Origin of the sequence: Nocardia alni (assembly GCF_019038435.1) — a bacterium.
GTDB classification, from domain to species: Bacteria; Actinomycetota; Actinomycetes; order Mycobacteriales; family Mycobacteriaceae; genus Nocardia; species Nocardia alni.
The window spans coordinates 1-57,671 of sequence record NZ_JAGPOX010000007.1; the positions used below are offsets into that span (position 1 = coordinate 1).

The 57,671-nt window shown below is 67.4% G+C and carries 46 protein-coding genes and 1 tRNA gene (1 of these 47 running past the window's edge); 26 read left to right on the forward strand and 21 right to left on the reverse strand.

All coding sequences use genetic code 11. The features are described from left to right. Nucleotides 1-272 precede the first annotated feature (272 nt). Nucleotides 273-1,157, forward strand: coding sequence for a helix-turn-helix domain-containing protein (locus tag JZ791_RS04645; protein ID WP_216892891.1), 885 nt, complete (start codon nt 273-275; stop codon nt 1,155-1,157). 183 nt (nt 1,158-1,340) lie between these two features. Here JZ791_RS04645 and JZ791_RS45950 read toward each other — a convergent pair whose 3' ends face one another. Then, nucleotides 1,341-1,475 (reverse strand): hypothetical protein, encoded by a 135-nt coding sequence (locus JZ791_RS45950; RefSeq protein WP_256461810.1) that lies wholly within the window; start codon nt 1,473-1,475, stop codon nt 1,341-1,343. A gap of 121 nt (nt 1,476-1,596) precedes the next feature. On the opposite strand from JZ791_RS45950, the gene JZ791_RS04650 reads away from it, so the two are divergent. The 4 genes from JZ791_RS04650 to JZ791_RS04665 all read left to right on the forward strand — a co-directional run bounded on the left by JZ791_RS04650 (nt 1,597) and on the right by JZ791_RS04665 (nt 7,815). Beyond that, the gene (locus JZ791_RS04650; RefSeq protein WP_216892892.1) at nt 1,597-2,595 is read left to right on the forward strand and encodes a LacI family DNA-binding transcriptional regulator; all 999 of its coding nucleotides are present in this window, start codon (nt 1,597-1,599) and stop codon (nt 2,593-2,595) included. 84 nt (nt 2,596-2,679) lie between these two features. Beyond that, nucleotides 2,680-3,846 (forward strand): L-rhamnose isomerase, encoded by a 1,167-nt coding sequence (rhaI, locus tag JZ791_RS04655; RefSeq protein WP_216892893.1) that lies wholly within the window; start codon nt 2,680-2,682, stop codon nt 3,844-3,846. A gap of 59 nt (nt 3,847-3,905) precedes the next feature. Continuing rightward, nucleotides 3,906-5,927: a bifunctional aldolase/short-chain dehydrogenase gene (locus JZ791_RS04660; RefSeq protein ID WP_216892972.1), complete on the forward strand. Its 2,022-nt coding sequence runs from the start codon at nt 3,906-3,908 to the stop codon at nt 5,925-5,927. Between the two features lie 508 nt (nt 5,928-6,435). Continuing rightward, nucleotides 6,436-7,815, forward strand: coding sequence for a rhamnulokinase (locus JZ791_RS04665; protein ID WP_308162773.1), 1,380 nt, complete (start codon nt 6,436-6,438; stop codon nt 7,813-7,815). Nucleotides 7,816-8,043: 228 nt separating this feature from the next. Here the strand turns inward: JZ791_RS04665 and JZ791_RS04670 are convergent, their stop codons facing one another. The 3 genes from JZ791_RS04670 to JZ791_RS04680 form a co-directional block, all read right to left on the reverse strand. Continuing rightward, on the reverse strand, nt 8,044-19,752 hold the full coding sequence (locus JZ791_RS04670) for a non-ribosomal peptide synthetase (protein ID WP_254205224.1): 11,709 nt from the start codon (nt 19,750-19,752) through the stop codon (nt 8,044-8,046). 1,005 nt (nt 19,753-20,757) lie between these two features. After that, the gene (locus JZ791_RS04675; protein ID WP_216892896.1) at nt 20,758-21,339 is read right to left on the reverse strand and encodes a carboxymuconolactone decarboxylase family protein; all 582 of its coding nucleotides are present in this window, start codon (nt 21,337-21,339) and stop codon (nt 20,758-20,760) included. Continuing rightward, the gene (locus tag JZ791_RS04680; protein ID WP_216892897.1) at nt 21,339-21,665 is read right to left on the reverse strand and encodes a carboxymuconolactone decarboxylase family protein; all 327 of its coding nucleotides are present in this window, start codon (nt 21,663-21,665) and stop codon (nt 21,339-21,341) included. Before JZ791_RS04680 ends, JZ791_RS04675 begins: the two co-directional genes overlap by 1 nt. 147 nt (nt 21,666-21,812) lie before the next feature. On the opposite strand from JZ791_RS04680, the gene JZ791_RS04685 reads away from it, so the two are divergent. The 3 genes from JZ791_RS04685 (at nt 21,813) to JZ791_RS04695 (ending at nt 24,957) form a co-directional block, all read left to right on the forward strand. Next, nucleotides 21,813-22,967, forward strand: coding sequence for an acyl-CoA dehydrogenase family protein (locus tag JZ791_RS04685; protein WP_216892898.1), 1,155 nt, complete (start codon nt 21,813-21,815; stop codon nt 22,965-22,967). Between the two features lie 16 nt (nt 22,968-22,983). Then, entirely contained in the window at nt 22,984-23,988 is a 1,005-nt protein-coding gene (locus JZ791_RS04690; protein ID WP_216892899.1) for an NADP-dependent oxidoreductase, read from the forward strand. 63 nt (nt 23,989-24,051) lie between these two features. Continuing rightward, on the forward strand, nt 24,052-24,957 hold the full coding sequence (locus tag JZ791_RS04695) for a TIGR03621 family F420-dependent LLM class oxidoreductase (RefSeq protein ID WP_216892900.1): 906 nt from the start codon (nt 24,052-24,054) through the stop codon (nt 24,955-24,957). 46 nt (nt 24,958-25,003) lie between these two features. Here JZ791_RS04695 and JZ791_RS04700 read toward each other — a convergent pair whose 3' ends face one another. Both JZ791_RS04700 and JZ791_RS04705 read right to left on the reverse strand, forming a co-directional pair. Beyond that, a complete protein-coding gene (locus tag JZ791_RS04700) occupies nt 25,004-26,539 on the reverse strand; it encodes a multicopper oxidase family protein (RefSeq protein ID WP_216892901.1) in 1,536 nt (511 codons plus the stop codon). Then, nucleotides 26,536-26,913, reverse strand: a complete 378-nt coding sequence (locus tag JZ791_RS04705) for a hypothetical protein (protein ID WP_216892902.1) — start codon at nt 26,911-26,913, stop codon at nt 26,536-26,538. Before JZ791_RS04705 ends, JZ791_RS04700 begins: the two co-directional genes overlap by 4 nt. Before the next feature lie 107 nt (nt 26,914-27,020). Between JZ791_RS04705 and JZ791_RS04710 the strand changes: the two genes are divergently transcribed. Continuing rightward, nucleotides 27,021-27,641, forward strand: a complete 621-nt coding sequence (locus tag JZ791_RS04710; RefSeq protein WP_216892903.1) for a TetR/AcrR family transcriptional regulator — start codon at nt 27,021-27,023, stop codon at nt 27,639-27,641. A 40-nt stretch (nt 27,642-27,681) separates the two neighbouring features. Here JZ791_RS04710 and JZ791_RS04715 read toward each other — a convergent pair whose 3' ends face one another. Next, a complete protein-coding gene (locus JZ791_RS04715; RefSeq protein ID WP_216892904.1) occupies nt 27,682-29,367 on the reverse strand; it encodes a hypothetical protein in 1,686 nt (561 codons plus the stop codon). 228 nt (nt 29,368-29,595) lie between these two features. Continuing rightward, the gene (locus JZ791_RS04720; RefSeq protein WP_216892905.1) at nt 29,596-30,204 is read right to left on the reverse strand and encodes a TetR/AcrR family transcriptional regulator; all 609 of its coding nucleotides are present in this window, start codon (nt 30,202-30,204) and stop codon (nt 29,596-29,598) included. A gap of 89 nt (nt 30,205-30,293) precedes the next feature. On the opposite strand from JZ791_RS04720, the gene JZ791_RS04725 reads away from it, so the two are divergent. The 3 genes from JZ791_RS04725 (at nt 30,294) to JZ791_RS04735 (ending at nt 33,225) form a co-directional block, all read left to right on the forward strand. Beyond that, nucleotides 30,294-30,752: a nuclear transport factor 2 family protein gene (locus JZ791_RS04725; protein WP_216892906.1), complete on the forward strand. Its 459-nt coding sequence runs from the start codon at nt 30,294-30,296 to the stop codon at nt 30,750-30,752. Between the two features lie 382 nt (nt 30,753-31,134). Continuing rightward, complete coding sequence (locus JZ791_RS04730; protein ID WP_308162775.1) at nt 31,135-31,974, forward strand: NAD(P)H-binding protein; 840 nt, start codon at nt 31,135-31,137, stop codon at nt 31,972-31,974. Between the two features lie 9 nt (nt 31,975-31,983). Beyond that, nucleotides 31,984-33,225 carry an alpha/beta hydrolase family protein gene (locus JZ791_RS04735; protein ID WP_216892908.1) on the forward strand — a complete coding sequence of 414 codons (1,242 nt, stop codon included), beginning with the start codon at nt 31,984-31,986 and terminating at the stop codon, nt 33,223-33,225. Between the two features lie 37 nt (nt 33,226-33,262). On the opposite strand, the gene JZ791_RS04740 is transcribed toward JZ791_RS04735, so the two are convergent. Further along, on the reverse strand, nt 33,263-34,093 hold the full coding sequence (locus tag JZ791_RS04740; protein WP_216892909.1) for a helix-turn-helix domain-containing protein: 831 nt from the start codon (nt 34,091-34,093) through the stop codon (nt 33,263-33,265). A 50-nt stretch (nt 34,094-34,143) separates the two neighbouring features. On the opposite strand from JZ791_RS04740, the gene JZ791_RS04745 reads away from it, so the two are divergent. The 3 genes from JZ791_RS04745 (at nt 34,144) to JZ791_RS04755 (ending at nt 35,414) form a co-directional block, all read left to right on the forward strand. Then, complete coding sequence (locus JZ791_RS04745; protein WP_216892910.1) at nt 34,144-34,593, forward strand: DUF2000 domain-containing protein; 450 nt, start codon at nt 34,144-34,146, stop codon at nt 34,591-34,593. 316 nt (nt 34,594-34,909) lie between these two features. Beyond that, nucleotides 34,910-35,224, forward strand: a complete 315-nt coding sequence (mihF, locus tag JZ791_RS04750) for an integration host factor, actinobacterial type (RefSeq protein ID WP_216892911.1) — start codon at nt 34,910-34,912, stop codon at nt 35,222-35,224. Between the two features lie 104 nt (nt 35,225-35,328). After that, nucleotides 35,329-35,414: transfer RNA gene (locus JZ791_RS04755), tRNA-Leu, on the forward strand. A 131-nt stretch (nt 35,415-35,545) separates the two neighbouring features. Here the strand turns inward: JZ791_RS04755 and JZ791_RS04760 are convergent. After that, on the reverse strand, nt 35,546-35,926 hold the full coding sequence (locus JZ791_RS04760) for a hypothetical protein (protein WP_216892912.1): 381 nt from the start codon (nt 35,924-35,926) through the stop codon (nt 35,546-35,548). Between the two features lie 903 nt (nt 35,927-36,829). Next, nucleotides 36,830-37,987 carry a hypothetical protein gene (locus JZ791_RS04765; protein WP_216892913.1) on the reverse strand — a complete coding sequence of 386 codons (1,158 nt, stop codon included), beginning with the start codon at nt 37,985-37,987 and terminating at the stop codon, nt 36,830-36,832. A 391-nt stretch (nt 37,988-38,378) separates the two neighbouring features. Between JZ791_RS04765 and JZ791_RS04770 the strand changes: the two genes are divergently transcribed. Continuing rightward, nucleotides 38,379-38,819 carry a hypothetical protein gene (locus JZ791_RS04770; protein WP_216892914.1) on the forward strand — a complete coding sequence of 147 codons (441 nt, stop codon included), beginning with the start codon at nt 38,379-38,381 and terminating at the stop codon, nt 38,817-38,819. Nucleotides 38,820-38,943: 124 nt separating this feature from the next. Here JZ791_RS04770 and JZ791_RS04775 read toward each other — a convergent pair whose 3' ends face one another. Then, entirely contained in the window at nt 38,944-39,873 is a 930-nt protein-coding gene (locus JZ791_RS04775; protein ID WP_216892915.1) for an NADP-dependent oxidoreductase, read from the reverse strand. A gap of 29 nt (nt 39,874-39,902) precedes the next feature. Here JZ791_RS04775 and JZ791_RS04780 point away from each other — a divergent pair, with 29 nt between their 5' ends. From JZ791_RS04780 to JZ791_RS04800, 5 genes are all read left to right on the forward strand, one after another. Beyond that, entirely contained in the window at nt 39,903-40,709 is an 807-nt protein-coding gene (locus tag JZ791_RS04780; protein ID WP_308162776.1) for a helix-turn-helix domain-containing protein, read from the forward strand. A gap of 79 nt (nt 40,710-40,788) precedes the next feature. After that, entirely contained in the window at nt 40,789-42,504 is a 1,716-nt protein-coding gene (locus JZ791_RS04785) for a class I adenylate-forming enzyme family protein (RefSeq protein WP_216892916.1), read from the forward strand. Nucleotides 42,505-42,609: 105 nt separating this feature from the next. Next, nucleotides 42,610-43,395, forward strand: coding sequence for an amidohydrolase family protein (locus JZ791_RS04790; protein WP_216892917.1), 786 nt, complete (start codon nt 42,610-42,612; stop codon nt 43,393-43,395). Continuing rightward, nucleotides 43,395-44,198, forward strand: coding sequence for an SDR family oxidoreductase (locus JZ791_RS04795; RefSeq protein ID WP_216892918.1), 804 nt, complete (start codon nt 43,395-43,397; stop codon nt 44,196-44,198). Before JZ791_RS04790 ends, JZ791_RS04795 begins: the two co-directional genes overlap by 1 nt. A gap of 77 nt (nt 44,199-44,275) precedes the next feature. Continuing rightward, nucleotides 44,276-45,295: an NADP-dependent oxidoreductase gene (locus JZ791_RS04800; RefSeq protein ID WP_216892919.1), complete on the forward strand. Its 1,020-nt coding sequence runs from the start codon at nt 44,276-44,278 to the stop codon at nt 45,293-45,295. Between the two features lie 19 nt (nt 45,296-45,314). Here the strand turns inward: JZ791_RS04800 and JZ791_RS04805 are convergent, their stop codons facing one another. Further along, nucleotides 45,315-46,559 carry a DUF3500 domain-containing protein gene (locus JZ791_RS04805; RefSeq protein ID WP_216892920.1) on the reverse strand — a complete coding sequence of 415 codons (1,245 nt, stop codon included), beginning with the start codon at nt 46,557-46,559 and terminating at the stop codon, nt 45,315-45,317. A 31-nt stretch (nt 46,560-46,590) separates the two neighbouring features. Further along, on the reverse strand, nt 46,591-47,238 hold the full coding sequence (locus JZ791_RS04810) for an NAD(P)-dependent oxidoreductase (protein WP_216892921.1): 648 nt from the start codon (nt 47,236-47,238) through the stop codon (nt 46,591-46,593). Nucleotides 47,239-47,327: 89 nt separating this feature from the next. Here JZ791_RS04810 and JZ791_RS04815 point away from each other — a divergent pair, with 89 nt between their 5' ends. Beyond that, nucleotides 47,328-47,759 carry a winged helix-turn-helix transcriptional regulator gene (locus JZ791_RS04815; protein ID WP_216892922.1) on the forward strand — a complete coding sequence of 144 codons (432 nt, stop codon included), beginning with the start codon at nt 47,328-47,330 and terminating at the stop codon, nt 47,757-47,759. A gap of 367 nt (nt 47,760-48,126) precedes the next feature. Here the strand turns inward: JZ791_RS04815 and JZ791_RS04820 are convergent, their stop codons facing one another. Continuing rightward, nucleotides 48,127-48,903 (reverse strand): cutinase family protein, encoded by a 777-nt coding sequence (locus tag JZ791_RS04820; protein WP_254205225.1) that lies wholly within the window; start codon nt 48,901-48,903, stop codon nt 48,127-48,129. Between the two features lie 201 nt (nt 48,904-49,104). Here JZ791_RS04820 and JZ791_RS04825 point away from each other — a divergent pair, with 201 nt between their 5' ends. From JZ791_RS04825 to JZ791_RS04840, 4 genes are all read left to right on the forward strand, one after another. After that, entirely contained in the window at nt 49,105-49,776 is a 672-nt protein-coding gene (locus tag JZ791_RS04825; protein ID WP_254205240.1) for a TetR/AcrR family transcriptional regulator, read from the forward strand. A gap of 174 nt (nt 49,777-49,950) precedes the next feature. Next, complete coding sequence (locus tag JZ791_RS04830; RefSeq protein ID WP_254205241.1) at nt 49,951-50,868, forward strand: LysR family transcriptional regulator; 918 nt, start codon at nt 49,951-49,953, stop codon at nt 50,866-50,868. Nucleotides 50,869-50,932: 64 nt separating this feature from the next. After that, entirely contained in the window at nt 50,933-51,373 is a 441-nt protein-coding gene (locus JZ791_RS04835) for a nuclear transport factor 2 family protein (RefSeq protein WP_216892925.1), read from the forward strand. 90 nt (nt 51,374-51,463) lie between these two features. Next, complete coding sequence (locus JZ791_RS04840; protein WP_216892926.1) at nt 51,464-51,670, forward strand: hypothetical protein; 207 nt, start codon at nt 51,464-51,466, stop codon at nt 51,668-51,670. Between the two features lie 19 nt (nt 51,671-51,689). Here the strand turns inward: JZ791_RS04840 and JZ791_RS04845 are convergent, their stop codons facing one another. From JZ791_RS04845 to JZ791_RS04870, 6 genes are all read right to left on the reverse strand, one after another. Next, entirely contained in the window at nt 51,690-52,391 is a 702-nt protein-coding gene (locus JZ791_RS04845; protein ID WP_216892927.1) for a TetR/AcrR family transcriptional regulator, read from the reverse strand. A gap of 71 nt (nt 52,392-52,462) precedes the next feature. After that, nucleotides 52,463-53,443: an alpha/beta hydrolase gene (locus JZ791_RS04850; RefSeq protein ID WP_216892928.1), complete on the reverse strand. Its 981-nt coding sequence runs from the start codon at nt 53,441-53,443 to the stop codon at nt 52,463-52,465. Nucleotides 53,444-53,497: 54 nt separating this feature from the next. Next, nucleotides 53,498-54,706, reverse strand: coding sequence for an acyl-CoA dehydrogenase family protein (locus JZ791_RS04855; protein WP_216892929.1), 1,209 nt, complete (start codon nt 54,704-54,706; stop codon nt 53,498-53,500). 89 nt (nt 54,707-54,795) lie between these two features. After that, nucleotides 54,796-56,208 carry an MFS transporter gene (locus JZ791_RS04860; RefSeq protein WP_216892930.1) on the reverse strand — a complete coding sequence of 471 codons (1,413 nt, stop codon included), beginning with the start codon at nt 56,206-56,208 and terminating at the stop codon, nt 54,796-54,798. Between the two features lie 4 nt (nt 56,209-56,212). After that, the gene (locus JZ791_RS04865; RefSeq protein ID WP_216892931.1) at nt 56,213-56,995 is read right to left on the reverse strand and encodes an SDR family oxidoreductase; all 783 of its coding nucleotides are present in this window, start codon (nt 56,993-56,995) and stop codon (nt 56,213-56,215) included. A 105-nt stretch (nt 56,996-57,100) separates the two neighbouring features. Next, nucleotides 57,101-57,671, reverse strand: the final stretch of a protein-coding gene (locus tag JZ791_RS04870; RefSeq protein WP_216892932.1) for an FAD-dependent oxidoreductase. It continues 803 nt past the right edge of the window; the window shows 571 of its 1,374 coding nt (coding positions 804-1,374); its start codon lies beyond the right edge, outside the window; the stop codon is at nt 57,101-57,103.

Sequence of the window (57,671 nt, forward strand, 5' to 3'; positions counted from 1 at the left end):
GGTTTCGGGTGGGAGGTTTGTGGTTGGCTCGGGGCCGGGTTGCCGGGGCTGGGTGGTGAGGCAGGCAGTGGATGTGTCTTCGACGGCCTCTCGGAAGATGGGTTCGGCCTGCTTGTCGTCGAGCGTCCCTTCAGCGGAGGCATCGGGGGGTCGTGTCCCGGTCCGGGGCGCCGGAACCAGTTAACGTGCCGCCCTTGGCGTGGGGGAGTGCCTGCTCTTCCGGGTAACGGCAGTACCTCCCGGCACGCCGCCGCCCGGCCTACGGTGGTGATGTGAGCGGCAGCGAGAGGCACGAGCAGGCCAACGAGGTGCGGGAGTTCCTCAGCACCCGTCGCGCCCGCCTCACGCCTCAGCGGGCGGGGCTGCCGGTCTTCGGTGGTAATCGACGTGTGGCCGGGTTGCGCCGGGAGGAAGTGGCACTGCTGGCGGGGATGAGCGTCGATTACTACATCCGCCTCGAGCGCGGGAACTTGAGCGGCGCCTCGGACTCGGTGCTGGACTCCTTGTCGCACGCACTTCAGCTCGACGATGCCGGGCGGGCCTACCTCTACGACCTGGCCCGCGCGGCCACTGCGTCCGAGCGTCGGCCACCCGCTGCGACGGGGCGGATCCGACCGGTGATTCTGCGGATGCTCGACGCGATGACCGACCTGCCGGGCTACATCCGCAACGGGCGGTTCGACATCCTCGCCGCCAACTCTCTCGGTCGCGCTCTGTATGCCCCGGTGTTCGATTCCCCGTTGTTCGCGCAGCGTGGTCCGGTCAACACCGCGCGGTTCCTGTTCCTCGACCCTGGTTCCGCCGATTTCTGGCCCGAGTGGGAGAAGGCCGCCAACGACTCGGTCGCCTTCCTGCGCACCGAGACCGGCCGCTCGCCGCGAGACAAGGGCCTGACCGACCTGATCGGCGAGCTCTCCACAAAGAGCGACGAGTTCGCCCAGCGTTGGGCCAGGCACGACGTGAAGTTCCACCGCTCCGGCGTGAAGCGGCTCCACCACCCGCTCGTCGGGGACCTTGCCCTGCCTTACGAAGCCCTCGATCTGCCCGCTGACCCCGGGCTCCGCATCACCGTCTACTCGCCCGAGCCCGACTCGCCCGAACGCCGGACACTCGATCTTCTGGCCAGCTGGACCGGCTCGACCGCACTCGAACGCTGACAACCGTCACCCCGCGGCAACCGAAAGCATGCCGCTCCTGTCGGCCCAGCCCACGACCAACCGCTCCGCCGAGATGCTCATCGGCGACGTCTACTTCGACGTCGTAGCCCGCGGTCGGTGAGGTTCGGGCCCGGAACGACGGTGGCAGTATCCGTCACGCACAACCGCTGGTCAGCAGGTACATCACGGTAGTTCGCGCCGTCCGCGGGTCCACCTGAGCGACACCGCCGTCCCCAGACGCGCAGCGAACTCCAGCAGCAGTTCGACCAGATCCCGCAACGCGTCCGGTACCAGCCGCAGCGACAACGCATCCACCACGACCGACCTACATCCATGTAAGGCACGGTGAAGTGCGGGCGGCGGCGGGGACGTCGCGTGTGGGGCGGTTAGGCTCGGTGGGCCGGGTTTGCGTGTCCTAGAGAGAGTGTGGCGGAGTGCGATGGCGGTGAGTATCAAGGAGGTGGCTCGGCGGGCGGGGGTGTCGCTCGGCACGGTCAGCAATGTGTTGAACCGGCCGGACCAGGTCTCCTCCGCCACGCGTGATCGGGTGCAGCGGGCTATCGCTGAAACCGGTTATGTGCGTAACGATTCGGCGCGGCAGTTGCGGGCGGGGCGTAGCCGCACGCTGGCCATGGTCGTGCTGGATCTCGCCAATCCCTTCTTCACCGATGTCGCACGCGGCGCGGAGGAGGAGGCCGCGCGGCACGACGCGATGCTGGTGCTGTGCAACAGCGGGGACGATCCGCGGCGCGAACAGCGTCATCTGGAGCAGATCGCCGAGCAGCGGGTGCGCGGCGTGCTGATCACTCCGGTGGACGGCGACGGGGAGGACGCGCTGCGGACCCTGGCGGCTCAGGGGGTGCCCGCCGTGCTGGTGGACCGCAGTAGTGGCCGGCCGGATCGTTGTTCGGTGTCGGTGGACGACGTGCTCGGCGGGCGGCTGGCCGCCGAACATCTGCTCGCCGCGGGGCATACCCGGATCGGCTTTCTGGGCGGTCCGGACTCGATCACCCAGGTCGCCGACCGTCGCCGCGGGGCGGCCGAGGCGATCACCGCGGCGGGTGCCATCCTGGACGACATCCCAACCGCCGCATTGACTTTCGAGGAGGGTAGGGATGCGGCCGCCGAGTTGCTGGACCGTTCCGACTATCCGACGGCGGTGTTCTGCGCGAACGATCTGCTCGCGCTGGGGGTCCTGCAAACGGTGACGTTGCGTGGACTGTCGGTGCCCGGTGATCTGGCCGTGATCGGTTACGACGACATCGAATTCGCCGGCGCCGCGGCCGTCCCGCTGTCCTCGATCCGTCAGCCCCGCGAGGAACTCGGCCGCGCCGCCGCGCGTCTGTTGCTGGAGGAGGCTGTCGGCGACGGCGCACACCGGCATCAGCACGTGGTGTTCATGCCGGAGCTGGTCGCTCGCCGGTCCACCGGCGCGTAAGAGTCTGTCGGAACCTTGACTCGTCACGGCGGCGGCGGTTAAGTTCGATCGAGAAATGAAACGTTTCAACAGGAGCTGACACCCATGCCGGACCTATCCGATCCACGTGCCGTACTGCGCGAACAACAGATCGAGCTGCCGTCGTGGGCGTTCGGCAATTCGGGCACGCGGTTCAAGGTGTTCGCCCAGCAGGGTGTGCCGCGGGATCCGTTCGAGAAGATCGCCGACGCCGCGCAGGTGCACCGGTTCACCGGCGTGGCGCCGAAGGTGTCGCTGCATATCCCGTGGGATCTGGTGGACGATTTCGGCAAGCTCGCGCAGTACGCCGCCGAGCAGGGCGTGTCGATCGGGGTGATCAATTCGAATACCTTCCAGGACGACGACTATCGGCTGGGCAGCGTCTGCCACCCCGATCCCGCGGTGCGGCGCAAGGCGATCGATCATCTGAAGGCATGCCTGCGCGTGATGGACGCGACCGGGTCGACGCATCTCAAGCTGTGGTTCGCCGACGGATTGAACTATCCCGGTCAGGACCATCTGACCGACCGGCAGCGCCGCTTGGGCGAGGCCCTGTCCGAGCTGTATTCCGAACTCGGCGAGGATCAGCGAATCCTGCTGGAGTACAAGCTGTTCGAGCCCGCCTTCTACGCCACCGACGTGCCGGACTGGGGTACCGCCTACGCGCACACCCTGAAGCTCGGGCCGAAGGCGTCGGTGGTGGTGGACACCGGACATCATGCGCCGCATACGAATATCGAATTCATCGTGGCGTTCCTGGTCGCCGAGGGCAAACTCGGCGCGTTCGACTTCAATTCCCGTTTCTACGCCGACGACGACCTGATGGTGGGCGCGGCCGATCCGTTCCAGCTGTTCCGGATCATGCACGAGATCGTCGAGGCCGACGCGGTCACGCCCGCGTCCGGAATTCTCTTCATGCTCGATCAGTGCCACAATATCGAGCCGAAGATCCAGGCGCAGATCCGTTCGGTGCTCAACGTGCAGGAGGCCACCGCCAAGGCCCTGCTGGTCGACCGGCAGGCGTTGAGCGAGGCGCAGCGCGGGGGAGATGTGCTGGGCGCCAACGCGATCCTGATGGACGCCTACAACACCGACGTGCGCCCGATGCTGGCGGATCTGCGCGCTGATATGGGGCTGGATCCGGATCCGGTCGGCGCGTTCCGGCGCTCGGGGTATTTCGATAAGGTCGCCGCCGAACGCATCGGCGGGGCCGCCGCGGGCTGGGGTGCGTGACCGTGACCACCGAGACGTCGCGTGGGAGCGCCGAGACCGGGCGTTCCGCCGAGGGCGCCGTGCGCGCGCTGCTCGAACGCAGCAACCGGCTGGGCGCGGATCCGCGCAACACCAACTACGCGGGCGGCAATACCTCCGCCAAGGGATTCGATACCGACCCGGTGACCGGTCGGCCGGTGGAACTGGTGTGGGTCAAGGGATCCGGCGGCGATCTGGGCACGCTGACCGAGTCGGGGCTGGCCGTACTGCGACGAGATCGGTTGCAGGCCATGGTCGATACGTATCCGGGCGTGGAGCGCGAGGACGAGATGGTCGCCGCGTTCGACTACTGTCTGCACGGTCGTGGTGGCGCCGCGCCGAGTATCGACACCGCGATGCACGGTCTCCTGGATGCCGCCCACGTCGACCACCTGCACCCGGACGCGGGGATCGCGCTGGCCACCGCCGCCGACGGTGAGGCGCTGACCAGGGAGTGCTTCGGTGATCGCGTGGCGTGGGTACCGTGGCGGCGGCCCGGTTTTCAACTGGGCCTGGACATCGCCGCGATCCGCCGGGCGAATCCGCAGTCGATCGGATGCGTTCTGGGCGGGCACGGCATTACCGCCTGGGGCGACACGTCCGCTGAATGTGAGGCCAATTCTCTCGAGATCATCCGCACCGCAACCGAATTCATCGGGGCGCATGGGCGCGCGCAGCCGTTCGGCCCTGTCGTCTCGAACTACGCACCGCTGGATGCTGTTTCGCGGCGAGCGCGGGCGGCGGAACTGGCTCCGGTGATTCGTGGCCTGGCCTCGTCCGACCGCCCGCAGGTCGGGCACTTCGATGACAGCGAACCGGTGCTGGAGTTTCTGGCCCGCGCCGAGCATCCGCGTCTGGCCGCGCTCGGTACTTCGTGCCCGGATCACTTCCTGCGCACCAAGGTTCGCCCGCTAGTTCTCGACACCGCCGCCGACGCGCCCCTGGACGAGGTGATCGCGCGACTGCGGGAATTGCACGCAGCCTACCGAGCGGACTACGCCGCCTACTACCGGCGGCACGCGACCCCGGACTCACCGGCGATGCGCGGCGCGGACCCGGCGATCGTCCTGGTCCCCGGAATCGGGATGTTCAGTTTCGGACGCGACAAGCAGACCGCCCGGGTGGCGGGGGAGTTCTACCGCAACGCGATCAACGTCATGCGTGGTGCGGAGGCTGTGTCGCGGTATGCCCCGATCGAGGAGTCGGAGAAGTTCCGAATCGAATACTGGGCGCTCGAGGAGGCGAAGCTGGCCCGGATGCCCAACCCCAAGCCATTGGCCACCCGGATCGCGGTGGTGACCGGTGCGGGTTCGGGCATCGGTCGTGCGATCGCGGTGCGTCTGGCGGCCGAGGGTGCGTGCGTAGTGGTGGCCGATCGCGACGGCGCCGCTGCGGAACGGGTGGCGGGCGAGATCGGTTCGATGGATGTCGCCGTGCCGGTGACGGTCGACGTGACCGATCCGGACGCCGTCCGGCAGGCCGTCGCGGCGGCCGTACTGGCGTTCGGCGGGGTGGACCTGGTGGTGAACAACGCCGGGTTGTCGATCTCCAAGCCGCTGCTGGAGACGACCGAATCCGACTGGGACATCCAGCATTCGGTCATGGCGCGCGGTTCGTTCCTGGTCGCTCGGGAGGCCGCCCGGGCGATGATCGCCCAGGGGCTGGGAGGGGACATCGTCTACGTCGTCAGTAAGAACTCGGTCTTCGCCGGTCCGAACAACATCGCCTACAGTGCGGCCAAGGCCGATCAGGCCCACCAGGTCCGTCTGTTGGCCGCCGAACTCGGCGAACACGGCATCCGGGTCAACGGAGTGAATCCCGATGGTGTGGTGCGTGGTTCGGGCATCTTCGCCGGTGGCTGGGGCGCACAGCGGGCCGCGGTGTACGGGGTCGAGGAGAAGGACCTGGGGAGCTTCTACGCTCAGCGCACCATTCTCAAGCGCGAGGTGCTGCCCGAACATGTCGCGAACGCGGTATTCGCGCTCACCGCAGGGGAACTCTCGCACACCACCGGCTTGCACATCCCCGTCGACAGCGGCGTCGCGGCCGCTTTCCTGCGATGAGTGGTTCGATCCTCGCGGTGGTCGACGGTCGGCGTAGCGATGAGAGTCGTTCAGAGGACAATGAGTGCTGGTGTGCGGCTCCGGAAATGGAATCGCCTGCCGATAGTGTTGGCTGTGCGGTGGTGACTGGGGTATGGGGATGAGTGAGCTGATCCGCCTCGCCGACACGAACATTCCGGATGCTGTCGGCGGAAGCTTCGCCCCGCACCACAAATCTGCGCAGCCTCTCGGTCGTTCGTCTGGCCTCGCCTCGCCACCGATGAGCGGTCCGCTGCCGGCCGTGCGGTCGGGCCGGCACCGGGTGAACTGGAATGCGCAGGGCGTCATCGGGGGTGAGCGCGGCCCGGTTGGCGACACGAGCGGTACGGACGACCCGGTCGGAGACAGGGATCATTCACCGGGCGCTGAGACCAGGCCTGCAAGTGGTCGACGAGGGCCTATCTCGGGCGAAAATACCTTTGCGGCAGTCGATCTCGGCGCATCGAACGGGCGTGTGCTTCGCGGTGAGGTGACGGGTGAGCGTATCGTGCTGCGGGAAGTGCATCGATTCGCGAACGAGCCGTTGCGCCTCCCAGATGGTTTGCACTGGGACATCGGTGGGTTGTATCGGGAGATTTGCCGTGGGCTGACGGCTGCGGGTCCGGTGCGGTCGGCCGGGATCGATGCGTGGGCGGTGGATTACGGGCTGATCGGTGCTGACGGTGAGCTGCTGGGTTTGCCCTACCACTACCGCGACCTGCGGACACCGCTTCCCGGCCGGAATGCGCCGGACGCGCGAGAGCTGTTCCAGCGCAATGGGTTGGCCGACCTGCCGTTCAATACGATTCATCAGCTGCGAGCCGAGCCGGACCATCGACTGGCCGCGGCCGAGCACCTGCTGATGATCCCGGATCTGCTCGGTTACCGGCTCACCGGGCGGATGGGCGCCGAACGCACCAACGTCTCCACCACCGGGCTCTACCACATCGGGGACCGGGACTGGGATTATCCGCTGCTGCGTCGAATAGGGCTGCCGGAGGGGATCTTCGAGCCCATCAGCGATCCGGGTACAGCGCTGGGGTCGTTGCGGGAGCCGGTCCGCGCGAGCGTAGGCCGCGACGTGGAGATCGTCCGGGTGCCCTCGCACGACACCGCCAGCGCGGTCGCGGCCGTGCCCGCCGCGACGGATTCGTTCGCCTATATCTCCTGCGGCACTTGGTCACTGGTTGGGGTGGAGCGGCCCACGCCGCTGCTCTCGAAAGCCGCACGGGCCGCCGGATTCACCAACGAGAGCGGTGTGACCGGCTTCCGTTATCTGCGCAATGTCATGGGTCTGTGGCTGTTACAGGAATGTCAGCGCGAATGGCCGGGCCTGGATACGGCGACACTCTGCGCGCAGGCCGCCGAACTGCCCGCCCTGAGCAGTCTTGTCGACGTAGGCGATCCGGACTTTCTCCCCCCGGGAAGCAGGACCCCCGGCGGGATGAGTGCGCGCATCGCCGCCCGGTGCGACGGCACAACCCCGCACACACCAGCCGAGTTCGCGCGATGCATCCTCGACAGCCTCGCCCTCGGTCACGCACGCGCGGTGGCCGCCGCGGTCCGCACCGGAGGCCGCGATGTCGACCGGGTGCACCTGGTCGGCGGCGGCGCGCGGAACGACCTGTTGTGCCGCTCGACCGCGTCCGCGTGCGGGCTGCCCGTGGCGGCCGGTCCGGTGGAGGCCACGGCGGTGGGCAACCTACTGTCGCAGGCAATTACAGCAGGGGCGCTGCGCGGCTGGCAGGCCGCGCGGCAACTGGTCGCGGTGGCGTTACCGCCGGTGCAGTACGAGCCGAGCGGCGATCCGGCCTGGCGTGAGGCCGCCGAGCGGGTCGCGCTGCTCGAGCAGAGGCGCGGCACGGCATGAGGGTGGTGCTGCGTGCACGGCCCTGCACCTCCGCGTCGTGATAAGGGAGGATCCGCCGCGCTCCTGGATGGTGGGTCGGCATCCGTGCGATGATCGGCACGAGGTGCGGTGCGCGACCGTGCAGATATAGGTCTGGCGTCCGCGCGATGATGGGCAGCGCGTCTGGTGCGGTGGATGCCAGTGGCATTGGACCACGAGGGGTCCCGAGCCCGGACTTCCTCGTTGTGGTCATTGAGGATCCGCCTGCCCCAGGTGCTGGTCCAGCGCCCGCGCGATGGTGGGCAGGACGTGTGGTGCGGTCAGCTCCTGGTGGGTTGCTTCGATCTCGTGGGTGGTGATGGTGCCGGAGACGTTTGCGCGCCACCCTTCCGGGCCGACGATGTCGGAGGTATCGACGGTCGCGCTGAAATAGAGCATGTCACCGTCGAAGATCGGACGTTGGTAGCGTGCTGCGGCCTGTACCGAGGAGTTGTAGGACGTGGTGATCCGCTCGATGGTGGCGGCGTCGACGACCTGCGCGCCGATCTGTGCGCAGATCAGGTCGGCCGCCTCCTGGGCCGTCGCGTCGGCGGGAACGTCCTCGATGCCGAATACTGCGCCGAGACCGTGCACGATCTCACCGGCGGTGTAGGTTTCGGTGGTCTCAGCCCCCGTATCGCCTGCGGAATCGAGCAGAGCGAGCGTGCCGATCTCCGCTCCGTCCGCCCGCAAGCGCGCCGCCGTCGCGTGGGCGATGGTGCCGCCGAGCGACCAGCCGAGCAGATGGTACGGACCTTCCGGTTGCACGGTTCGGATCTCGCGGGCGTACCGCTCGGCGTAGGCATCGATCGACTGGGGTGGCGGTTCGAGGCCGCCCAGTTCTGGCGCCTGGAGTCCGTAGATCGGCCGGCCCGGCCGCAGCGCCTGTGCCAAACCCCAATAGCACCACGATGTTCCGGACGCGGGGTGGATGCAGAACACCGGCGGCCGATCACCTCCGGTCCGGATCGGCAGCAGTACCTCCAACGGCAGCCCGGTGGGAGCCTGAGTATCGGCCGCCTCCGTGGCCGCTGCCAGTTCGGCGATCGTGCGATGCTCGAATATCTGTTGCGGATGGATGGTTACGCCCTGTGCTGCCGCCCGCGAGACCACCGCGATGGCCGTGATGCTGTCGCCGCCGATGGCGAAGAAGGCGTCGTCCACTCCGACTCGCTCGAGACCGAGAACTTCGGCGACGATCGTCGTGAGACGTTCCTCGGTCGGTGTGGTCGGCGCCCGATACGCGGCGGCATCGGTCTCGAATACCGGCTTCGGCAGGGCGGCGCGGTCGAACTTGCCGACGGCGTTGCGCGGCACCTCCTCCAGGACCATGAATTTCGCGGGAACCATGTATGCGGGGAGTACTCGGGCCGCCGCCGCGGTCAGACTCGTGGCGTCGAGTTCGGCGTCGAGCTCACCGACGACGTACGAGACCAGCGTCGTGGCGCCCGTGGGACCGTCGACGCCGAGGGTCAGGGCGAAGGCGACGCCATCGATCTGCCGCAGTGCCGCGTCGATCTCGCCGAGTTCGATACGAACTCCGTGGATCTTCACCTGGAAGTCGGTGCGTCCGACATACAGCAACTCTCGCATCGCCGTGCGCCGCACCAGATCTCCGGTGCGATACATCCGATCTCCCGGTGCACCGTACGGATTGGCGACGAATCGCGCGGCCGTGACCCCCGGTCGATCGTGGTAGCCGCGGGCGAGAGCGGGCCCGGCGAGATACAACTCACCGAGGACGCCGGCCGGTACCGGACCCAGCCGGGCATCGAGAGCCAGGGCTCCGGCCCCGCGAATAGGCCCGCCGATGGTGATCGGCGTGCCGGCCCGCAGCGGGCCCGATGTCGTTGCCCAGATGGAGAATTCGGTCGGGCCGTAGACGTTGCGGACAGTGCGCCCGGTCGCCCATCGTTCGACGAGTTCGGTGCTGAGCGACTCCCCGCCGAAGACGAGCGTCCGCACGCTGTCCGCCGCGGCGGGGTCGAGCGTGGCGAGCACGGTCGGCGTGAGCGACACATGGGTCACCCGTTGCGTCGCGATCAGCTCGTCGAGCCCACCGCCGCCGACCACCCGCGGCGATGCGACGACGAGTGCGCCACCGGATGCGAAGGCCGACAGCGCCTCGAACAGCCAGGCGTCGAAGGCGGGCGAGGCCGCCTGCAGCACCCGCGCGGTCTCATCGAGTTCGAGCGATTCACGCAGTGCGGCAACCAGATCGGCGATGCCGCGGTGGGTGACGCAGACACCCTTGGGTGTTCCGGTCGATCCGGACGTGTAGATCACCCACGCGGGATTGTCCGGCCGAATCGGGCGAACCAGCTCTCGTCCGATCGGTGTGTCCTTCGATTCCTCTCCAGCCGAGGCGAATTCGACGTCATCGAGCGCCAGCCATCGAACCACGTCCGGCAACTTCGCCTCGTACGCGCCGACGGTGAGACCGATCGCCGCGCCGGAATCGCGGAGTAGACGGTGGATTCGCTCGACCGGTTGGGCGGGGTCGAGCGGCAGGAACGCGGCACCGGTCTTCGCCACGGCCCACAGCGCCACCATCAGCGAAGTGGATCGCGGCAGCGCCAGCACGACGATGGTCTCGGCGCCGACGCCGCGGCCGATGAGGTTACGGGCCAGCCGATTCGACGCCGCATCGAGCTGGCGATAGCTCATCACGGCCCCGTCGAAGACGACCGCGGGCCGCTCCGGCCAGGTCGCGGCCGTTGTCGCCAATATCGTGGGCAACATGAGCGACTCGCCGCCCGACGGCGGGCCGATGAGGATCGCCGCGGCTCGCTCGGCGTCGTCCAGAATCTCGGCATCACCGACGGTGACCGCGGCGTCGGTGACGAAGGCGGTCAGCACACGCTGATAGCGCGCGGCCAGCGAGACGGCGGTGTCCGGATCGAACAGATCGGTGGCGTACGTCAGCCGAACGTCGATGCCGTCGGCCTCACCCGTGCTCGAAAAGCGCTCGCGCAGTTCGAGAGTGAGGTCGAAGGGCGTCACCTGACGGTTGATGTCCTCCACCCGCACCCGCAGGCCGGGCACCTCCAGTACCGGTTCGACGAAATTCTGCATCACCAGCAGAACCTGGAAGATCGGATGCCGCGCGGCCGATCTGGCCGGGTTGACGATCTGCACGATCCGTTCGAACGGCACATCGGCGTTGGTGAACGCGTCCAGGTCCACATCCCGCACACCGGAAAGGAATTCGCGCAGCGCGGTGTTCGAGTCGACGGGGGTGCGCAGCGCCAGGGTGTTGACGAACATGCCGATCATGTTCTGCACGGATTCCGCGCCGCGACCGGCCATAGGCGTGCCGATCACCACGTCCTCGCCGGCGCCGAGCCGGGAGAACACGATCGCCAACGCGGCATGCGCGAGCATGAACATGCTGACGTTCTCCGCTCGCGCGAAACGCGTGAGCGCGGTGTGCAATTCGCCATCGATACGGAAATCCAGATCCAGGCTGCGCAGGGAGGGCAGCGCGGGACGGGGGCGATCCAGGGGCAACGGCATCACGTCCGCGAGGGCCGTGAGGCGCTGCGTCCAGTACTGGATCTGACGGGCCGACAGCGACTCCGGATCACGCTCGTCACCCAGCAGTTCGCGTTGCCACAGGGCGTAATCGGGGTACTGGACCACCCGTGGACGCCGGGCCAGGCCCGCCGGTCCGTCCAGATAGGCCGCGATGATATCGGCGGCCAGCGGAGTCGTGGACGCACCGTCGGCGCTGATGTGGTGCACCGCGAGGACGGCGACATGTTCGGCCGGGCTCGTCCCGCGGATCCGGTACAACCCGATCCGCAGCGGAAGCTCGCGCGTGAGATCGAAGCCGGACCACGCCAGCTCATCGATCCGCTCCCGCAGCCCGGGCCCCTCGTCCACGTCGATGACGTCCAGGCCGGGCGTCACGGTCTGCGCGTCGAGCACGACCTGGTGCGGTCCCTGCGCGTCGGCCGGGTACACGGTCCGCAGACTTTCGTGCCGCGCGATCACATCGGCCACCGCGCGCCGCAGAGCCGCCACGTCGAGATCGCCGCACAGGCGCAGCGCGACCGCGATGTTGTATGCCGCCGACCCCGGATCCAGCTGGTTCACCGCCCACATCCGTTGTTGCGCGGGCGACAACGGTATCCGGTCCGGCCGGATCCGCGTGCCCGGAAGCGGCAGACCGCGCGCGCCGGCGGCCGGGATCACCCGCGTGCACAGGGTGGCGACCGTCGGCGCGTCGAACAGATCCCGCATCGTGATCGCCGAGCCGAGTTCCAGGTTCACTCGCGCGATGACCTGGGTGGCGAGCAGCGAATCTCCTCCGAGTTCGAAGTACGATTCGTCGACGCCGACTCGCCGTCGTCCCAGCACATCCGCGAATATCGTGGCGACCGCCCGCTCTTCGGCGGTGCGCGGTGCGCTGTATCCGTTGCGACTGGTACTGAAATCCGGCCGCGGCAAGGCGTTTCGATCCAATTTGCCGACCGGTGTCAGCGGAATCCGGTCGAGTACGACGATATTCCCCGGCACCATGTGCGGGGGCAAGGCCGCTATCGCCCGCGCGCGCAGGCGGTCGATGTCCAGTTCGATTCCCGCTTCCGGCAGTACATGCGATACCAGCACGGTCCCGCCGGTCGGCCCGACACGATCGAGAGTGACCACGAACTTCACCTGATCGTCGCGCCCGAGCACGGCATCGATCTCGTCGAGTTCCACCCGCTGGCCACGAATCTTCACCTGCGCGTCGTTGCGGCCCAGATAGTCCAGTGCGTAATCGCCGCGATCGTCCGGGGCGATCCACCGCACGACATCGCCTGTGCGGTACATGAGTTCGCCCGGATCACCGTACGGACAGGCGACGAACCGGCTCGCCGTCAGGGCGGGACGATCGTGATACCCGCGCGCAAGGCCGGGCCCGGCGAGATACAACTCGCCCGGAACACCCGCTGGTACCGGTCGCAGCCACGCATCGAGCACCGCGATCGACGCTCCGCGGATCGGTCCGCCGATGGTGATCGGATGGTCCGCGCAGAGGTGGGCGGCGGTGGCCCACACGGTGAACTCCGTCGGGCCGTACAGATTGGCCAGCGGCACGTGGGTCGACCATCGGCGCACCAGTTCGGGTCCGGCGGCTTCACCGGCCAGGGCAAGCAGCCGCAGTCCGTCGGTCGGTTCCATTGTCCCCAGCACCGAAGGGGTTGTCACGCAATGGGTTACCTGCTCAGTTCGGATCAGGTCAGTGAGAGCCTCGCCGGCGGACACCTCCGGCGGCGCGATCACCAGACGTGCGCCCTGCGCGTGCGCGAGCAGAATTTCGAACACCGAGGCGTCGAAACTCGGCGAGGCGACCTGAAGCACGCTGGCCGTCGCGTCGACATCCAGCGACTCCTGCTGCGCCGTGGTGAGATCGGCGAGACCACGCTGGGTGATCACGACCCCCTTCGGTGTGCCGGTGGATCCGGAGGTGTAGATCAGGTATGCCGCATGGGCCATCCGCAGTGGTGTCGGCCGGTCCGCGTCGGTGATCGGCTCGGCCGAGCAGCCGCGCATTTCGCACTCGGTGCCCGGATCGTCCAACCGTAGCCAGTCGACCGTGTCCGGCAAGCTCTCGCCGGTCAGGCTGATACCGATGTGGGCTGCCGAATCCGTGAGCATGTGGGCGATCCGCTCGGCCGGATAGTTCGGATCCAGCGGGACGAATGCCGCGCCGGTCTTGGCGACGGCCCACACCGCGCGGACCCATTCCGGCGATCGCCGCAGGGCCAGTGCGACGAAGACATCCGGCCCGGCGCCGCGGCGAAGGAGCACCCGGGCAAGCTGATTGGCGCTCGCGTCGAGCTCCCGATAGGTCCGGGCGCTGTCACCGCGACCGATGGCGATCGCATCCGGATCGACCGCGGCACCGGCGCCGAGGATGTCCGGCAGCAGTCGCGGCGGCACAGCGCGCGGGCCACGCCTGGGCAGCACGGCGGCGAGTTCCGCGTCGTCGCACCGCGGTACCGCCGGCACGGGGGCGGACGGGTCGCCGGCGATTCGGGTGATCACCCGGACGAAGCGATCCAGCAGATGCCGCAGGGCGGGTTGCGCCGACAGATCGGCCCCGAGTTTCAGCGTCACCCGCAACCCGCCGGCCGTTCCCGCCGTGGCCCGGGTCGGAATCACGATGAGGGCCAAGGGATATGGCGACGAATCGACGGTCGCGGTATCGACCAGCCGAATTCCGGTGAGGTCCAGCGCCTCGGTGAGCGCCCCGGAGTCCATCGGGTACGACTCGAAAGCGACCATGGTGTCGAACAATTCGGTCTGTCCGGCCCATCGCTGGATCTCGCGCAGTCCGATATGCCGGTGGTCGGCCACCGCGGCCTGTTCGGAGTGGATCCGGCTCAGCAGATCGGCCACCGACTCGCGCGGGTCGAGCCGTACCCGCACCGGAACGGTGTTGATCAGCAGGCCCACCAGGTCCTGCGCGCCGGGCAGTTGCGGCGGCCGCACCGACACGGCCGTGCCGAACATGACGTCCGTGCGCCCGGTGAGCAGTGCGAGCAGCATCGCCCATCCGGCCTGGACGACGGTGTTCACCGTCGCCCCCGCCGCCCGGGCGGTGTGCTCGAGCGCGGTGACGGTCTCGGCCGGCAACTCCACCGAGACGATCTCGTCCGCGGCGCGCGGGGAGGCCGGGAGCGCCGAGGTGACCCGGGTGGGCGATTCCAGGCCAGACAGTGCCTGCTGCCAGGCGGCTTTCGACGTCTCCGCATCCTGCTCGCCCAACCAGGACAGGAACTCTCGGTACGAACCCGCGGCGGGCAGAACCGAGGGATCACCCGAACTCTGGTACAGCGCCAGCAGTTCCCGCACCAGCAGCGGGCCGGACCAGCCGTCCAGCACGATGTGGTGGTTGGTCATCACGAGTGTGCAGGTGTCGATGTCCGTGCGGGCGAAGATGAATCGCAGGAGCGGCGGGTGGGCGAGGTCGAATCTCGTTGTGCTGTCGAGTTCGATCACGCGGTCGGCCTCGGCGCGGTCGGCCGGATCGAGGACGCGGAACTCGACCGGTACGCCGGCGAGCACCACCTGCCGCGGGCCCTGGCCGGTTTCGACGAATCCGGTGCGCAGGCTCTCATGACGGTCGACCAGCGCCTGCGCGGCGGCTCGCAGCCGGTCGGCGTCGACCGGTCCGGTGAGGGTGAACCGGGATTGCACCAGGTAGTCGTCGGTCGCGTCGATGTCGTAGCGGGCGTGGAAGAACATCCCGGCCTGCAGCGGCGACAACGGCCACACGTCCACGAGGTTCGGATAGTCGAGCTGCCAGCCGTCGATCTGCTCCTGGGGCACCGGGGTGAGCGGGAAGTCCGAGGGAGTATGGCCGCCCGCGCCCGGCGAGAGCGCATGGCCGGCCAGCGCGGCCGCGGCGCGATGCCAGAGTTCGGTGATCTCGTCGATATCCGTTTTGCCGATCGCCAGTGTGGCGTAGGTCCACGTGAGTGCCAGGCGCGGGCCGTCGATGGTGTGCCGTACCAGGGCGGCGATGTCGACGACCTTGGACAGCGGTGTCCTGTCGTCGTCGGTGATCGCGAAAAGCCGTGGCAGCCAGAGTGTCTCCCGCTCCGTCCGGTCGGGCCCGTCGGTCGCGGGGCGACCCAGGTAGCGGAAGCCGATCCGGGGCGCGCGGGCGGAGTCGAACAGATCCGCGGTTCGCGGCCCGAGCCGGCGCAGCATGTCGAAACCGATGCCGTCGGCCGGCACGGCCCGCAACTGCTCCTTGACCGCCATGAGCGCCGCCCCGGCGGCCGCGCCGCCGGCGAACGCGTCGTCGAGATCGACGCCCGCGAGATCGAGGACGACCGGATAGTCGAAGCGGAACCGTCCGACCGTCCGGGCCAGGTCGGCGCCCGGAACAGCGCGCTCCCGGCCGTCGCCCTCCACGCTGAGCATCGTCGCGGTCCGGTCGTCGCCGGTGCCTACGCGGCCGTCGCCGATGCGAAGGCGCCAGGCGCTCAATGCCATCGCCAGCGCGGTCAGGAGCGCATCCTCGGGGCGGCAATGAAACCGCTCCGGAATGACGGTCAGCAGGGTATCGGTGAGATCGGGCGGGATCGCGGTACGCAACCGCGCCGAGGTCGCCCTGATGTCCACGGCCGGATCCAGGTCGGAGGCGCCGACTCTCGGGTCGATCGACCCGAGAATCCCTTGCCACACCGGCAATTCGCCGACCTGGTCGGCGGCCTGCCGGCCCAGCCCGCGCGCCCACCGCCGGAACGACGTGCCGACCGGCGGCAGCACCGCGGGCGCCCGTTGCCCGGCGACGCTCGCGGCCGACGTACCGGCCACACTCGTGCACGCGGCGGCCAGGTCCGACAGCAGAATGCGCCACGACGCCGCGTCCACGATCGAGCGATGCAGGACCAGCCACAGCAGGGACGGGCCGTCGGCCGGTTCGATGATCACGAAGCGCGCCACGGTTCCCTCGGTCGGATCCAAAAGCTCTGTCGCGCGCCGCAATTCGCGCTCGCACGCCTCGCCGAGGTGCGGGCTCGCCGGGACGACGGTGATCAAGGCGTCCGCGTCGACCGCACCCCGGGGGCGCACGGTCATCATCCAGCCGGAGTCCTGGGGATGCAGGCGCATCCGCAGCATGTCGTGATGGTCGATCACCGCGCGTATCGCGGCCGCGAACTGCTCGCGGCCGATGCCCGCGGGCAGTTCGGTCAGGATCGCCTGGCCGTTGCGTTTCCAGTAGCCGTCCGGTGCGATTCTCGCCGTCATCGACATCAGTGCCGGAGTCGGGTCGATCGGTCCGACTCCGCCACCGGGCAACTCGGCGAGCGCCTGATCGTCGATGTCGACGGCCACCGCGGCCAGTGCGGCAACCGTCTTGTGCTCGAACATATCCTGCGCGGAAATCTTCAGCCCGGCGGCCCGGGCCTGCGAAAGAAACTGGACGGCAACGATACTGTCACCGCCGAGGGCGAAGAAGCTGTCGTCCACCCCGACCGAGTCCACGCCCAGCGCCTGCGCGAAGAGCGTCGCCAGTGTCGCCTCGCGCGGGGTGGTCGGCGCCCGCCCGGCGCCGTCTCGCGGAACGAAATCCGTTGTGGGCAGGGCTTTACGGTCGACCTTGCCCGACGGCATCCGGGGGATGTCCTCGACGACGGTGATCGCCGCGGGCACCATGTACGACGGAAGGGTGGCGACCAGGGCCGCCCGCAGCCGCTCCGGCCGCACGTCCGCGCCGGGCTTGCCGACGACGTACGACACCAGCACGCTGCCGCCGGCGGCAGTCCGAGTCCCGATGGTGACGGCCTCATCGATCTCGCCGCCGCGGCGCAGCGCCTCGTCGATCTCGCCGAGTTCGATCCGGTAGCCCCGGAGCTTGACCTGAAAGTCGGCGCGGCCCACGTATTGCAGCGTCAGCTCGCCGTCGTCGTTCCTCGACCAGCGCACGAGATCGCCGGTTCGGTACCTGCGGGCGCCCGGCTCGTGCGGATCGGCGACGAACCGGGACGCCGTCATGCCCCGGCGGTTGTAATACCCGCGTGCGACTCCGGCGCCGCCGATGTACAACTCGCCGATCGTGCCCAGCGGAACAGGTCGCAGCCATGGATCGAGCACGGTCGCGGTGGTCCCGCGTACGAGGCTGCCGATCGTGATGGCCCGATCGGGCCGCAACGGGCCGCTGAACGTGGAGGTGATGGTCGTCTCGGTGGGTCCGTAGGCGTTGACGAGCCGCCTGCCGGACCATGCGACCGCGAGTTCCGGCGGGCACACGTCGCCGCCGACCTCGACCGCGCGCAGATCCGGAATCCGCCGCGGGTCGAGCGTGGAGACGACCGCGGGCGTCGAGTCCAGATGGGTGACGTGGTGCTCTCGCAGCCTCCGTGTCAGCTCCTCGCCGCCGTACGCGGACGGCGGAACCACCGCGAGCGTGGCGCCGGTTCCGAAGGTGACCAGTAGCTCCTCGATCGAGACGTCGAAGCTCGGCGGAATCACATGGGCGACGACGGAATTCGCCGAAACATCCAGGGCGGCACGGCAGCTGGCGGTCAGGCTGGTCAATCCCCGATGGGGAACCATGACACCCTTGGGCAGCCCGGTGGAGCCGGAGGTGTAGATGATGTACGCGGTCTGGTCGATGGTGCAGCGCCCGAGCCGCTCATCGTCGCGGATCGGGTCGCCGGACTCCGCCGCGATCCGTTCGCGCAGGGCGGGATCATCGATGGCGGACCAGCACACCGTATCCGGCAGCCGGTCATGGGCCGCGGCCACGCACAGGCCGCTGGCGACACGGCTGTCGGTCACCATGTGCTCGATCCGGTCGGCCGGGTACTCGGGATCGATCGGCACGAACGCGGCGCCGGTCTTGGCGACGGCCCAGACCGACTGCACCGACTCGATCGAGCGTGGAATCGCGATCGCGACAGCCTGTTCGGGGCCGACGCCTTCCGCGATGAGAACCCGGGCCAGGCGGTTCGAGTACTCGTCCAGCTGGCGGTAGGTGAGCTCGACGGTCTCGTCGACGAGCGCGATCGAGTCGGGGGCGATCGCCACCCCTTCGCCGAGGATCTCGGCGAAGGTCCGGGTCGGTTCGGCCGCGCGACCGCGGGCGGGCACGACCACCGAGCGCTCGGCAGCGGACAGCGCGTCGAGTGTCACCAACTTCGCGGCGCCGTCGGCGGCCACGAAGCGGTGCAGGTAATCGAGGAATCGCGTCCGCTGGGCCGTCAGCTGGTCGGAGCCGTACAGGGCGGAATTGGCCTGGAAGTCGATGCGCGTGCGCTCGCCGCCCACCTCCGGATAGAGATTGACGAACAGGTCGTCGATCGGCCCGGAGGTCAGGACGTGCAGCCGGCCGGTCACCGGCCCGAATTCGAGCCGACCGGCCATCATGAGGTTCACCGACGGCCCGAACGAGGCGGCCTCGTCCATCGGCCACCCGAGGTCACGGACGATATCTTCCTGACGGTAGCGCTGGCGGCGCAGCGCTCCGGTCAGCTCGGTCTGGGCCGACCCGATGACCTCGCGCACGGTGGCGCCGGGCCGCAGCCGCAGCCGCAGCGGGACGACATTGGCGATCATTCCGCCCGAACGTCGCAGCCACGCCGTGCTGCGCGCCGAGACCGGCAGGCTCAGAACCACTTCCGCTGCGCCGGTCATCGACCCCAGGTAGGCCGCGAACGCCCCGACGACGATCGGCGCGAGGCTCGACGACTGTGCCGTCGCGACCGCGGCGATCAATTCCGTTGTGTCGGGTGGCAACTCGCCTGCGGCCAGGATCGGATGCGCGTTCGCGGGGGCGGTGCGCCCGGCGAGGCCGATCGGATCGGCCATCCCGGCCAGATGCTCGCGCCAGTACTCCCCGTCGGCCCGGAATCGATCCGAATTGCGATATGCCACATCATCTTCGACGATCCGTCGCAGTGCGTCGGCCGTCGCCGGCGGGGCCTGGTCGCCGCGCAGTGCGGCGTTGTACAGCTGCGCGGTGCGCTGCACCATCGCCAAGGCGCCCATTCCATCGATCACGATGTGATGGAAGCGCGAATACCAGAACCATCGTTCGTCGGACAGGCGCAGCAACGCCGACGACACCAGGCGATCGCCGAGTAGGTCCAGTGGCCGCGAATACTCCGCCCGCATCCAGGCGTACGCGGCGGACTCGGGATCCGGGTCGTCGCGCAGGTCCAGCAGCACGTAGCCGTCGTACAGGCTGGTGTCGACGACCTGTAGCGGCCGGCCGTCGAACTCGGCAATCCGGACATAGCCGGTGCCGAACTCGCGGCCGGCCTGGCGCGCCGCTGCCGCGAGCAGGTCGAGATCGATTTTCCCGACCAGTTCGATGTATTGGGCGATGGAAATCGGCATCTCCCCGGCGAGCTGCTGGGCGAACCAGATGCCCCGTTGTGCTGCGGAGAGTTCGAATGCGCCATCGGGCATGGTTGCGCCCGGATGCGCTGGCAGAACTGATATTTGACGCATAATCAATCTCATATTCGATGGGATGAATCAAGCTCGTATCGGCCTCATTGCCACGGGCGTGTATGTCAGGAATCTCATGCTGACCAGTACTCGATGTATTCGATACTGCCGCCGTCCGGGATGGGTCGGAATTTCATCGATTCCGGTCGGTCTCATCCCCGTGGATCACCCTGGTTCCGGTTCGCCCGTTTCTCCAGGGCAGTCCCTGTCGCCTTATTATCTGTAGCTTCGGTAGAAACCTGGCTCCCGCCTCCGTGGTTTCGAACTCGCCCCCGTCGCCGATCCCGGATCGGCTGGTACCGCGTGCGCTCTATATCGTCTCGGCACGTCTTCCCCTGGTCGTGATGTGCGCTCCGCTGTCGGATCGCGCACCTGTTCAGCTACCGGTCCCGGCCGAAGGCCCGAACATCACCTCGTGGGTGAAACCTCGTCGTTTTTCGCTCGGGTACCGCCGAAACCGGCAGAAGACCAGCCTTCCAGGGCCTTGTAACGGCCGGGGTGAGCATGAAGTACAACTTGGTCCCGGGACTGTAACCGCTGTCGGATCATGCTACGGGAGATCCAGTAAACCAATGGTTATCGAGCGATCCGGGGATGCTCGCCGTCGGCGAGTCCAACGGCCCAGCATCGGAAACCACCCGAGGTCACCGGGCAGGTCGACACCCGTATGCACTGGTAGGGCTGATATCTCACGCATATTCGACCTCGTGTTCTGTGGAATGAATCGAGCTCGTATCGGCTACGTTGCCGAGGTGGAACATTCCATTAATCGCTTTCTCGGTCGTGAATGTTAGGCAGTTTGCGAGAACGATACCGATACGCAACGCATTCGGTACTGCCGCGCACGAAGGATCGTTCGTATTTAAATGACCCCGGTCGGTTTAGGTTTCCATAGGTGAATTCGGCGAACTCCGGTTGGTTTCATCACCAATTTCGGAGAATTTTAGGGACGTTCGGCCCTTGCTATTTGTAGCCGCTTTTCAACAAAACTTTTGCTCCCGCCGCGAAACTCTCGCGGCTGAGCAGTTCGAAGCCGAAGGCGTCGGCGAGCCGATTCGTCGTGTCGAACGCGGCGCAGATCGCCAGCGCGTCGCGGATCTGCTGGGGTGAGACATCCGTGGACAACACATTCCGCATATCCGCGGCGCTCACCGTCCCCGCCCGGGTCAGGGTACCGAGCATCCGCAGCGTCGCCCGGAGCCGATCGTCGATGGGGGCAGACTCCAGATCGGTCAGTACCGCGTGCACCTTGGCGTCGTCCTGGTACGCCTGCCCAGCGGTCGCGCTGTGCGCGCCGATGCAGAACGCGGACGCGTTGACGTTCGAGACGTAGGCCGCCATCAACTCGCGATCGGCCACCGACCAGTCGGAAGGTCCGCGCATCGCCTCATGGGTGAACTTCTTCGCCCGGTCGCCGTAGAAATCGGGGCGATAGAAGACCAGCTTGGCGGCATCCGGCAGCGATTGCCCCGAGAACATCCGGATGACGGCGAACAGCGCCTTGGTCCCCGGGCGGTAACCGCTGTTGAGTATCTCGAGTCGCATTATCGGATCTCCTCGCCGCCGGTGGCGTCGTCCAGCGCCGCGAGCCCCGCGTCGTACAGCCGGGCCGACCGGCCGACGGCCGCCGATATGACCAGCTCGAACAGTTGGTCCTCGGTATGGCCCGATGCCTTCGCCGCGGTGAAGTCCGCATCGGTGATCTCCGTCGGCCGCGTGACGACCTTGTCTATCAGCGACTGCACGTCCGCGGGGAGATCGGCATCGCGGAAGGCGCGGGATCGCTGGTCCGGTGGCGTCCGCCCCGCACCGTGCAGGACGTTGTCCACCAGCGCTCGGTACATCGCTCGTTTGTGGTCCTTCTCGGGCACGGTGCGCCTCCTGTCCCGTCCGCCTACCTTCTGTGCTCACAATAGGCCTTGTCAGGGTGGTCGGAAGCGGGTAATTCGTGGAAGGTTCGGTGGTTCATCCAATAACGTGATCGAAAGACCCGTTGTGTCCGTGGAAGTGAGGCTCGTATGACCAGTGCCGACGGCATCGCACCCACAGGAGAGTGGTCGGACGTCGAGGCCGGCAGCCGACGGATCGCCGATATGGCACGGGGTGCGGGCGAACGGATCGACGCCGCGCGCAGGCTTCCCGACGAGCTGGTGGACGCGTTGCGTGATTCGGGCCTGTTGCGCGGCGGCGCACCCGCGGAGGTCGGCGGCCTCGAATTGCCTCCGGCGGTCGCGCTGCGTTGCGCGGAGGAGGTGGCTCGCGGTGACATGTCGGCCGGGTGGTGCGTGTCGATCGCCGTCACCAGCAGCCTGCTGGCCGCGTATCTACCGCCTGCCGGCCGCGCGGAGTTGTTCGGCGGGGGCCGTGGCGTCGCCGCCGGAGTATGGGCGCCGCAGGGCACGGGACGGCGGGTGCCGGGAGGCGTGGCGTTGTCGGGGCGATGGGGGTTCTGCAGCGGCGTCAACCATGCCGATGTGCTGTTCGTCGGTTTCCTGCGGGAGGACCGTCCGGAGCATGTCATCGCCGCGGTGCCCACCGGCGACCTGGAGATCCTCGATACCTGGCACACCCTCGGCCTGCGCGGCACCGGCAGCAACGACGTCGTCGCCGATGAGGTGTTCGTTCCGGACGAACGGCTTCTCTCGCTGGCCGACGGGCCGCTGATCGATCGGCCGCTGTACCGATTCCCGCCCTTCGGTTTCTTCGCCGCGTGTATCACCGCCGCGGCGCTGGGCAACGCGCGTGGGGCGATCGACTCCTTGATAGAATTGGCAAGGGAGAAAAAGGGTATCGCGTCGCGCCGCACGCTGGCCGAACGGCAGAGCACCCAGAACGCGGTCGCCGCCGCGGAGTCGTCGCTGGAGGCCGCGCGGGCGCTCTACTATCAGGCTGTCGAGGTCGCCTGGCAGGCGAGCCGGACCGCGGAGCCGGTACCGGTCGAGGCTCGCGCGCGACTACGCCTCGCCGCCACCCACGGCGTGCGCACTGCGGCCGATGTGGTCCGCTCGATGTACGACCTCGCCGGCGGCAGCGCGATCTACGACAGCTCACCGCTGCAACGAAAATTCCGCGACGCCTTCACCGCCACCGCACACTTCCAGGTCAACGAGGCATCCCGCGACCTGCCCGGACGGCTCCTGCTGGGCCTGCCGAGCGAGGTGGCGATGCTGTGAGAGAAGGAGGTCGCACGTGACGACGTCGAATACCCAATGCAGGCTGGTCGCCCGGCCGGTCGGTCTGCCGAAGGCCGCGGACTGGGAGATCACCCGGGAACCACTGCCGGAGCCCGGCGAGGGTGAATTCGTCGTCGAGGTCGAATATCTGTCGATCGATCCCGCCATGCGTACCTGGATGAATGCGGGTCGCTCGTATGTGCCGCCGGTCGGGATCGGGGAGGTGATGCGCGCCTTGGGGATCGGGCACGTGACCGCTACCCGGCATCCCGGATTCGCTGTCGGAGAACAGGTGTCGGGCGTCTTCGGAGTGCAGCGCTACGCGGTGTCCGACGGCGACGGCGTGACGAAGATCGACACCGCCGCCGGACCCGCGCCACTGCACCTCGGCGCACTCGGCATCAGCGGCCTGACGGCCTACTTCGGACTCCTCGACGTCGGCAGGCCCGAGCCGGGTGACACGGTATTGGTGTCGGGGGCCGCGGGATCGGTCGGCAGCGTGGTGGGGCAGATCGCACGGATCAACGGCGCGCGTGCCATCGGGATCGCCGGCGGCGCCGACAAATGCCGCTGGCTGGTCGAGGAAGCCGGGTTCGACGCCGCCATCGATTACAAGACGGCCGATCTGCGCGCGGAGCTGAAAGCGCACGCGCCCAACGGCATCGACGTCTTTTTCGACAACGTCGGCGGCGCGGCATTGGAGGCAGCCCTCAACCGCCTGGCACGCGGCGCGCGAATCGTGCTGTCCGGCGCGGTATCCCAGTACAACGACGCGCCGCGCGGCCCGGCGAACTACATGCAACTGCTCGTCGCCCGCGCATCGATGACAGGTTTCGTCATCTTCGACTACGCCGAGCGCTACCCGGAAGGCGTTGCGCACCTGTCCGAATGGCTGCGAACCGGTCAGCTGCGTTCGCACGAGCATATCGTGCGCGGCGGGATCGAGGACTTCCCGGCGACGCTGCTCGAGCTGTTCAACGGTGGCAACCGCGGCAAACTCATTCTCGCGCTCGACCCGTGAGCATGGTGCGCCTACATTAAGTGTTACATTCGGGGTACATTTTTGCCGTTATGGTTGGGATTCATGACAGCCAACCACGCATTTCGTTTCGGTGTCGTCGCCAATCAGGTGTCTTCGGGCGAAGAATGGCTCGCGCTCGCGCGGCGCGCCGAATCACTCGGGTTTTCCACTTTCCTGATGCCCGACACAATGGAATCCGGCCCGCGCGCGACGATGGCCGCGCTGCCCGCACTCGCGATGGCCGCCGCGGTCACCGATACGCTGCGCCTCGGAACATATGTGCTCAACAACAACTTTCGTAACCCGGTGTTGCTGGCGCGGGAGAGCGCCACGGTGGACCTTTTGTCCGGTGGTCGATTCGAACTCGGTCTCGGTGCGGGGCATTCGAATCCGGACGAGTACGGCAGGCTCGGAATTCCGTCGTATTCGGCGTCGGCGCGGGTGACACGACTGGCGGACAGCGTGGCGCTGATCAAGGCGCTGTTCGATGCTCAGCGCGTCGATGCCCCCGACGGTTCGTATCCGGTATCGGGCGCGGACGTATTTCCGCAGACCGTCCAACGGCCGCCGCTACTGATCGCCGGTGCGGGAAACCGCCTGCTCGAATTGGCCGGCCGGACAGCGGATATCGTCGCATTCGGCGGCAATGTCACCGATCCCGATACCGTCGCGGGCTTCGTGGAGCGGGTACGTCGAGCCGCCGAAAGCCGTTTCGAAGAACTGGAATTGAGCATGAACCTCATCGTCGCGGGCGAACGCCCCGATCCAGCCGTCGCCGCCTTCCTCGGTCCCCACCTGGATACTCTGATGAGATCCGGATCGCTGCGGGTACTTTCCGGAACACCACAGCAGATGTGCGACGAACTCCTGGCCCGCCGCGAAAAGCTCGGCATCACCTATTGGACCGTGCCCGCACCGCTGATGGACGCGATAGCACCGGTGATCGAACACCTTTCGAACCGCAATTAGATCGAACGCGGGAGGAATTCTTTCACGTACGGCCCCGGGCATGGACTCAGATCGTAGTGAAGTCGGCCATCATCGCCATGTCCTCGTGTTCGAGGTTGTGGCAGTGGAGCAGATAACGGCCGGGGTAATCGGTGAACTGGACGGCGATCTCGGCGGTTTCGGCGGGACCGAGGTCGATGGTGTCCTTCCAGCCGTGGTCGCTTGGACGCAGTGGGTGATCGTTGCGGGTGAGGATGCGGAACTGGCCGAGGTGGGTGTGGATGGGGTGGTGGAAGTCGGTGGTGAACCGCCAGAGTTCGGTGTCGCCGAGGCGGGGCTGGGCGATGTCGGTTCCGGGCTGGTAGAGGCGGCCGTTGATGCGCCATCCGCCGGGATAGTTCTGGAAGGCGAAGGTGCGCGTGGTCCGGGCGCTGGCGGGGTCGAGCGTGTTCGGGGCGGTGAGTGTGTGCGGGATGCGGGCGTCGTCGGTGGGTGCGGGGCCGGTGGCGATGTCGAAACGCATGATTCGGCCGGTGGAATCCGAACCGAGGGTGTTGGTCAGTTGGACGCGGGCTCCGGGCGGATAACGACGGAAGTCGACGATGACGTCGAAGCGTTCCGCGGGTGCGATCGGCAGGTCGTCGTGGGCGATCGGGCGGTCCAGAAGGCCACCGTCACTGCCGATCTGGACCAGCCCGTCGCCCCCGGGCGGCGGCGGATCGAGGCGGAGCCGATAGCGGCGGGCGTTGGAGGCGTTGAGCAGGCGCAGGCGATACTGTGCCCGGTCGACGGGCAGGACGGGCCAGGGGGCGCCGTTGACCAGGATGACGTCGCCGAGTACGCCGTCTCGGTAGGCGGAAGTGGTTCCGGGAGTGTGGAAGTCGGGATCGGCGAGGGGGTAGTGGAGTTGGCCGTCGGCGGTGAAGGCACGGTCTGTGATCATGAGGGGGATGTCGCGGTCGCCACGGGGGAGCGGCAGCGCGTCCTCGATATCGTCGTGGATCAGATGGAATCCGGCGAGTCCATACCAGACGCCGGGGCCGGTGAAACCCATGCGGTGGTCGTGGTACCACAGCGTTGCGGACGGTTGCCGCAAGGGATACACATAGTCCCGGTAGCCGACCATGGTGGAGCCGGGCAGGGTCATCGCGGCGTCGCCCGGTTTTGCCGCGACGGGCGCGATGAGGTCGAGGGGATATCCGTCGCTGTCGTGCGGCGTGTGCCCGCCGTGGAGGTGGACCACCACCGGATGCGGAAGCCGGTTGACGTGACGAACCACGGTTCGCCGGCCCGCGCGGGAGATCAGAGTCGGCCCGGGGAAGCTGCCCGCGTAGGTCCAAGCCGTAGTGGCGAAACCGGGCAGGATGGAGACCTCGGCGAGGTGCTGGGTGATCTCGTAATAGTCGGTGTCGGCGGTCACGCGAGACGGTCGCAGCGTCGGCGGGATCGGCAACAGGCTCTGGAATGCGGGCGGGAGCGGGCACCGGCTGCGCAGTAGGACACCGGATTGTCCGAGGCGAGCCCATCCGGCGCCGATGATCGTTCCGCCGGCCGTTACCGCGGCGGCCGCGAGGAATCGGCGGCGGTTGGTCCGGGCCGTCACCGCTGTCCCCTTGTCGGCTCGGCGGTTCGTTCCGCGTTCGCGAACCGCAGTAACCGCACCGTCCCGAATATCATCAATACCCCGAGAGGTACGTGCACGAGCAGGATGCGATGCGTGCCGAGCAGAATCTGCACCACGGCGGAGACGGCCAGTACGGCGGCCGCGCTGATCACCGGGGTGGGTACCGTGCCCCGAATCCGGCCGGCAAGCGCGAGCACCGTGACCGCGACGGCGAGACCGGCGATCGCGAATCCGTTGATCCGGTGGACGCGCAACATGTCGAAATGCCCGGACAGCAGCGCACCGGCGAGCACGGGTTGCGCCCACACCATCATCGCGAGCGCCAGACCGGCTGCCCGTAGCGTCGCCGTCATGCGGCGAACTCGGCGACGGCGGTTGCGGCGCGGGCCATCGGCCTGATCCGTTGTTTCATGCCTCGACCGTAGATCCAGAAATGTGCCGCATGTGTAACACTTAAAGCGTGAGCGCACCACACCCCGGCACTGCCCGACAGCGGGGTCCCCGCACCGACGCCCGCCGCACCGACGCCCTCATCCTGCGGGCCGCCGCGCACGTGCTGGCGCACAATCCGGCCGCCACGATCCAGCAGATCGCCGACGAGGCGGGCGTCGTCCGCCTTACCGTCTACCGCCGCTACCGCAACCGTGACGCGCTGCGCGCCGCGGTATTCGAGGCCGCCGCCGAGGAAGCCCAACACGCCATCGACCAGGCCCTCGCCCAGCACATCGACACGGTCGCCACGCTTCGTGCCCTGATCATCGGCATGGCCCGCATCGCCCAGTCCTACCCCCTCATCACCGTCGGCACCGACCTCAAACCCCTTCCAGGACAATCACGTCGGCCCACGCCCCCGCCGACCAGCAGATCGATGCACCGCAACCTCTACGACCTATTCGTTCGCGGCCAACGCGAAGGCGCCTTGCGCACCGACCTCCCCGCCGAACTGTTCCCCCTCGCCATCACCGGAACCCTCAACACCGCCATCCGCTTCACCGCCACCCTCGGCCTCGACCAGGACCAACTCGGCGCCCACATCGCCGACCTGATCCTGCACGGCATCACCGCCCCGGCGGAGCGGTGAGGCGAATGAGAATGCAGGCGGTGACCGAGGGACCTCGCGCCTAGCCCAGGGCGAAGTTGGCGAGCGCTGTCGATACCGGTTCGGGCTGCCCGTTGTTCTGTTGCGCGGCAGCGGTGACGACGTCGAGGTGGTGGTAGCCGGGGGCGATGACCACGTCACCTGTCGGGCGGTTGCCCGAGGCCAGGACCAGTCCGCGCCCGGCGAGCACGGTGAGGACCGGGTGGGCGGCGATTCCGTTGGGGTAGCGCAGATGTGAGGCGATCTGGGGGGAACCCGCGTTCAACGGATCGGTCGCAAGGCGGGTCGGGAAGTAGTCCTCGGTGAAGGGGACCGGCTGTTCGGCCAGGCTGCGTGCGAGTTCGGCGATATCGGTGACCTCGGTGCCCGGGGTGGCGTAGCGGGCCATGGAGGGATCGAGGCGGTTGTACGGGCGCCACGTGTAGAGCGGGCCGGGGTGGCCGGGTGTGCTGGGCTGAGTCGGGAATCCCAGCCGGTCCGGGCCCAGGAAGCTCGACGTCGCCGGTCCGAGCGCGGTGGCCGTATCACGGTCCAGGGGAACGGATTTGTCGGCGACCGGGCCGCCGAAGAAGAAACCGAGGCCCGCCTCGAGGAAGGCCAGTGGCTGAGAGTTGTTGCTCAGCAGCGCACCTAGTGCCGCCCCGTTGGTGAACCGGAAGTCGCGCACCGACGGCGATCCGGTCAGCATCGCGGAGTAGTTGCGAGAGAACAGGAATCGCAGTGTCGTCTCCATGCCCGGGGTTCGGGGGAGCCGGGCCACCAGATCGCTCACGCCATCGGGTTTCAGGTCGGCGGCCAGCCCGGCGATGGCCAGCAGGGTCATGGTCTCCGGCCCGATGAGCACCGGCAGATCGGCGGTCGCGGGTGCGACGCGCAGCTCGAGCGCGGCCTGGGTCGCGTCGAACGACAGCCCGGTCGGATCGGTCAGGGAGGGCGCGCCCGACAGCGCGGCCATGGAGGTACTGACCTCGCTGTCCAGGGCGAAATACCCACCGCACTGCCGATATCCGGGGTCGCCCTGGAAATCCCATTTCGCGAAGAATCCGGTGATGACGCCGCCGAGCGAATGGCCGCCGCACAGCACCTTGGACTCCCGGACCCGCTGATCGGGTAGTTCATGCCGCAGCAGGTCGTATTGGTCGCGCACGGTCTGAGCGATGCCGATGTGGTCGAGCCAGGCGACGGGTTTGCTCTCGAACCCGCCGAAGGTACGGCCGCCGACCGCTCGCCCGCCGTAGTAATAATCGAGCGCGACATCCGAATTATGTTCCGACAGAGCGGCCTCGACTCCGAGATGGTCGTCGAGACAGTTGGAGCGGCGGTCCAGCGCCCAGAACTCGATGGGCCGCCCGCGTCGCGCCGCCGCGGCCACGGTATTGCGCGCGACACTGTCGAATGCCGCCGCGCCCTCCAGAATTCCCGGCTGCGCCACCAGGATTCGATCCGCGTCGGCGGCGTTGGCCGGTCCGTTCGCGTCACGGTAGCGCAGATACGACAGCCAATCACACTCGGCCGGATGTGAACCGATGTCGGCAGGCAGCGGAATATGCACCCGCACAAGCGATTCTGCGACGCCATCGGACGGAGCCGAGGTATGGACGAATGTCTCAGTGCGGTCGGCCGGCCCCTGCGCGAAGACCGGCGCGGCGGCTGAAGCGACGAACAACAGTGCGGCGCCGCACACCAGGGTGCATTTCGTGAATCGCATGATCCGTCTCCGCCTCGCTCTCGGCAATCGGCGGCGATGCTACTGCCGCGCATGCACCCGGGCACGGAATCGTCCGTGCAGCCGGAACAAGCACAAACCGATCGGCCGCGAGTTGTTCTGCTGCACAGTTCTTTCGCCCGCGCACTCGGCGCACGGATGTAGCGCTCGTGCAGACCCTGTCACTCGTGTCCGGATCGAGTACGACAGTGTGCCGGATCGGCCCGCGTCTCAATCCATGTGCCGCGCACCGAAGGCGCGCAGCAGCTGATCGGCGAGGCGCTCGAGGAAGTCGGGTTCCACCGGGGCCTGGCGGACGGTCAGTCGCCAATAGATCGGCGCCGCGGCCAGGTCGAGGGCGAGTTCGAGGTCCAGGTCGGCCGGGAGTTCGCCGCGCTCGATCGCGCGTCGCAGGACCGTCGCGCCGAAAGCGCGGCGGGGCTCGCCGATGGTGGCGGCGATCGCGGTGGCCAGCGCCGGATTCCGGACGGCCTCAGCCGTGAGATCGGGCAGGATTCTGGCGAAGCGGGGATGAGTGAGCCACTCGTGCACCGCGCGCAGGGTGGCCAGCAGATCACCGCGGACCGATCCGGTGTCGGGAATCTCGGCGCGCGGCACGCTGAAATCCGACAGCACCGCGATCACCATGTCCTGTTTGGACGGCCATCGTCGGTACAGCGCACTCTTGCCGACCCCCGCCCGCTTGGCGACCGCCTCCATGGACAGTCTGCCGTAGCCCTGCGCCGCCAGTTCGTCCAGCACCGCCGCCTCTATGGAGGACGTGACGTGCGGTTGCAGAACAGCGGCGCCGGCGGCGGCGCGTTTGGCGCGTTCGGTCATAGCGTCACTATACGTATGGACGGTACCGTCCCGTCGCGTCTATAGTTACGTCGGGACGGTACCGTATCGTCCTTTAGGATGGAGGCATCATGAGCGAACCACTACGCACCGCCGCCGAGCTGTTCACCGAGTCGTTGCGGTTGCTACTCGCCAAGGACATGCTCGGTTACGCAGGGTTGTGGGCGGCCGACGGCATCATCGAATTCCCCTTCGCCGCAGCCGATTACCCGAAGAAGCTGGCAGGCCGGGCCGCGATCGAGGACTACCTGCGCGGCTACCCGGATCTTCTGGACGTGCGGGAGATCGCCGCGCAGACCGTGCACCGGACCGAAAATCCCGATGTCGTGCTCGCCGAGTTCGAGGCGATCGGGGTGGTGATGGCCACGGGTAAGCCGTACCGGATGAGCTACGTCGCCGTGCTCACCGCACGCGCCGGTGAGATCGTCTCCTACCGCGACTATTGGAGTCCGCTGGCCGCCGCCGAGATCATGGGCGGACCGGCGGAACTGACCGCAGCCTTCACCGGTTCAGGCGGCAGGCATGAGTGAGCGGACGCCGGACGCGGCCGAGCCCTTCCCCGTGCGACGAGAGGGTCTCGGAAGCGAGCGAGCAACGGACACAGCGAAACCCTCAGTCGTGCCGAAGGGTAGCGGGCGAGCGCTGGGTGCGGCCAAGTCCTCACTGGTGCCGGAGGGTAGCGGGCGAGGGCCGGGCACCACCGAGCCCTCACCCGTACCGGAGGGCAGCCGAGGGGAGCGAGCAACGGACACAGCCGAACCGTCACTTGTGCTGGACAGCGTCGGGCGAGCGATGGACACAGTCGAGCCGTCATCCGTACCGGAGGGCAGCCGAAGGGACCGAGCAACGGACACACCCGAGCCCTCGCTTACGCCGGAACACAGCGAAACCAGAAGCGAGCCGGTGGTACTGGTGATCGGTGGGACCGGCACGACCGGCAGCCGGGTGTGCACCCAACTACGCCGGGAGCGGGCCGTCGTGCGTGTCGCGACCAGGACGCCCGCCGGTCCGGAGCAGGTGCGGTTCGACTGGGACGCACCCGGTACCTATGAGCCCGCGATGACCGGCGCGGACCGGGTCTACCTCATTCCGCCGCTCGGCGTGGCCGACCCGGCGCCACAGGTCGAGCGATTCCTGACCACTGCGGTGCGCGCCGGTGTGCGCCGGGTGGTGCTGCTGAGTTCGTCCGCGGTACCGCTTGCCGGGTCAGGACTCGGCGCACTGCCGCCGCTGGTCCGCGCGCTGGCGCCGGAATGGGCGGTGTTGCGGCCGTCGTGGTTCATGCAGAACTTCGTCGGTACGCATCCGATGGCGGACGGTATCCGGGAACGTGGCGAAATCGTCACCGCGACCGGACAGGGCCGGGTGGCCTTCGTCGACGCCGAGGACATCGCCGCAGTGGCGGTGCGAGCCTTACTGGATACCGTGCCGCACAACACGTCTCATCTCATCACCGGCCCCGGAGCGCTCAGCTACACCGACGCGGCCCGTATCGTGGCCGACGTCGCCGATCGACCCGTGCGGCACCGCCCCATCGGCACTGCCGAGATGATCGCGCTGTTGGCCGGCGCCGGTCTCTCTGCGGAGTACGCCGCATTGCTGGCCGGGCTCGACGAGGACATCCGACATGGCACGCAGGACCACGTCACTTCCATCGTGCCGGACGTCACCGGACGACCGGCACGCTCGTTCGCCGCGTTCGCGGCGGCCAATCGCGACGCTTTCGCACCGGACGACAATCGCACTGTCTGAGGAGGATTCATGCGCGCTCTGCTCTTTCGAGAGGATCCGCAGTTCTGGTTCGAAACACTGCGCCTGCTCGGCCACGCCGCCTTTGGCGGCTCCGATATCGGGGAGGTGATCGCGACCGCCGAGGGCATCACGCCGGGCGACTACGACGCCTGGCACGACGCGTGGCTGGGTACCGGCGAGCGTATCGCGGCCGAGGCGACGCGCAGTCGCGCCGGCGGCCACCGAGTCAGCGCCCGGGACGGCTTTCTGCGAGCCTCGACCTATTACCGCGCGGCCGAGTTCTTCCTGCACGAGAATCCGGACGATCCGCGGGTGTCGAACGCCTACGAGCGCAGCGTCGACTGTTTCCACGCGTTCGCGGCCCTGAGCGACCCCGTCGTCGAACCGGTCGAGATCCCTTACGAGGGAACCGTTCTGCGCGGTTACTTCTATCGTGCACGCGGGTCGGCCGGGCAGTGCCCAACCATCGTCCTGCACAACGGATTCGACGGCAGCGCGGAGGAGATGCATTTCTTCGGGGCCGCTGCGGGTATCGAACGCGGCTACCACGTGCTGACATTCGACGGTCCGGGTCAGCCCAGCGCCATCCACCGCGAGCGTCTGGTACTCCGGCCGGACTGGGAGAACGTGGTCGGCCCGGTGCTCGACCACCTGGCCTCGCGCCCCGAGGTGGACGCGGCCCGGATCGCCCTGCTCGGCCTCAGTCTCGGCGGCATGCTCGCGCCCCGGGCGGCGGCGTTCGACTCCAGGATCGCGGCGGTCGTCGCGGTGGACGGGGTCTACGGCGCCAGCGTCCCACTGCACCAGCCGATTCCGTTGCCCTACGCGGAGATCGTGCGCCGGGCCGATGCCGCGACTGATCCCGAACTCGACCGCATCCTCGACACGGCCATCTCCGAGAGCCCTACTCTGCGTTGGGCGTTCGGCCACGGCAGGTATGTCACCGGGACCGGGAGCCCACGGGAGTTCCTCGCCGCGTACATGAAGTTCAACCTGTTCGATGGCGTCGCCGAGAAGATCGCTTGTCCCACGTTGGTCTGCAAGGCAGACCAGGACCTCTTCTTCGCCGGTGGTGACGGCATAGAACCGGAGCCGGATCGGCTGTACGAACGGTTGACCTGCCCCAAGACCTTTCTGTGTTTCACCGCAGCGGAGGGTGCGGACGCCCACTGTCACAGCGGAGCGCAGCGTCTCGCGCTCGGACGGATCTACGACTGGCTCGACACCGTCTTGTCCGCCGCGGCGGCATGAAGCCGGAGTTGGTAGGGCTCCGCGGACCATCATGTGCTCATTCGGCGGTACTGCGGGCGTACCGTCCCGGTGTCGTTCCGACGATCCGTTTGAAGTGCCGGTTGAGATGTGGCTGGTCGTGAAAACCTGTGGCGGCGGCCACATCTCGGGTCGGCATGCCGCCCAGCAGTAGCGCGCGGGCGCGGTCGACGCGGCGCGAGATCAGATATCGGTGCGGCGGCATGCCGAATTCGCGGCCGAAGGCGCGGATCAGGTGGGTGGGGTCGGCGTGCAGCGCGGCGGCGGCCTCGGTGAGCGAGAGGCCGTCGGTGGTGCGGGCGTCGAGCAGCTCTCGCAGGCGGTGGGCCAGACGCGGATCACCGTGCCGCGCGGGCGGTTCGACGCCGCGCAGCAGGACGTGCAGGCGGTCGTTGATGAGCGCCAGGCGGCTCGCGGCCTCGAATTCCGCGCCGGGGTCGGCCAACGTCGCGTGCAGCTGCCGGATTCTGCGGTGCAGGAGCGGGTCGGTGAACGTCGGGGTGTCGACGGCGTGACCGATCATCGCCTCGGGCAGGTGCACGGTGTCCAGGTAGAGCACGCGTTTGCGGAAACCCTGTGCAGTCGCGGCCTGGCCGTTGTGCGGCACGTGCGGCGGCAGCAGCGAGACGACCGAGCCGAGCGCGCCGTGTTCGTGATGGTCGAGCTCGTAGCGGATCGCGCCCTGGTCCACGATGAGCAGCGTCCACGAATCGTGGGCGTGCATCGGGTAGACGTGCTCCACGAACCGGGCATGAAAAACCTCGACGATGCCCGGCACCGCGGGCTGCCAGGCCAGGACTCGCTCGCCCGCACCCGTGTGTGGGCCGACCGAGCCGTCACCGCCGACCATGCCAGAATCGTACAAGCCTCGACGTGGGGGATCGGCGCACAGTCCTCTACATGGAGAACAGTGCCGTCGAAAACCCGACCACCGAGACCGTGCGATTCGATACCAAGATCGCGGTCCTACTGCGGGACGACCTCCAGACCTGGCAGCGGCTCAACGTCACGGCCTTCCTGGTCAGCGGCCTGGGCACCGCATTCCCCGAGGTGATCGGGGAACCGTACGAGGATGCGGACGCGACCGTGTACCGGCCGATGTTCCGTCAGCCCGTACTGGTCTTCGAAGGCGGCAAGGAGGTACTGCGTTCGGCCCACGACAAGGCATCGACCAGGGGATTGTCGACGGCGGTGTTCACCTCCGACCTGTTCGCCACCGGCAACGACCGCGACAATCGCGCCGCCGTGCGTGCGGTCGCCGCCGAGAACCTCGATCTGGTCGGTATCGCCGTCTACGGTCCGCGCAATGTCGTCGACAAGGTGTGCAAAGGTGCGCGCATGCACCCGTGACCTGGATTCGCGCACCGAACTCGCACCCCGCGGCCTTGCATGCGCCGATTGCCGCGCCGCCGCCGATCGATGAATGCACCGGTCATGGCCCTGATTCGGCTCCGCCGCCCACTGGACCGGACGCCGTACGGGGTGCGAGCTACGCGGTCCCAGGCCCTCGGCAGACTTGGCTAACTACCCGCATCCGCCGTCGTGAACGGCAAACCGACCCCCGTTACCCGGCCTGTTCTCGCGGTGTGTCGTTACGACGCCCGGCGTTCGGTGATGTTCAATCGGTGCCGTTGCAGTTCCAGCGAACGAGTGAAAGGTAGTAGACATGGCACTTCCCACCATGACGGCCGAGCAACGCTCCGAGGCGCTGGCGAAAGCGGCCGCGGTCCGCAAGGCGCGGTCGGAGCTCATCGAGCAGGTCCGCAAGGGCAAGGTCTCGATGAACGAGGTGCTCAAGCGTGCCGACAAAGAAGACCTGGTGAAGAAGACCAAGGTGGCCGCGGTCATCAAGGCGCTGCCGGGCATCGGACCGGTCAAGGCCGCCAAGCTGATGGACGAGGCCGAGATCCCCGCGGACCGCCGCATCGGCGGCCTGGGCTCCCGCCAGCGCGCCGCACTCCTCGAGGCCCTGAAGGCCTGATCCCCGGGAGGCGCTCAGCAACTCCGGCCCACCCCGCTGACCTGCTAAAATTCCCGTGATTTGGTCCAAGCGGACTGATCCGATAACCTTGCTGAGCACCACCGGTCCGGGTGGCGGAATGGCAGACGCGCTAGCTTGAGGTGCTAGTGTCCTACTAATGGACGTGGGGGTTCAAGTCCCCCTCCGGACACAGGTTGAATCGAAAGCCGCTGCCTCGCAGCGGCTTTCGTCGTTTATCGGCCCGATATCCGACTTGAACCCCTGTTCGGTGGGTGCAAGTATTCGAACGGATCACCATGAGGAGCTCCGCAAGGTTTTCGGCTACACAATGGTCACTTGGATGTCGGTCGTGCCCTCGTTGACGATCTCGTAGAGGTCGCCGGGGTCGCCGTGGGTGAGGTCGAAGGTGTGCGTCCCGTTCCACGGTGCGTGGCCGAACATTCTGGGGTAGCTCCACGTGGTGGTGGCGTACCAATGGAGCGTACGCACCGTCTTGCCGGTAATCTCCCGCGACATCACGTCTTTCAGTGCTTGACTCGCCTCGTACTCGCCCCATCGGACGACAACCCTGAAATTCGGATTCGCGTTGTCCGGTGCCGGTTGAACGACAACGGTAGCGGTGTGTGGAGCGCGTACTCCCGTTGCGGGAACGGCGGGCACTTGGCCCCGGTAGACCTCGTTCGGTTGCAGTGTGAACGGCACGACCATGTCCTTTCGAGAAGAGGCGAGCACGGATACCGGCCGAGCCGCATCCCGCTGCGCCGCACAGTAATTACAACAGCAGTACCGCTGCTCTCGTCTCGAATCGGGCGTCGGTGGGAGGTGACTGGACGGTCTGTCGCCTCGATCGCCCAGAGCCCGGGGAGGCCCAGGTGTGGTCGCACACAGCGCTGCTCGACGTGGGTCGAGGGTCGCTCACCCCCGTGGGGTGCATCGGGGCCTTGACAAGGGGCCGGAGTCCGGTCTCGACGGTAGACGAGATCCGTAGGCGCCACTGCAGATCGGTCGCCAGTTGCCGGCCGGGAGGAGAACACAGGGGGACACGTCATGAACCTTTCCGTACGGCCGGTCCGGCCGCACGTCGGAGCCCCGGCGTGCAACCGACCGGTTCGAAAACCATGGCGCGGAAGGGGTTTCAACCGGGCAGAGGCTGGTTCGCCGGCACGGGTGGCATGTGCGGCATCGCCTGGGCGGTGGGTCTCGAGGTTGAGCGAATGAGAGGTTGACATCATGGATCCGGTATCGCTGGGTCGTGCGGCGGCGGCGCTGCTGGCGTCGAAGTTCGCGAAGGGACAGGCCGAGGACGCCGGGCTCGAGGACTTGGCGCACGGACGCGGGCCCGATCCCGAATACGGCATAGCCGACCCGCCTGCTCAAAGATCCATGCGCACAGATCAACTCACGCGGCCGGCCGCCTGCCATCTGTACGGAGAGCACTCCTGCTCGCGTTCAAGTCCCCGTCCCATCTGCACGAATTGCGCTGGGAGACAACCTATGTCAACCGGACCGGGGATCCGCGCACAGCTCCTCGCCATGGTCGGCCGCACTGCCGCGCTGACCGATCCGGAAAGTGACGACGTGCCCATGCTGCGCGAGCGCTACGGTTCAGTAGTTGAAGTCTGGCGCGTCGACGGGGACGACCGGTGACCAGGGGTTGTGGTGGAGGTCGCGCTCGTGGATGGGGGTTCCGTGGAACCAGCCGTGAGTGCGGTCCTCGGGGGTCGTTTCATGAGCGTCGATGTAGCTGAGATCCAGCCAGGACCACTGTTCGTGGGCGGGGCAGGGTCCGGTTCGGAGGCGGGGGTCGCTGACCACGTCGGATTGGACCAGGACGTCGAGTTGGTAGGCCGCCGAGAACGATCTGGCGGCGTCCCGCTCGGCGGGCCGGGTGTCGCGGTGCCAGGTGGTACTCACCGCGCGGTCGTCACCCAGGCCGCCGGCGCCGACCGAGCGCGCGGCCAGACGGCGAACCATGTGCGTCGATTCGACCAGGTCTGTGTATAGGTCCTGGGTGAGAAGGGAATTGGCGTAATGTCCCGGTGCGGTTACCGAGATCATGGCCCCGCCCGGCATCCTGCGGTCGTGATGCCGGCGCAGGTGCGCGCCGGTGTGGAACAGTTGCACGCTGCCTTTGAATAACCGCAGTATGCCATCGCGCCCACGCAGCGGGATGGCCTCGGTATAGATCACATCGGGTTGGATGGGTGCCCGTTCGGTGAGATACAGCGATGCCAGGTCGGTGCATGTCCAGGCGAGCTCGACGCTGGGGCGGGCACGAGCGAGGTGGGGGCTGTTGAAAATCACCAGAAACGCGCTGCTCTCGCCGCGTGCGGCCCGTTCCTTCCAGGTTCGGCGGTCCGCGGCGATCCGGTCCGCGACCGTGTGTGGTCCGGTCTCCAACATCTCCTGGCTGATCCAGCACAGGTTCATCGCCAATCCGCGTGCGGGTGCACCGGATTTGGTAGCCATCCGGCCGAAAACGCAGGGCTGGTGCCGCGCGGCCCAATCGAGGAACGCCGCTCGTTTCACCTGTTCACCGGCGTCGGACAACAGAATCTCATGGGCGGCGTCGATATCGGGACCGAACGACGTCCCGGCCGGATACTGCGGAAGCTCGTGAAGTGCGTCGAGCGAGGAACCAACCGGAATCGGTGTCATCGTTGCCTCGGTGTCGGGGGCGATGAAGCTCTGGCCCGAGCAAGTCTGCTCTGTGGCCTGCCCGACCGCACGCTGCCACTCCGTCAGGCCGGCACATTGTGTCAACACGACACCCCTGGCCACAGACCCGTTGGATGATGCCCCCGGCGATCTCGGCCAGGCGCAGGCTGAAGAACCCGCCGAGTACAACCTCGATCCGGTACTCGGTGGTAACGGTCCACAATCGCTCGATGGAACCGCACGGCTGCGAGCAGGTTGTTCAGCTGCTCGAACGCATCATCGCCGACACGGGCTCGGACTTCGGTTTCCACCGCCAACGGCGCGTGCGGACTGACAACGAAGACGGACTCACTTGTCCCCGGTGGGTTTCGCCGGCACGTTGATCCAGTGGGTAGTAGTCCCTCGGAAAGCGCCCGACCTCGGACGGGCATCGAACACAGAACCAGCTACAGTGACTCCAAATCTGTTCGTAGCGAATAGTTTCGGCGGGAGACACATGGTGAAGTCCAGAATCGGTCGGGCTGCGGTAATGCTGAGCGGGCTCGTGGTGGCAGCGGCGGCGGTCACGGTTTCGTCGGGCACGGCGTCGGCTTACGTCGGTTCCGGATGTGGTGGCCGCGACGGCGGCAAGCACACTGATACCTGGTACGCCAGCGCGTGTATCAACGGAGACGGCGGCGCCATCAACTACTACGGGCACACCGATTTCCCCAACGGTGCGCCCGCCACCATTCACCTGTGGCTGTGGGACTACACGGCAAAACCGGGTGGTGTGCAGGTGGCGAAGACCGATTTCCCCGTCGCGGCCGGTCCGCACGACTACCGCACCCGCAGCCTCGCTCACCCGGCTTCCGGGCACGATTACAAAGCGGAGATGCGAGTGGACTGGGGTGGCGGCAATGTCGACACCTATCTGAGTCCCGATCTGCTCAACTGATCCGAAGAAACCGTGCTGGTGATCGACGCGCCGTTCGGTGAAAACGGCATGCCCGCAATCGAATCCGATTGCGTGGCAAAGCTCGTAAGGCCGGCGTCTCGCGAATGCGAGGCCCCGCGGCGGGTCAGAGGGTGAGGACGAGCTTGCCCTGGAGGTGCCCGTCGTCGAGCAGCCGGTGGGCGTCGGCGACGCGCTCGAACGGGAACGTCTCCTGCACGTGGACGCTGAGCCTGCCCTGTTCGACGAGTTCGACCAGACCTCGCAGGGCGACCGGATCCGGGTCGACCGCGATGCCGCTGAAGCGCATGCCTGCCGCCTCGAACCTTCCGACGAGCTCCGAATCCTCCTCGGCAACAGCCGTTACCAGATGCCCGCGCGGGCGGAGTACCGCGAGCGATCGTTCGACGGTCTCGCCGCCTATCGTGTCGAGTACGACGTCGATGTCTCGGACCACCTCGGCGAAGTCGACTGTCGTGTAGTCGATCACCTCGTCGGCGCCGAGCCCCTCGACGAACTTTCGCTTGCTCCCGCCGGCGGTCGCGATCACGTACGCGCCCAACGCTTTCGCGATCTGGATCGCGACATGGCCGACCCCGCCGCCACCGCCGTGGACCAGGACGCGATCGCCCTCGCTCACGCCGCCGAGATCGACCAGGCCCTGCCACGCCGTCAGCCCCGCGATCGGTAGCGCCGACGCCTCGACGTGCGACAGCGAGGCGGGCTTGTGTGCCAGATGCAACGCCGGCGCCGACACGACCTCGGCGTACCCATTGGCCGCCCGCGGGAACAGTGGCATCCCGAACACCTCGTCGCCAGGCCGGAAGCGCCATGTCTGCGGCGCCTGTTCGACCACGCCGCTGATGTCCCAGCCGAGGATGAACGGCGGGGTGCCGATCAGCGGGAACTCGCCGGCGCGCAGGCGCGCCTCTAGCGGGTTCAGCCCGATCGCCTTGACTCGAACGAGGACCTCGGTCGGGAGGGGCCGGGGCTCGGGTGCGTCCACGATGGTGAGTACCTCGGGACCGCCGAGCGTGTGCTGGGTGATGACTCGCATACCTCGACGATGCGCGCTACAGTACGGGCGTGCCACCGGTTTTACGCCAGGATATTCCAGTAACCCGCCAGCACGAGCCGGTGTTCCTCTCGATCGACGATGCGCCGGCCTGCGAGCCCATGGCGCACGGTGAGGACATCGCCGCGCACTTCCACGACTATGGCCAGCTCAGATATGCCGCCTCCGGAGCACTGGTCACAGCGACCCGGGTGGGTACGTGGGTGGCGCCGGCGAGCCGGATTATGTGGGTGCCGCCCTTCTCCGTGCACAGCAGCCACGCGTATGGCCGGACCGATGTCCGAGTGCTCCCGGTTCCAGCGGCGCTTGCCGAGCAACTGCCGCCCGAGCCTTCGGTTTTCGTGGCCAGTGCGCTGATGCGCGAGGCATACCTGGCGATGACCAACGATCGCGAACCGGTCGACAGCCCCCGCGCCCGCCTGCTGTTCGAGGTCGTCATCGCCGAGCTCGACCGCGCCCCGCAGGAGTCGCTTCGCCTGCCGGAGCCGAACGACGTTCGCCTCAAGGCCGTCACCGACCTGCTGCACGCCGACCCGGCCAGCCCGGCGACGCTGGCCGAGCTGGGGCACCGAACCGGCTCGAGCGAACGAACCCTCAGCCGCCTGTTCGGCAGTGAACTGTCGATGAGCTTTCATCAGTGGCGCACGCTGCTACGCATACAGCGGGCATTGCTCGAACTCAGCGAAGACGCCTCGGTCACCGACACCGCCATGCGACTGGGCTGGGCGAACCCGAGCAGCTTCATCGAAGCCTTCACCGAACTTGTCGGCCAGACGCCCGGCCGCTACCGCTCGACAGCGCGCGCAGCTCACGACTAGCGTCAGCGTGGCGGGTTACCCGTAATTATTGGCGGAACAGTGGTGGCACGCCGATTGCCGCACCGCGCATCGTAGAGACATGACGATCACTCGAGAGGACACTCTCCTCACGCCGGATTTGATCGAGAGATACACCGCCGCCGGTTTCTGGGCGGACGCCACCCTTGCCGACGTCTTCAGGCGCAATGCCGGCGAACACCCGGACAAGATCGCGTATGTCGACGACCGGTCGGAGGTCACGTGGGGCGCGCTGTGGCACATCAGCGGCGAGGTGGCGGCCGGTCTGGCGCACCGAGGGGTCCGGCGTGGGGATGTCGTCGCGGTGCAACTCCCGAATCGAGTCGAGTTCGTCTACATGCTGGCCGCCGTCGTTCGCCTGGGCGCTGTGTTCTGTCAGTTCCCGCCGGACTATCGCGCTCGCGAGATCGAGTTCATCCTCCGGTTCTCCGAGGCACATACCGTGGTGGTGCCGGATCGGTTCCGGACCTTCGACTACGTCGAGATGATCGATGGGATCCGGTCCCGCCTCCCCACAGTGGTCAACACGGTCGTCGTGCCTACCGGAGAGTCTCCGACCGCGCTCGAGGAAGGCACGTGGGTCACGCTCGACCAACTCCGCGGTGACCTTGATCCCGCGGCCCCCGCACCTGACCGGGCCGGCGACGCGAACGATGTCATGCGCATCGCCTTCACCTCGGGGACTACCGGTGAACCCAAGGCGGTGATGCACACAGCGAACACCACCTTGTTCACCATTGCGCAGGAGGTCGAGGAGCGAGGCGTCGACGGCGACTCCACCCTTCTCGTGCTCCTGCCTGTCGGGTTGAACGCGGGCTTCGGCGCGATCGTCGAGACCGCGATCGCAGGGGCTCGCGCCGTACTGATGGAGAGGTTCCAGGCAGCTGCCGCACTGGAACTCGTGGAACGGTACGCGGTGACGACGTTTCTCGCCGCACCTACCGCCCTTATCGCGATTTTGGCCGAGGACAGCCTCGGCGACAGGGATCTCTCGTCCTTGACCGTAGTGCAGACAGGCGGGTCGTCAACGCCCGTGAAAGTACTTCGAGAGGCCAACGAACGGCTCGGGTGCCCGGTGGTCGACCTGTACGGCATGTTGGAATCCGGCGTGACGTCATGTACTTCCCAGGATGAGCCCTATGCGGAATGGGTTGGCACGGCCGGCCGGCCCCATCCGTGGCTGCAAGTCCGAATCCTCGATTCGGATGACGCCGATGTGCCCGTCGGCACCGAGGGCGAGATCGTGGAGACCGGCCCGACAATCACGGTGGGGTATTACCGCAACCCGGCCAGGAACCAGGAGAGTTGGACCTCGGACGGGTGGTTCCGGTCAGGGGACCGTGGCTACCTCGATCCGGCCGGCAGGCTTACGATCTCGGGCCGGTCCAAGGACATGATCATCCATGGCGGCGCCAACATCTGGCCTCGGGAGCTCGAGGAGGTGCTGGCCGAACACCCAGGAGTCGCGCAGGTCGCGGTGATCGGCATCCACGACGACTACTTCGGCGAGAACGTGTGCGCCTGCGTCATACCGCGGCCCGGCACCGGCCCCACGCTGGCGGACCTCATCACTTTCATGAAGAACGACGTCGCCAAATACAAGCTGCCCCAGCACCTCGAACTGTTCGAGTCCTTTCCTCTGGGACCAACGGGAAAGGTCCTTAAACGTGAACTCGCCGAACAGGTCGAGACGCGTCGCACGGCGGCCACGTCCAGCGAGGCAGGCCATCAGCTCCATCACCGTGTCACTGTCGGCAACCATTCGAGAAAGGTCTAGGCGTTGAGCGCAACAACACCCCGACTGATCGACTTTCATTCCCATTGGGGCACCGCGCAAGGCTGGAAGGGGAGCCCATTCGAAACCGCAGAGGATCGGAAGGCTGTGGAGGGCTACTTCAAGTGGCACATGAGCTTCGTCAGTGAGCAGGAGCAGGCCGCCCGGTTTCGTCAGGCCAACGCCCAGGTGATGCTCGACCTCGCATACACGTACAAGATGGATGTCGGCGCGGTGCGAGACCAGCACGACTACGCGTTCGACTTCGCTCGCGACAATCCCGACGTCGTGCTCGGTAACTGGATCAATATCGATCCGACACGGCCGGAACACGTCAAAGAGTTCGAACGCTGCCTGAGCGACGGGCCGGGGCTGGTCGGGCTATCGGTGCACCCGTTCGCTCCTGCGGCCGGCCGGCCGGACGAGCCGGCGTGGGAGACCTGCCTGAATCTGTGCATCGAGGCCAATCGTCCGGTGTTGATGCTCGTGGGTATGACGGGACTCGGCGCTGGGACTCGCGGGGGCATGGGCATTACGCTCGAGGACTGTCATCCCCGCTACGTCGACCGGATCGCGGCCAGGTATCCCGATCTCAATGTGATCGCGGCTCGGGTGGCGTGGCCGTGGCAGTCGGAGATGATCGCCATCGCACTGCACAAGGCGAATGTCTGGATGGAGCTGCACGGCTGGTCGCCCCGCTACTACTCCGACGAGCTCACACGCGAGATCGGGAAGCGACTGCGCAAGCGGGTGTTCTTCGGAGCCGACTACCCGATGCTCAGCCACGAACGACTCGCGCAGGAGTGGCGTGAGCAGGGCTTCGCGCCGGACGTCCTCGACGACGTGTTCCACGGCAATGCCCAATCGTTCCTGGCGTCGATCGGGGTTAGCTGATGGACCTGGGACTGACCGGCAAGGTGGCCATCGTCGGCGGCGGCAGCGATGGCTTGGGTTTCGCGATCGCTGATCGTCTGCTGAGCGAAGGCGCCCTCGTCACGATTTTCGCGAGACGCGCGGAGAAGATCTCGGACGCCGCAGGACGCCTCGCCGATAAGTACGGCGAGGAGCGGGTCCTTGGACTGGCCGCCGACTGTTCGGACGCTGCCGACCTGGACCGAGTCACGGCCTCGACAGTCGCCCAATTCGGCCCTGCCGTGCACGTTCTGGTCACCAACGACGGCGGACCGCCCATCCGTCGAATCGACGAGCTCACCGACGACATCTGGATGCAAGCGCTGGCACGCCACTTCTTCTATGTGGTGAGATCTGTGCGAACGACTCTGCCGCACATGACGACCGAGGGCGGCAGCATCCTGAACGTAGTCTCCGGCGTCGTCGAGCGCCCGGCCATCGGCATGGCGGCGCCTGTCGCGGTGTGGTCCGCGGTGGTCGGCTACGCCAAGACCCTGGCCCTCGAGGTCGGGAAGCATGACATCACCGTCAACACTCTGCTATCCGGGTTCTTCGACACACCGCTTTTGAACAAGACGCTCGGCAGACAGCCAGAGCTCTCGAAGGCCGGCCTCGGAGTCGGCCTGCCGATGGGACGCATCGGCGAGCCTCGCGAGTTCGCCGACCTGGTCGCGACGCTCGTGTCGCCGCACCTGAAATTCGTTACCGGAGTCGTAGCCCCGATCGATGGCGGGTCGAGCATCGGGATGAGCGGGAGCTTGGACTCGCCGTCCACTTCGGCGTGAGGGCGGTGACCTACGTCTTGCCTCGACGCGACCAGCCGGCCCGCGAGGATGCTCGAATTCTCCAGGAGGAACACAGTATGTCGGTACTTCCCGCGACCAGCCGTGAATGGCACCTGGTTGCACGCCCCCACGGCGAACCGCGGGCGGAGGACTTCGCCCTGCGCGAGGCCCCGGTCTCCGCTCCGGGCGAGGGCCGCGTCCTCGTGCGCAATCTCTACTTCTCGGTCGATCCTTACATGCGCGGCCGGATGAACGACGTGGAGTCGTACGCTGCGCCCTTCCAGCTCGACCATCCCATGGCCGGCGGCGCGGTCGGCGAGGTCATCGCCTCCGACGCCGAGGGCTTCGCCGTCGGCGATCATGTGCGGCACCAGCTCGGCTGGCGTGAATACGCCGAGCTGCCCGGCGAGGACGCCGTCAAGGTCGACGCCTCCCTCGCCCCGCTCAGCGCCTACCTCGGAGTGCTGGGCATGACCGGCCTCACGGCGTACGCCGGACTCTTCGAGAGTGCCTCCTTCAAGAAGGGTGACGCGGTCTTCGTGTCCGGCGCCGCCGGAGCGGTCGGTAGCGTCGTCGGCCAGCTCGCCAAGATCAAGGGCGCCTCACGCGTCATCGGCTCGGCAGGCTCCGATGAGAAGGTCGACCTCCTCATCGAGGAATTCGGCTTCGACGCCGCCTTCAACTACAAGAACGGCCCCGTCGCGAAGCAGCTGGAGGAAGCCGCCCCCGACGGCATCGACGTCTACTTCGACAATGTGGGCGGCGAGCATCTCGATGCCGCGCTCTCTTCACTCAACCTGTACGGCCGTGTCGCCATGTGCGGCATGATCTCCCAGTACAACAGCACCGAGCCGACCGCGGCCCCGAGCAACCTCATACTGGTCATCAGCAAGCGACTGCGGCTGCAGGGCATGCTCGCATTCGACCACTTCGGGCTTCGGCAGCAGTTCGTTCAGGACGTCGCCGGCTGGCTGGCATCCGGCGAACTCGAATATCGAGAGACCGTGGTCGAGGGCATCGAGAACGGCTACGAGGCATTCGCCGGACTCCTCCGCGGTGACAACACCGGCAAGATGATCGTATCCGTCGTCCCTTAGCGGTCACTCCTGGTGGTGATCAGCGTCCGATGCGTTGCTGTGGATGGTGGTGGGCGAGGTGCCGGCGCAGCAGGTCGCGTCCGTAGTCGCCGCCGTTGGGGGTGCGCACGATGGTGTGGACGTGGAACGGTTCGGGCTGGTCGTTGTCCAGGAAAACGCCTTGGTGGCAGTCGTATTCGATCAGGACGACGGGGCTGTGGATGCGGTAGTAGAAGGCGTCGTCGTTGCCGCTCCCGCCGACCCAGGCGATGTGCGTGTCATCGAGATGCCGCTCGACGCCTTCCATGAATGCGGCGGCGGGACCGTCCGGGAGTCGCTGCGCGTAGGTCTTCACCAGGTGGAGCAGCGATTCCCGCTGCCTGTGGGAGAGTCCGCCGGCCGGTAGTCCCGCGTAGGGGATGACACGGTTGTCCTGGGCGGCGCCGCCCCGCTCCCTGCCGTTGACCGGGTCGGCGAGTTCGGCGGGCAGGTCCTGCACCCGCATCGACGGGTTGAGAACGGCCCGCCGGGCCTGTTCGGGGCGCAGGCTGCGCCGCAGGTCGAGTCCGGCCGTGCGTTGTTCGTCGAACAGGCGCAGGCCTTTGTGCGTGCCGCGGTCGGCCTCGGCGGGCTCGGCGCCGAGGAAGGTGGGAGTCAGGACCATCTGCCGGCCGATGATGAAGCAGTGCATGTCGAGGTGATGCCCCCACAATTGCCATCCCCACGGCTCCGTTGTCGACGGAGTGCCGAACACCGCGAAGAAATAGGCGTACTCGGCAAGGGTGTCACGGTAGCTGTCGACCAGCTCGCCGAGCGCGGCGTTGAGTTTCATCGCGGTCCGAGCGTCGGAAAACCCGGTGGCGGACAGGGACTCCTCGACGATCGCGAGCGCACGCGCACGCTGCGCGGGCTCGAGATCCGCCAGCCGCAGACCGTGCGGATCCCAGTTCGGAAAGGCATTGATCCACATGCGCCATTCGTCCGCATCGACGGCGAACAGGACGTCTTCGCGCTGCGCGGGAGTGAGGCGGTCGAGGAAGGCGGTCGCCGCCTTCTTCGCGGGCCCGGGATCCCAGCCGGTGTCTTGGAGGGCGAACAGATCGGGTACGACGTGCCCGTCCGTCGTGATGCCGACCAGCGGCTCCTTCGCCTTCTCGAGCACGGGCGGGAACGACTCCCGGATCGCCTGGAGATGCGCGGGAAGGGCCGAGAGATCCGCCCGGCCGTCCTGGATCGGGAGTCCGAGGACGGGTCCGAATCCCCGGTAGTGCGTCTTTTCGTCCATGATGGAATATGCCTTTCTCGCCGGGACTACCTCAGTGGGCGAGGTTGACGTGTACCCGGTGGTGGTCGCCTTTCTCGATCAGGTCGATGAGCCCGAGGGCGTAGTCCGGTGCGGAGATCGCGCCGCCGTCCTCGGGTGCGACCGCGACGTCGTCGCCGAGCCGGTAGCGGCCGAGTCGTTCGCCGGGTACGTGGGCGCCGAACCGCAGCGCCGGGCTGACGAAGACCCAGTCGAGTGTCGCGGGCGTGGCAGGAAGATCCTCGATGACGAACGCCGCTCCGGCGCGGATTTCGTCGTGAATCTCGGCGGGGACGTTGCTCAGGTCTGCGACGAACCGCTCCGCGCCGGGCGCGGGACGCAGCGAGGAGTGGCCGCCGACGATGTACAGGCGTACGCCCGCGGCATCGGCCAGACGCGTGATGGTGCGGTGGACGTCGCGCCAGGTGCCGGCCAGCGGGCCGCGTGGAGCGAGTGCGGCCACCACGACGTCGGAACCCTCGATCGCCGAGGACAGCATTGCCTCGTCGGTGGCGTCGCCTTGGACATAGGTCACGTTCGGAATCGGCGCGTCGGGGAGCGAACGGCTCAGCGCGGTGACCTGGTGACCACGGGCGGTGGCCTCCGCGACGATAGCTGAACCGGCATAGCCGGTGCCGCCGAGGACGAGGATGCGAGACATGGGGTGCCTTTTCCCGAGGAGAACATGGCGCCGGACGACGCCTGCGATTACCGTATGAGTGCAACTCTCCGAGGGGAAGAAGGCACTTTGTGGTAACCACTCAGGCGGAAACGGCGCTCTGGGACAGCCCCTACCGCGCGGACTGCCCCACTCGCCGCATCCTGGATCGCATCGGCGACCGGTGGACGGTGCTCATCGTGGTCTCCCTCTGGGACGGCACCGCCCGCTTCTCGGAACTGCGCCGCCGCATCGAGGGCATCTCGCAGAAGATGCTCACCCAGACCCTGCGCGGCCTCGAACGGGACGGACTCGTGCAGCGCACCGTCCACACCGAAGTCCCGATCCGCGTCGAGTACACGCTCACCGAGGCGGGCCGCACCCTGTGCGAGCCACTGCGCGCGCTGCAGGAATGGGCGGTCGCGCACCTCGGCGACGTGTCGGCCTCGCAGGAAGCCTACGACCGCGCTGATCGACCTTCTCCGGACTTCACTGATCGCGACAGGAACCCTGCGACGGCATGACGCCCGCCTCTGGATCGTATCGACCCATAGGTTGTTCGTGCGGGGGCCGGCCGCACCGATACCCATGAACACCCGCAGCCTAGCCTTGCTGCGGGACGGAGGTTGGTGTCCGACTCCCCTCCGGGCACAGCGGGAAACGAAAGCCATTGCAGTGCAACGGCTTTCGGCGTATCTGCGAGCTGATCGAGGCTACGCGCGAGTCAACCGAACGCCGTTGCTATGCAACGGCGTTCGGCATATTCAGGGCTGCGTGTCGATCAGGTTTGCCGCCGAGTCGTGGTTCGAGTTGGCGAGGTTAGCCTCGGGGTGCATGTGGGCGAGTAGCCGTGCTGGTGGTGCGGGGTACTCGGAGACGGGGTGCTTGTGGCTATACCCTGGCGGCGGCGAAAGCGGCTGCTGCTGAGGCGTCGGTGCCGTAGGTGAGGTGGGCGGCGGCGTTTGCGCCGGCGGGCTGGCATATCGGGTCGCCTGTGGCGCAGAAGTCGTCCGTGCGGCTCGCGTAGGTGCCGGTGACGCTCTTGCCCAGGGCTCTGATCGGGTTGCCGAACAACAGGATCGCGGCGACCTTTGGTTGGATCGCGGAGGGGATCGTGGCGGTGCTGGAGCCACCGACCGTGGCGCCGGCGCTGCTGATGCCGATCGAGTTGTCCACCACGTTGGCGCCCTGGGAGTAGCCCAGGAGGATGAACTCCTCTTGGGGGCAGGCCGTCGCCTGGCTGGTCAGGTGATTGACCAGGTCGGTGTTGCCTTGCTGCACCGAAGACGGCTCGACCAGGCTCGCCGGATAGTTCACCGCGTACGAACCGAGTGTCTTGCCCGTCAGCGCCGACTGCAGGGCCGAATACACGGGCTGGCCGACGACCGTACCCAGACCGGGCGACTCGAAAGTACCCCTGGCCGCGTCCAACTCGACATCCGTGCACGACGAGGCCGTGGTCGTCGCGGTCGTTGCCGGGGTGGTCGTGGCCGGAGTCGTCGTAGTCGTTGCCGGTGTGGTTGTGGCCGGTGCCGGTGTGGTCGGAACGGCCTTGGACGGATCGGCGGTGGCCATGGCCGTGCCGCCGACTGTCAACATCAAAGCGGCGGCGCAGACGTGCACGGTCTGGCTGAATCTTTTGTGCGGCAACGAGTTCCACATAGTCATGGCGAATCACGCTTCTTCGTCTCGAGGGGGAGCGGGCATCCCGGCCATTCATTACTAAGCGGTCGGTTATGCCTGGTGACGTGCCTCACCGTACTGGCGGGTAATACGAGCGTCAACGGGTCGCTGCACGGCGAATCATCAGCTATAACAGGATCTTTCGCGTTCTCGTCAGCGATGAGCCGTACGGTGGGGGCCGTGCGAATGGAGCCGACACCAGCAGAGGAAGCCCCGGGGGCCGTGGCGAGCGTGCTCGGACGGTCGCTGGAACAGCAGATCGAACGTCACCGATTCCCGGAGGGCTACCGGCGAATTTTTCACGTTGCGATCGAGGCCTTCGCCGAGCGCGGCTTCTACGCCACCTCGACGCGCGATATCGCTGCTAGAGCCGGTATGAGTCCGTCCGGGGTTTTTACGCATTTCAAAACGAAAGAAGAGGTTCTCTATCGGATCGCGGTCGCCGCCTTCGATCTCACCGAAGAAATTACGGTTTCGGCGGCAAACAACTCGCTGGCCCCTACGGACCGGCTTCGCGCACTGGTATTTACGCTCACCGCCTGGCTCGCCCATCACGGCGCTTCCGTACGAGTGGTGCTGAATCAGCTCGATGCGCTGACGCCCGAGCATAGGGACGAGATATTCGACAAGCAGCGCGCGATGAATCAACTTGTGCGCGGCATCATGAAGGACGGCGTCGAACGCGGCGAATTCGACATACCGGACATCCCCATCACGAGTATCGCGGTGCTGTCGATCTGCGTCGATACCGCCCGCTGGTATCGACCCGGTCATCACCGCACCACGACAGAACTCGGCCACCATCATGCCAACGCGGCATTACGTATGGTCGGTGTGCGGGAAATCCCTCAATCTTGAATTCTGGCTCCGCTCATTGTATCCATTTTTCGATGAATAATCATGAATGTCGAATACTCGAATTATGACTCGTCATATCATCTGCCTTCGGAATGCGCGTCGGGCAACTGTCGGCTCAGGGGTTTCCAGGGCCGGTGAACCTTACCGGCGGGAAGTACAGTCGGGCGCGTGGAGATGCGGGAGATCGAGGCGTTCCTGGCGGTCGCGGCGGAGTTGCATTTCGGCCGGGCCGCACAGCGCCTGCATCTGACTACGACCAGTGTCAGTCAGGCGGTGCGCACGCTGGAACGTCGGGTCGGCGCGCCGCTGTTCGAGCGCACCAGCCGTCGGGTGGTGCTCACCGCGCTGGGGGAGCAGTTGCGGGCGAAGGTCGAGCCGGCGTTCGCCCAGTTGCACGACGCGGTGAGCGAGGCGCAGCGTTCGGTACGGCTGCCGTATCGTGACACGCTGCGGGTGACAGTCGCTTCCAGCCTCTCGCATGTGGTGGGTAAGCGAATCAGCGACGAGTTTCGCGCGGCGTGCCCGGATTGTGAGCTGATCAAGGTCGAATACGATTCCGGCGAGTTGCTCCGGTGGCTGGACGGCGGCTTTTTCGTCGATGACGTGTGCGTTGCCCGGGTGCCCGAGGTCGATCCGCTGCCGTTGCCGGACTGGGTTGCGGTGGGGCCCTTGTTGTTTCGTGAGTCCCGGGTGGCCTTCATGAGCCCGCGGCATCCGCTGGCGCGGCGCGCGAGCCTCGATGTGGAGGACTTGGCCGACTGGGATGTCATGCGCGCGCAGGGATACGGTCCCTACGCGGATGCCTGGACACCGGCACGGACCCCGAGTGGCAGGCCGGTGCGGCGGGTGCAGCAGACCCGGTGGACCTATCTGTACGACATTTCGGCCCTGCTCGCCGACGGAACGCTGCTACATGTGTCGACGCCGGCCGTGGGTGATGTGCTCGGCAGCGATCTGGTCGCGCGGCCGATCACCGGTTTGCCATCGGTGCGCGTCACGCTGCTGTGGTCCCGGCATGCCGCGCATTCGCGGATCACCGAATTCGCCGCCGCGGCGGCGAACGCCTTCGCCGAGTCGCGATCATGCGGTTGAGCCGCACGATCGTCACCAGAATCGTCGTTGTCGGCCGGTGCCGATGCGCGGCAGAGTGGTACCCATGTCCACGGCAGAAATCATCACCGTCATCGACGCTGTCTTCGACACCGTCGATGCCAAGAAGTTCGACCAGACCGAGGCGTTGTTCACCGAGAATGTGTGGGTCGATTTCACCAGCCTCAATGGCGGCGAGCCGGCCACACTCACCCGCACGCAATTGGTCGACGCCTGGCGCCAGGGTCTGCATCCGAAGAAACAGAGCTTCCATATGGTCGGCCACTATCGGATCGCGGTCGACGGCGATACCGCGTCCGCGGCGGTGAAGGGATACGCCTACAACGTGCTGGACGCCGATCTCGGCGGCGGCATGTGGGAGGTCTGGGGCACCTACGACATCCCGTTGCACCGGACCGCCGACGGCTGGAAGGCCAGCGGAATCACCTTCCACGCCTGGCATTCCCGGGGCGCCGACTCCGTCCGCACCCACGTACTGTCGCAGTGACCCACGCTACAGCCCTGGCGTTCGGGCGGGCACGGCGGGGGAAGGGTCGCGAACGTATTTCAGGAATTGCTGCCCACACTGACCGAACACATGGCTCTGGAGGAAGCCGAAATCCTTCCGCTGTCCGAGAAATACATCACGGCCACGGAGTGGAAAGAACTGGTCGCCCACGCGATGGGTGCTCGGCGACCTTCCGTCGATCGGAACTGCACACTGGTCCGCTGGGAACCGTTCGAGCAGGAGAACGGCGTCGTGAACGAACAGGCCGTGGTGGCTCGAGCGTCCTGGCAGCGGTAATGACGTCGTCGCGGGATACTCAGCGGCTGGGGTCCGGCGTGGTGAGGTAGGCGGTCGCCATGGTGGAGACCTCTCCGGCCCACTGTCCCCAGGAGATCCCGTCCGGCCAGATGTGTGCGGAGGTTGTGCGGTGGATGCCCGAACCGGTGATTGTGCGTGCGGTCAGGACCAGCGCGGTCATCGGATCGGGGCGGCGGACCTCGTCGATGTGGCGCATCGCGGCGCCGAGGAAAAGCCGCTGGATGGTCTCCAGGGCGCGGGCGCCGCGTTCGGCCAGTTCCTTGTTGCGGTCTCCGCCGAGCACGGACGGGAGCACGTGCGCACCCGCCGAGAAGCCGTCCGCCAGGGCACGGGTGAATGTCTCGACCGTGCTCGCCAGGTTGTCGTCGGCAGCGTCCAGTGCTTGGGCCAAGCCCTCCTCGACCCGGGTGAGCAGCCTGTCCTTCACCGCGTTGAGCAGCTGGTCCTTACCCGCGAACCGGCTGTAGATCGAACCGATCGACACGCCGGCGTGATCGGCGACCGCGGCCATGGTCAGCTCGTCGGAACTCATGGTGGCCAGCAGTTGTTCGGCCGCGATCACGATCCGCTGCAGCGCCGCGCGGCTTCGCGCCTGCTGCGGCGGGTTGAACCCGGGCGGAATCTTGTCGGCACCCACGGGGCTGACGTTACTGGTCGGCGGCACGATGTAGGTCACCGGCTCGGGGGCGGCCGCGGTCACGGTACAGGCGGACAGACTCCTCCGGCGCCGGCTCGCATGGCTTTCGGGGGGACTGCGATAGCGGCTCTCCTTCACGGATGCTCGTCCTGGGCCGGTGCGAGGGTGCGTTCGAGGAAGCTCAGCACGCGTGCCCGCATTTCCGCCGTCTCGAATTGCGGGCCACCGTGATCGCCACCGGCCACATCGACGAACGTGGCATCCACGCCGGCCGCGCGCAGTGCCTCGTGGAAGCGCACACTTTGCCGCTGTCCCACTCGCATGTCGGTGTCGCCGTGGCAGATCAGCATCGGCGGCGCCCCGGCGTGCACGCGATCGATCGGGCTCGCGGCCCGGGCCCGCCCGGGATCGTCGGCGGGCACGTAGCCCAGGAAGCGGCTCTCGGTGGAATCCGGTGTGCCGGGCAGTTCCACCGGCCCATCCGGATGGGCGTCCTGCCCGAAGGTCGTCCAGTCGGTGGGGCCGTAGAAGTCGATCACGGCGGCCAGGTCGCTGGACACCCCGGCCGAGGTCCCGAGGTCGCCTTCCAGTTCCTGGTCGCCGTTGGTCAGCCCCGCCATGGTGAGCAGGAACGCGCCCGCGGACGAACCCCATCCGGCGATGCGGTCGGTCCGCAGGCCGTACTGGGCGCCGTTGGCGCGGACCCACCGGATCGCGGCCTTGACGTCGTGCAACGGACCCGGATACACCGCCTCGTCGCGAAGCCGGTAGCTGACCGAGACCACGGCGTAGCCGGCCTCCGGCAGGAACGGCCACGGCCCCATCTCCTTGAGCCCGGCGATCCAACCGCCGGGGTGGGCATAGACGACGACCGGATGCGGGCCGGGCCGATCGGCCGGTACGTGGATGTCCAGCAGTAGTGGCCGGTAACCGAGCACGACCGCGTAGCCGATGTTGCGATAACTGACGGCTCCCGGGATGAGCCGCTGCGGTTGCGGTGTGCGAAGTCCTTCCGGCGCGGCGTCGAGCATGTTCACCCCCGACAGCCCGGCCAGCAGTTGGGCCGGTGGCAGATTGCGGCCCGCGAGTGCCGCCGATGGCTGTGTATCGGTCATTGATGTTTCTCCCGATTTGCGGTGTGCCAGGGTTCGTTTCGGTGTGTCGGAGGGTTAGACGCGGAGCATCGCGGCCATCGGGGGCTCCTTGCCGGACAGGTACCAGTCGCCGAGCCAGACCTCTTTGGCGTCCGTCGAGTCGTGCGTGGCGAAAGTCCTTGCGTTGCGCCAGAACCGGTCGAACCGGTACTTGTTCGAGGTGCTGCGCGCGCCGGTCAGGTCGAAGATCCCCTGGGTCACGTTCAGCGCGGCACGCACGCACGCGACCTTGACCGCGATTGCCTGGGTGAACAATTCGGTCGCGGATTCTCCCGGCCGCAGTCCCTCCAGATTCCCCGCGCTGCGCAGCAGGAACGCGCGGGCGCAGTCGAGGTCGACGGCGAACTCGCCGATCCGGCGCCGGATCAGCGGATCCTCACCGGCACTGGCGAACTCGGGCAGGCTCGCGCGGTCCAGCTTGCGCACGTAGTCCAGGCTCGCGTCGAACGCGCCCAGGCCAGGGCCCAGCAGGATGATCGCGTGGAGCAGGAACACGTACGGCAGCAACGCTCCCTCCGGTCCGGCTCCCCGGTAGAAGTAGCCGTCCGGCACGAAGACGTCGTCGTAGACGATGCTCTGGCTGTGCGTGCCGCGCTGTCCCATCACGTCCCAGTCGTGCTTCATCGTGACACTGGGCTGGTCGAGCGGGACGAGTGCGTGGTAGCGACCTTCGGCACCCTCCACCGCGAGTCCGACGTTGGCCCAGCCACCGCTGCCGCTGTTGGTGTTGAACGTCTTCGTGCCCGTCACGACCAGGCCGCCGTCGACCAGCCTGCCGGTCACCGGCCCTCCTGCGCCGGTTTCCGCGTTGGAGGCGCACAAGCGCACGCCCTCGTCGCGGATCAGCCGGGCCAATTCGGCCTTGGTGCTTTCCGGCAACCCGTTGTCCTCGGCGAAAATCTCCAGCGTCACCAGGGTTTGCACGCCGTAGTTCATGCCGGCCGCCGAATCGCCGCTGGCGATGTCCATCAGGATCTTGAAGAACTCCTCGGTGTGCTGGGTCGCCCGGGCGTCGCTGATCCCGCCGAAGCGGTGCGGCAGGTTGAACGCGAACAGCCCTTCCTCCCAGATCCGCCGCATACCGAACTCGGTATCGGTGTTCTCCGAGTCCACCTCCGCGGCGCTGTGCGGCAACTCCCGCCGAAGCGCCGCCGCGGCTCCGGCCAGCTGCGCGATTCGCTGCGTAACGCTCGACCGAGCGGCCTCGTGCTGGTCAACACTCATGGGATTTCTCCTGTCCGGGGGAGGAGGCTGTCTCCGCACAAAACCGAATGCGAATTCGTATTTGGTATAGCCCTGATGGCGGCAGTGTGTCAACCGTCACGCTGACGAAGCGGCACGGTGCGGGCCGCACTGCCCGCGTCGCGGTGCATCGCCAGCACGCCGAGCAGCGCCGCGAGCGGCAACGCCGCGACGATGAAAAACGCGATCGCATAAGCGGTGTGGCGACCGTCGGCGCCGAAAGCCCCGCCGATCGCGGCGCCGAGACGGAGGGCGACGGCCGCCGCGGCGACGCCCAGGCCCGACGCCAGTTGCTGTGTGGTCGCGGCGAGCGTGTTCGCGTGCGACATCTCGGCCGGAGGCACATCGCAGAAGCTCAGGGTGTTGTAGGACGTACCGCCCACCGAGCGCGCCACGCCGCTGATCACCGCGATCACGATGATGACGACCAGCGGGGTGCCGGCCGTGACGAACGCCGCGGCCACGAGCGATCCCGCCAGCGTGAGGCAGGCGACGAGGAGCACCGAACGAAATCCCCAGCGATTCAGGATGGGAGTCGTCGCGGGTTTGATCCCGATGTTGCCGACGAACACGAACAGTACGATCGCCCCCGATTTCACCGCCGACCAGCCGAATACCTGCTGGAACAGCAGGGGCAGCAGGAACGGCACCGCGGCGATGGCCATGCCCGACAGCGACCCGCTGCCCACCGCCACCCGGAAGGTCGGAATCCCGAGCGTCCTCAAGTCGACCAACGGATGTCGCGTCCGCAGCAGATGCCGGACGGCCAGGACGAACAGGACGAGAGCGGGCGCGCCCACGGCGGCGAACAATCCCCATCGCGTCGTCTGCTGCGACAGCAGGTCCACGGCATAGGTGAGCCCGCCGAGGCCGAGGCACGTCAGGACGACGCCGACCCAGTCCAACGGTGGTGGGGCCGTGCCCGGCACTTTCGGGATGAGCCGGAGCGCGACGAAGAAGGCGACGAACCCGAGCGGGATGTTGACCAGGAACAGCCACTGCCAGCTGGCGTAGGTGGTGATGAGCCCGCCCAGGAGCGGGGCGAACACGGGCGCGAGCAGCGCGGGCCACACGATGTAGGAGATCATCCGCATCAGGTCGGACTTCTCGACGTCGGCCAGGACCGCGAGCCGCCCGACCGGCACCATCATCGCGCCGCCGACGCCCTGCAGGACCCGCCAGGCCACCAGTTCCGGCAGGCTGGTGCTCAGCGAGCACAGCAGGGACGCGACGGTGAACAGCGTGATCGCCGACAGGAACACCTTCCGGGTGCCGAAGCGGCCGACCATCCACCCGCTCAGCGGGATCAGCACGGCCAGCGTCACGAAATACGCCGTGATCACCAGGCCGACGGCCGTCGCCGTCACGCCCAGCGCCTGGCCGATCCGGGACGCGGACGTCGAGACGATCGTGCCGTCCATGATTTCCATGAAGAAGCAGCCGGCTACCAGAAATCCGGTCCGGCGTTGTCTGGCGGTGATCATTCGGTCAGCCGAGCCGGCCGCCGCCATCGATGTTCAGCACCGAGCCGGTCATATAGCCGTTGCCGATCACCATCAACGTCGCCGAGACGATGTCGGCGGGGACGCCGACGCGACCGACCGGCATCCGGGCGACCGCGTCGGCCAGAACCGCGGCTTTCTCGTCGCCGAGGCGATCGAGTGCCCCGGAATCGACGAGCCCGGGTGCGATCGCGTTGACGCGCAACGGCGCGAGCTCCACGGCGAGGGCCTGCACCAGAAACGCCAGACCGCCGTTCACGGTGGCGGTGACCACCGCACCGGGCGTGGGCCGCCAGGCGGCCTGCCCCGAGAAGAAGGTGTACGAACCTCCGGGGCGCATCGCCGCCGCGGTAGCGCGGACAAGGCGAATGGGGCCGAGGATCTTCGCATCGACAGCCCGCTCGATCGCGGCGTCCTCGAGCGTCGCCAGGGGACCGGCGGCATGCATCGAGACCGTCGACACCAGATGATCGATCGCGCCTATCTCGGTGCCCAGCCGGGCGATCGTCTCGGGCAGGCTCAGGTCGACCTGCACAACGTCCGCCCGCCCCGGCGCCAGATCGGCCACCTCGGCGAGCGCCTCGGCGGACCGCCCGGCAACGACGATCTCGGCGCCCGCCTCCGCCGCCGCGAGCGCGATGGCCCGGCCGAGGCGCGAACCGCCACCGATCACTGCCACGCGCTGCCCACTCAGATCGGTCATCGATGACCTCCAGAACATGAATATTGGTTCTAATTCATTGCGTCCGGAGAAGCGTACCTCGGTCAACCGCGTGTGGGCACGTCGAGAGTTACCGCGTTCGTCGCGCAGGCGGACTCCGTGGTGGACGGTCCTGGATCCGGCGGAGAGCTGGGGGGCGTCGTCGCGATGGGATTACACGGTGGCGGCGGTGAGGTCCGCGGCCAATTCGGCGACCGTTTCCGCGGCGCAGGTTCGGTTGTCTCCCACGCCGCCGGTGGCGCCGCGTTTGGCCCAGCCGACGACATATAGTCGGTCGAGCGGTTCCCCGGTGGCGGGTGAGACGATCCTGCCGCGGTGGTTCGGGACGATGCCGTTGGCGTCCAACGGTATTCCCCGGATCTGGGCGGTGCTGAATCCGGCGGCGCAGATCACCGAGTCGGCGGGGAAGGACCGGCCGGAATCGGTGATCACCGACAGCTGCTGTGGGCCGAAGGATCGGATATCGGTGACGGCGCGGCCGAACGACAGGACGACCCGCAACCGGTCGACGTCGGTGGGGTCGGCGGCGGGCAGCGCGGACAGGCCTCGGCCGAGTTCGCCGCCCGATCCGGCATTCGGCTGTGCTCCGGTGCTGTCCACGACCAGTTCCACGGTCTCGAGGTGGAGAAGTTCGTGGAATGCCGAGAGGGTGAACGCGACACGGTCGGGGCCGGATCGCGACAGGACGGTCACCTCGCGCACCGGTCGCGTCGCTGGCGGTCGC

Coding starts and splice junctions, on each gene's coding strand:
- JZ791_RS04650 (WP_216892892.1), top strand. CDS start 1,597: ATGGCGGTGAGTATCAAGGAGGTGGCTCGGCGGGCGGGGGTGTCGCTC.
- rhaI (WP_216892893.1), top strand. CDS start 2,680: ATGCCGGACCTATCCGATCCACGTGCCGTACTGCGCGAACAACAGATC.
- JZ791_RS04670 (WP_254205224.1), bottom strand. CDS start 19,752: ATGCCCGATGGCGCATTCGAACTCTCCGCAGCACAACGGGGCATCTGG.
- JZ791_RS04675 (WP_216892896.1), bottom strand. CDS start 21,339: ATGCGACTCGAGATACTCAACAGCGGTTACCGCCCGGGGACCAAGGCG.
- JZ791_RS04685 (WP_216892898.1), top strand. CDS start 21,813: ATGACCAGTGCCGACGGCATCGCACCCACAGGAGAGTGGTCGGACGTC.
- JZ791_RS04695 (WP_216892900.1), top strand. CDS start 24,052: ATGACAGCCAACCACGCATTTCGTTTCGGTGTCGTCGCCAATCAGGTG.
- JZ791_RS04705 (WP_216892902.1), bottom strand. CDS start 26,913: ATGACGGCGACGCTACGGGCAGCCGGTCTGGCGCTCGCGATGATGGTG.
- JZ791_RS04715 (WP_216892904.1), bottom strand. CDS start 29,367: ATGCGATTCACGAAATGCACCCTGGTGTGCGGCGCCGCACTGTTGTTC.
- JZ791_RS04720 (WP_216892905.1), bottom strand. CDS start 30,204: ATGACCGAACGCGCCAAACGCGCCGCCGCCGGCGCCGCTGTTCTGCAA.
- JZ791_RS04725 (WP_216892906.1), top strand. CDS start 30,294: ATGAGCGAACCACTACGCACCGCCGCCGAGCTGTTCACCGAGTCGTTG.
- JZ791_RS04735 (WP_216892908.1), top strand. CDS start 31,984: ATGCGCGCTCTGCTCTTTCGAGAGGATCCGCAGTTCTGGTTCGAAACA.
- JZ791_RS04740 (WP_216892909.1), bottom strand. CDS start 34,093: ATGGTCGGCGGTGACGGCTCGGTCGGCCCACACACGGGTGCGGGCGAG.
- JZ791_RS04745 (WP_216892910.1), top strand. CDS start 34,144: ATGGAGAACAGTGCCGTCGAAAACCCGACCACCGAGACCGTGCGATTC.
- mihF (WP_216892911.1), top strand. CDS start 34,910: ATGGCACTTCCCACCATGACGGCCGAGCAACGCTCCGAGGCGCTGGCG.
- JZ791_RS04770 (WP_216892914.1), top strand. CDS start 38,379: ATGGTGAAGTCCAGAATCGGTCGGGCTGCGGTAATGCTGAGCGGGCTC.
- JZ791_RS04775 (WP_216892915.1), bottom strand. CDS start 39,873: ATGCGAGTCATCACCCAGCACACGCTCGGCGGTCCCGAGGTACTCACC.
- JZ791_RS04785 (WP_216892916.1), top strand. CDS start 40,789: ATGACGATCACTCGAGAGGACACTCTCCTCACGCCGGATTTGATCGAG.
- JZ791_RS04795 (WP_216892918.1), top strand. CDS start 43,395: ATGGACCTGGGACTGACCGGCAAGGTGGCCATCGTCGGCGGCGGCAGC.
- JZ791_RS04800 (WP_216892919.1), top strand. CDS start 44,276: ATGTCGGTACTTCCCGCGACCAGCCGTGAATGGCACCTGGTTGCACGC.
- JZ791_RS04805 (WP_216892920.1), bottom strand. CDS start 46,559: ATGGACGAAAAGACGCACTACCGGGGATTCGGACCCGTCCTCGGACTC.
- JZ791_RS04810 (WP_216892921.1), bottom strand. CDS start 47,238: ATGTCTCGCATCCTCGTCCTCGGCGGCACCGGCTATGCCGGTTCAGCT.
- JZ791_RS04820 (WP_254205225.1), bottom strand. CDS start 48,903: ATGACTATGTGGAACTCGTTGCCGCACAAAAGATTCAGCCAGACCGTG.
- JZ791_RS04825 (WP_254205240.1), top strand. CDS start 49,105: ATGGAGCCGACACCAGCAGAGGAAGCCCCGGGGGCCGTGGCGAGCGTG.
- JZ791_RS04830 (WP_254205241.1), top strand. CDS start 49,951: ATGCGGGAGATCGAGGCGTTCCTGGCGGTCGCGGCGGAGTTGCATTTC.
- JZ791_RS04835 (WP_216892925.1), top strand. CDS start 50,933: ATGTCCACGGCAGAAATCATCACCGTCATCGACGCTGTCTTCGACACC.
- JZ791_RS04840 (WP_216892926.1), top strand. CDS start 51,464: ATGGCTCTGGAGGAAGCCGAAATCCTTCCGCTGTCCGAGAAATACATC.
- JZ791_RS04850 (WP_216892928.1), bottom strand. CDS start 53,443: ATGACCGATACACAGCCATCGGCGGCACTCGCGGGCCGCAATCTGCCA.
- JZ791_RS04855 (WP_216892929.1), bottom strand. CDS start 54,706: ATGAGTGTTGACCAGCACGAGGCCGCTCGGTCGAGCGTTACGCAGCGA.
- JZ791_RS04860 (WP_216892930.1), bottom strand. CDS start 56,208: ATGATCACCGCCAGACAACGCCGGACCGGATTTCTGGTAGCCGGCTGC.